This is a genomic window from Altererythrobacter sp. Z27, assembly GCF_052683155.1.
The window spans coordinates 1,498,905-1,553,026 of the sequence record NZ_JBQYMC010000001.1; the positions used below are offsets into that span (position 1 = coordinate 1,498,905).

Genomic DNA, 54,122 nt, shown 5'->3' on the forward strand with positions numbered 1-54,122 from the left:
GACCGTGCGCCGCAAGCGCTCGACGGAGTCGAACCGCGCCTGCTCAGCCGGCTTTCGATGGGCCTGGTGGCCGACATCCAGCCCGCCGATATCGAGCTGCGCCGCTCGATCCTCGAATCGAAGCTGACCCGCTTCGCGCCGCTCGACGTGCCCGATGACGTGGTCGATTTCCTCGCCCGAACCATCACCCGCAACGTGCGCGAACTGGTGGGCGGCCTCAACAAGCTGATCGCCTATGCCCAGCTGACCGGACAGGAAGTGTCGCTCCAGCTGGCCGAGGAACAGCTCACCGATATTCTTTCGGCCAACCGCCGCCGCATCACGATCGACGAGATCCAGCGCACGGTGTGCCAGTTCTATCGCATCGACCGCGCAGAAATGTCGTCGAAGCGCCGCGCCCGCGCTGTGGTTCGCCCGCGCCAGGTTGCGATGTACCTTGCCAAGGTGCTGACGCCGCGCAGCTATCCGGAAATCGGCCGCAAGTTCGGCGGGCGCGACCATTCGACCGTGATCCACGCGGTGCGGCTGATCGAAGACCTGCGCAAGCGCGATGCCGACATGGATGGAGACGTGCGCAGCCTGCTGCGGCAATTGGAAAGCTGAGAGGCATAGCCTCCGGCCCTTTGGGGGACGCTACCCACATACTACCCACTGCTGATCGACAGGCCTGTCCACAGGCTTGTCGACAGCGTGTGCGCAGCGTGTAAACAGCCTTTCCATGAGCTCTGCGCCGCTTTCTCCACAACGCCTCGAGCGTTTCGCGCGCCATATCGTGCTGCCCGAAATCGGCGGCGCAGGGCAAGTCGCCCTCAGCCAAAGCCATGTCGCGGTGATCGGGCTCGGCGGGATCGGCTCGCCCGCACTGCAATATCTCGCCGCCGCCGGGATCGGCCAGTTCACGCTGGTCGACAATGACGCGGTCGATGCCAGCAATCTCCAGCGCCAGACGATCTTTTCCGCGCGCGACGTGGGGCATGGCAAGGCGGTGGGCGCGCGCCGCTGGTTGGCCAATTTCGACGACACGCTCAAGGTCGAGATCAGCGACACGCGCATCACGGCAGAGAATGCCGGGAGCATGATCGCCGGGGCGGGCCTCGTGCTCGACGGGACCGACAATTTCGCTACCCGCCTCGCCGTGTCCGACGCCTGCGTCGCGGCGGGCATTCCGCTGCTGTCAGCCGCCGTCGGGCGTTTCCAGGGCCAGGTCGGCGCCTTTGCGGGGCACCTGCCGGGGCAGTCCTGCTATCGCTGCTTCGTGGGCGATGCCTTCGATGCCGAGGATTGCGACACTTGCGCCGAAGACGGCATGCTGGGGGCGATGGCGGGCTGGACCGGCAGCTTCGCCGCGATGCAGGCGGTGCGCGTGCTGCTGGGCGGGGTCAGCGCATTCGGCGACCCGCAATTCGGCAAGCTGCACATACTCGACGGCATGGCGCCGGGCATGCGCACGCTGACGATCGCGAAAGACCCGGCGTGCAAGGGGTGCTGCGGCGGCGCAAGCTGACGCCCCCTACTTCATCGCAGAGAGCGCCGCTTCGGCAGGCTCGCCAACCCCTGACAGCCTGAGCGCTTCGCCGAGCGCCTGGTCCGCGGAGACCGGGATGTTGGGCTCGATCCCCACGCCTTCCCAGCCCTCGCCGGTATCGGGATCGAACGTGCGGCCAAAGGGAATGAAGGCGGCGAAGTTGAATCCCGCGTCGAGCGGTTCCATCGAACCGTAATTGCCCGCGCCGCGCGTCGTCTCCCCGATCAGCGTGGCACGCCCGGTCCGCTTCAGCGCCAGCGCGAGGTGCTCTGCTGCCGAAGCGCTGCGCTTCGCGGTGAGCAGGTAGATAGCGCTTTGCTGGAAGGCCCCGTTTTCGGCCGGAACGACACGATGCTCATGCCGGACAATGCCTGCGGGCGCGTCGACCCGGTGCAGCGATGCCTCAAGCGGCGCGTCGCCTGCGGCTTCGGCAACCGAGGCGCGCGTGTCCATCATGACCAGCCCGGTCGGCGCATCGAACAGCTGGGGAAACAGCAGGTCCATTTCGTCTAGGCCGCCGCCGCGGTGCGTTCGGATGTCGATGATCAGCGACTTCGCCCCGCGATGTTCGTCGATGAAGCTGCGGAGCGCCGCCATGGTGGCTTCGGTTCCGAAGAATGCTTCGAACCGGATGTAGGCCACTCCCTCGGCGATCCAGCCCGATTTCGAGATCGTATTGGTCGATTGTTGCGGCCCGACCGGCCCCGAAGTCGCCGCCTGGCTTTCGCCTTCCGGCCCCGCGCGCGCTTCCGGCGGAACCACATGCACCTTCAGATGCCCGTCCTTCTGGATCGCCTGGAGGTCGGCGGTCACCGCTTCGGCAAATGTCTTTGCGTCGGGAAAATCGGAATATTTGCCAGCGGCAAGATTGGTACGGAGCATCGCGGCATAGGCCTTCCCGGTTTCGGGAAACACGAAATTGTCCTCGAGCTTGGTCGCGAGCACGCTCACCGCTTCGTCGGCCACCGATTGATCGAACGGCTCCGGCATTACGTCGGACGACGCGGTCGAGGGACCGGTCGCCTGTGCCAGCAGCGCAGCCGGGGTCGCTGCCGCCAAAGCCATGAAAATCAAACCACGCATTCACAAACTCCACTGATTTAGTTGAGCAATACAGTACGGCCCCGGCGATGCGAATTGTGCGCAAATTTACTGCACTTCGCGCCAAATTTTGGCACAAGATGCGCCGTGATGGACCGATTCGACCTCGCCCTGCTGAATGCCGTGCAGCGCGACGATTCGCTCACGGCCGACCAGCTGGCCAACCAAATTCCCCTGTCGCCATCGGCGCTCGCCCGGCGATTGCGCAAGCTGCGCCGGGATGGATGGATCGCGCGGACAATCGCGCTTCTCTCGCCGCGGCTGACCGAGCGGCGCTTGCGGGCAATCGTGATGCTGCAGCTCAATGAACACGCCGACCAGCGCGGGAAGAGCGCACTGCTGAGGCGCATTGACGCGGTGCCGCAGATCCAGTTCTGCTACGAACTCACCGGAACATTTGACCTGCTGGCGATGATCGATTGCAGCAATATGGCCGAGTTCAACAAGGTGGTCGAAGATGTCCTAGAAATCGATCCGGTCGTGCGCCGCTACGAGACCAGCTTCGTAAAGCGCGAAACCAAGTTCGCGCCCTTCGTCGATCTCCTGGCGAGCGAGCCGACGCCCTGAGGCACCAGCCCGGCTGCGGGCCGCCATTTGACCTCGATCATTGCACATGGCCTTGGTCAGGACATAAGCATCGCATAACGCATGAGAAGGACTGGTTGCAGGTAGAGCCGTGAGCTTCGAGGCAGGACATTATTCAAGGCATCGCACCGGGCGTGGTTCGGCGGCAGCATGGCTGCTTGGACTTGTCACAATGATCCTGCTGGGAACGGGAAGCACTGGCCTCGCGCAGCAACCGCACAATCGGCCAAGCGAGCCCGCCGTTTCCGCGCCCCTCCCTTGCCTGCCCGATCCGAATGCAGGCGAAGACAGCGATCAGCAGGCATGTCTCAGCGAGCACATCGCGGGGTTTGGTGGCTACAATTACCTCGGGCCATGCGAGGTGGCAGCCTATCTGCTCGATCCGGAAACCAGCGCCGAAGCGCGCGATCTGCTCACGCGATATATCGAAGCGGCCTCGCAAGACTGTGGCGAGCGATTGTCGATCGACATCCGCCACGGCGCGTACAATTATGTCGACCTGCACCGCTGGGGCAGCCAGGCAGGCGAGCTGCTGACAGGCGATGCGGATAGCATGATCGAGAACGCCGATGCCTTCATGGGGCCATTCATTCTCGACAATCGCGTCACCTTCTTCGTCGATCCCGAATCATTCATGACTCCCGCCACCGGACCCGATGCGGCCATCGCCGCGGCAAAGCAGGCACTGCTGGCCCATGGCTTCGACCTAGAAGCCTTCCGCTTCACGAGCGATCCGTTCTCGATCAGGTCACTGGCATGGAATTTCTTCGGGGTGAGCGATCCATGCGTGTCTGTGAAACCGCCGCTTTCCGTGTGCACCAATATCCCCGATGTGCAGGTCAGCTTCGTCGACGCCTCTCCCACGGGCGTGTTGGGCACGGCGCGGCTGCGGTCCGGACCGGGCCTCAGCTATATCTTTATTATCTCCTGGGACGCGCCCGTCTCGCTGGAAGAATACGCTGCCGATTTCATCTCAGAGGAAGACGCGGGCTATGCCCTGGCCAATCCTCACCGTTTCGCACTCGGTGAATTTCCCGCGATCCGCTTCGACCTGACACCGGCGAGGGAGGCGGAATCGCCTGTCGAGCAAGGCGAGCCCGGCCCGGAACTCTTCACTCCGAAGATGATTCTCTTCATCGACACTGGCGCTGGGATAGCCACCTTCAGCGATGCGCCGAGGATGCCGGGTTCTCCCGAAGCGACGTTGGAGGAAATCTATTCCGGCGCCGAAAGCGTCGCCCGGATATTGCGCATCCAGCATTGAGCGGGGGCCTGCCCCGCCCTGCCAAAAGCGAAATCCCGCCAAACCGTTCTCCTGAACGCGCGTTGCACAAGTTGCAACGCGCGTTCCCTCATTTGCGATGGCTTTCGTCCGATCGATGCGCCAACCAATGGAGGTCAGAAGGGCTTCTCGCCCTTCAGGCATCCTCTCCCAAACTCTCAAGCTGGGGGCGCCACGGCGCCTCCAGTTTTTTTATGCGAGCTCCAGCTGCAGCAGGCTGTCATGCTTTGATTCGCGAATGATCCAGTCGCGGAACAGCTTGATCGCCTGCGCGCTGCCCGATGCGGGCTTGGTCGCGATGGCATAGCTGAACGGGGTCGGCACATATTCGCCGAACGGGCGGACCAGCCCTGACTGGCCGCCATAGAAATTGAGCATGTCTTCGAGCACCAGCGCCATGCCGAGCCCGCTCTGCGCCGCGGCGATCAGCAATGGTCCATCGTCGAATGTCTCGACCTTGAGCGGGAAACTCTTCGGAATCTTCATTTCCTGCAGCCAGGTCGCAAGGATTTGCGGCAAGTGCTGGTGGATGAGAACGGGGGTTTCGCGCAGCGTCGCCCGCAGCCCGGCGAGTGGATCGACGACCCCTTCCCGCGCCACGGCGAAGGCGCCCTGCGGCCGCAAGGGCTCGAAATTCACCCGCTCGGAACCGTCTTCCGCAAAGAAGATGATCATGTCGAGCGTGTCACCCAGCTTTTCGATCGGCGAGCCGGAGGTGTCCAGCTGCAGTTCCACCTCGCGGTGCTCGCTGCGGAAGCTTTCCAGCCGCGGAATCAGCCACGCCGTCGCGAAGGAGGTCGGCACGCCGACAGTCAGCTTCCTTTTCTTCGTAGGCCCGTGCTTTTCGAAGGCGGAACTGATGCGGTCGAAGGGTTCCTCGATCTCGGCAAACAGCCGCCGACCGTTGCTGTTGAGCCGGAACTCATTGCCGCTGCGGGTGAATAGGATCTGCCCGGTGTGCTGCTCGAGCTTCTGGACGCGGCGGCTGAGCGCCGACACGGAGAGGCTCAAATCGGCCGATGCCTTGCGCAGCGAGCCAGCTCGAGCTGCAGCCAGGAAGGCTTCGAGGGATCCGGTGGGGGGGAGGCGTCGCATTGTCTTGTACTCGAAAGTTGAGCCTTATGCCTGACTATGCTGCGTTGCACAAATGATTTGATTGTGACGCAACGGGACACACCGGCCCAATCAAAGTTTCTATAAATCAATGCTCTATAGGCGTTGCTCAAATTGCAATGCGCTCTTGAAGGCTTTGCGATGGCAAATTTGACACCGGCGGACATATTGCAATGCAGCATCAATTGGAGGTTGCAATGTCCCACTTCAAATTTCTCATCCCCGCACTTTCGCTGGCCGTGCTCGCAGCTCCGGCCATGGCCAAGGGCAGCGAACAGGTCGAATTCACCTACAAGACGGGTGAGCTCGCCACCCCCGAGGCGCGCGAAGCGCTGCTCGACCGGATCAAGCTGGTTTCCGCAAGGTCGTGCCAGTCCAGCTCGCCGCTGATCTCCACCGGCGCACAGCGTTATTGCGCCGAAGAACTCGAAAACGAGATCGTCCGCGCGATCGGCGATGTGGAACTGATGGCGCTTTCCGACGTCGCGGCGGACCGGAAGTATCGCGCAGCCAGCCGCTGACCGAAGCGACAATTCATTTAAGCAAAGCCCCGCCTCCGCGCGGGGCTTTCGCTTTCTGGCGCTACGCGAGTGTCAGAATTTCATCCACCCAGGCCGGGACCAGTTCCCCCGCCCTGCCCTGGCGCGATTCGTGGAACCAGTGCGAGCCCTCGCTCCGCTCCAGGTTGAGTTCGAGCGTCCGCGCGCCCAATTCACGGGCATCCCGAACGAAACCTGCTGCGGGATAGACCGCGCCCGAAGTGCCGATGCTGACGAACAGGTCGGCCCCGCGCAATGCGCGATAGATGCGGTCCATCTGGTAGGGCATCTCGCCGAACCACACGACGTCGGGACGCAAGCTCGGCGCCTGGCACACCGGGCACGGCGGACGTTTGCCCTCTTCATTGGCTGACATAGGCGCGTCCCACGAGCTGCGCATCTCGCATGAGGTGCACAGCGCGCTCTTGAGCTCACCATGCATGTGCAGCACGCGCCTGGCGCCGCCGCGTTCGTGCAGGTCGTCGACATTCTGCGTCACGATCAACAGTTCGCCGCCCCATTCCGCGTCGAGCCGCGCCAAAGCCCTGTGGGCGGCATTCGGTTCGCGCGAATGAAGCGCCTTGCGCCGCATGTCGTAAAAGCCCAACACAAGGTCCGGGTCGCGGGCAAAGCCTTCGGGCGTGGCGACGTCTTCCACCCGGTGACGTTCCCACAGCCCGCCAGCATCGCGAAAGGTATCGATCCCGCTTTCGGCGGAAATCCCCGCGCCGGTGAGGATGACAATTGAGCGCACATCTGCCATGCGCCCGATCAGACACGAAAACCGGGCCAGGACGCAAGGACAATGACAGGCATCATCATCTTCGGGTCCGCAGGTCGGATGGGGCGCGCCGTTTACGAAGCCCTTGTGTCGAGTGGAGCGCACCTTGCCGGGGTCGACCAACCGGACATCGACAATAATCCGCGTCGCGATCCCCCACCGCGTGTGCCGCTGGAACAGCTGGCGCGTGGCGGCGGCGATGTGATCATCGATTTCACCAGTCCCGATGTGCTCGAGGAGAACCTTTGGGCAGCACAGGTGGCGAAGAAACCGATCGTGATCGGCACCACCGGCCTGACGGATAGCCACCATGCGATGATCGACCGCGCCGCGCGCTCGATCCCCGTCCTCTGGTCGGCCAATATGAGCATGGGGGTCAATTTGCTGGCGGCCCTTGTGAAGGATGCCGCTTCGCGCCTGTCGGTGGAATGGGATATCGAGATCCTCGAGATGCATCACCGCCACAAGGTCGATGCGCCTTCAGGCACAGCGCTGATGCTCGGCGATGCCGCCGCCGCAGGGCGCGGCATCGACCTCGATAGCGCCAAAGTCACTGTCAGGGACGGGATCACCGGCGAAAGGCAGTACGGAGACATCGGGTTTGCTACATTGCGTGGCGGTTCGGTGGCCGGGGACCACCAGGTCATCTTTGCGGCAGAAGGCGAACGGCTCGAACTCGGCCACCGTGCGGAAGGTCGCGTGATCTTCGCCCGCGGCGCCGTAAGGGCCGCCCAATGGCTGGTGGGCAAGGAGCCGGGCCGCTACACAATGGCGCAGGTGCTGGGGCTGTAGCCGGGCGCGCATGACCAGGGACCAGATATTCGATTTCTTCCGACGGTTGGCGGAGGACAATCCCGAGCCCGAGACCGAGCTTGAATATGGCAATGCCTACCAGCTCGTCGTGGCGGTGGCGCTCAGCGCGCAGGCAACCGACGTAGGCGTGAACAAGGCCACAAGGGCGCTGTTCAGGAAGGTGAAAACGCCGCAGCAGATGCTCGATCTCGGCGAGGATGGCCTGAAGGAGCACATCAAGACGATCGGCCTGTTCAATTCGAAAGCCAAGAACGTGATCGCAATGAGCCGGATACTCGTCGATCAGTACGGCGGCGAAGTGCCGGACACCCGCGAGGAACTGGTCAAGCTGCCGGGAGTCGGGCGCAAGACCGCCAATGTCGTGCTCAATTGCTGGTTCAAGCAAGAGACCTTCGCGGTCGACACGCATATCTTCCGCGTCGGCAACCGCACCGGGCTCGCCAAGGGCAAGACGCCGGAACAGGTCGAAGCCAAGCTCGAGAAGCGCGTGCCCGAGCCATTCCGCCTGCATGCGCATCACTGGCTGATTCTGCACGGTCGCTATGTTTGCAAGGCGCGCACGCCCGAATGCTGGCGCTGCAAGGTCGAAGACCTATGCAGCTACCGCAAGAAAGTGCTACAAAAGCCGGGTGAGGCGGCAAAATCGAAAGCCCGCGCCTGATTTGGTCAGGCGCCTGGAGAAGGAGCGCCTGCCATGAACCGTTTCAGCCTTATCGCCTTCCTGCCGCTGCTCGCAGTGGCCTGTGCGCCGGTTGAATCCAATGAGGAATTCGTGACCAAGGGCCCGCCCGTGAAAGTCGTGGGCGAACCGGTCAGCTGCATTCCGATCACTCAGATCCGCCAGTCGCTGGTGCGCGACGATCGCACCATCGATTTCGAGATGGCGGGCCGCAAGGTCTATCGCAACACACTGCCGCAGAGTTGCCCGAGCCTCGGCTTCCGCGAGGCTTTCACCTACAGCACATCGATCAGCCAGCTGTGCAACACAGAAATCATCTATGTGCTTGAGAATGTCGGCGGGCAGATGCGCCGCGGCGCAGGCTGCGGCCTCGGCAAGTTCGTGCCGGTGGAATATGCCAAGGATGAAGCGGAAGACTGACCGCGCCTGACCGGAGCGCCCGCTTCTGATGTGAAGGGAAAGCAAGCGATGCGGATTTGCCCGTTGGTTATGCTTGGCCTGCTGGCCGCCGCCGGTTCGACCGCGACAAGCGCCACTGCCCAGGATGCGGCAGAGACAGCCACCATCATCGCCGGAACCTCTGCCCCGCAGGCGCGTGGCGCGCGCAATCTGGGATCGGCGATCTCCGGCAGCATGCAGCGCGCCGCGGGAACCGTCAGGGTGCGTACAAGCGGCAGGCCCGCACCCCGCGGCAGAGGGCAACCTCAAGCGGATACCTCACGGACACTTCCGGCCGGCGTCGATGCGCTCGAAGGCACCGATGCGGCCTCCTACACGCTGGGCAATGGCGCGCGGATCAGCGTGAGCGGACGGCTCAACCCTGCTGCGGGTGCGGTCTGTACCCGCAATTGCCTGCCCGAAAATGCGGCTCCAGAAAGCTCAAGCGAAGAGGCAGGGGAAAGCGCTACGCCGCCCAAAGGCGAAGGCTGAGCCCTCCCCCAATTCCTAGACGTCGTCCGCGCTGACCATCTCCGCCCGGTCGATCTCGCCGGTCAGGCTTGCGACCGTGGTAGCCACGGCTGCGTCGCCGGTGACATTGGTAGTGGTGCGCATCATGTCCATGATCCGGTCAACGCCGGCGACGAAAGCGATCGTTTCGAGCGGCACGCCGACCGCTCCGAACACCAGCGCCATCATGATCAGGCCAGCGCCGGGAATGCCCGCAGCGCCGACCGCGCCCAGTGTGCCGAGGATCGAGATCAGCAGGTAATCGCCGAAGTCGAGCTGAACGCCGAAGATCTGCGCCCCGAACAAGGTCGCAAGGCCGAGATACATCGCGGTGCCGTTCATGTTGATCGTCGCGCCCAGCGAGATCACGAAACTCGCGACCGAATTGCTGATGCCGAGGTTGCGTTCGGCGCAGCGCAGCGTCACCGGCAGCGTGGCGTTGGAGCTTGCGGTGGAATAGCTCACCGCAATCGCGTCAACGATGCCCCGGAAGAAGTCGATCACCGGCAGCCGCGCGATGAACTTGATCATCGAGGAATACATCACGAGGATGATCAGCAGGCAGCCGAGATAGTTGAGGAATACCAGCTTGCCGAGCGCCGCCAGCGCCGACATGCCCAGCGTGCCTGCCACCCATGCCATCAGCGCGAAGACGCCGAAGGGTGTCAGCTCCATCACGATCATCGTGACCTTCTGCATGATCACCGCGCCGGAATCGAAGATGCGCTGGACCGGGGCGCCCTCTTCCTTGGCCATAAGAATGCCGATGCCGAGCAGCAGCGAGAAGATGATCAGCGGCAGCACGTTCACGTCCGCCATGACTTGCACAGGGCTTTGCGGCACCATGCCCAGCAGCATCTCGCGCCAGGTGGTCTCATTGGGTTCGGGTATCGCGCCCATCTGGATCATCGAAGTGTCGACGCCCGTGCCCGGCTGCATGAAAGTGCCAAGGCCCAGGCCCAGCCACACCGCGATCTGGCCGCTCACCACGAACAGCAGCATCGCACGCCAGCCGACGCTGCCCAGCTTTCGCAAGTCGCCGATACTGGCGACGCCCGCCACCAGGCTGAAGAAGATCAGCGGCACGACCAGCATCTTGATGAAGGCGACGAAGATATCGCCGATGATCTTGATGCTTGCCGCGCCCGGTCCCCAGAACCAGCCAACCGCGATGCCAAGCACGAGCGCAGCAATCACTCGCTGCCACAGCGGAATTCGGAACCAGGCCCCCATTGCGATCCTTCCCTCTTATCTCTGCGCCAGCACAGCCGTGGCGATGCGCGCGTAAATGCGGCTTAGCGTATCGAGGTCCGCCAAGGCCACAGCCTCGTCACGCTTATGCATGGTTGCGTTGCACAGGCCAAATTCGATCACCGGACAGACAGCACGCAGGAAGCGCGCGTCCGATGTGCCTCCGCTGGTCGAAGCCTCGGGCACCAGCCCGGTCTCGGCCTCTACCGCCTTGGCGATGATCCGCGAGAATTCGCCGGGCGGCGTAAGGAACGGCTCTCCCGAAATCACCGGGCGGGCCTTGCCGCCATGGCGCTCGGCAATCTCGACCACCTGCCGCGCAAGCGACGCGCCCGAATGGAGATCATTGAAACGGATCGAAATGCGCGCCTTGGCCTTGGCCGGGATCACATTGGTGGCCGGATTGCCGACCTCGATATCGGTGATCTCGAGATTGCTCGGCTGGAACCACTCGGTGCCGTCATCGAGATGGAGCGCATTGAGCTCGGACAGCATGGCGACCATGCGCGGCAGAGGGTTGTCGGCATTGTGCGGATAGGCGACGTGCCCCTGCGCGCCATCGACTTCGAGCCAGACGTTGAGCGATCCGCGGCGCCCGATCTTCATCATGTCGCCCAGCCGGTGGACGCTGGTGGGCTCTCCCACCAGGCACAGATCGGGCTGATGACCGGCTTCGCGCATATAGTCGATCAGCGCCCGCGTGCCGTGCAGCGCGGGGCCTTCCTCGTCGCCGGTGATGATGAAACTTATCGTGCCTGCATCCTGAGGCACATGCGCGACGGCGGAGACCATGGCGGCGATCGCGCCCTTCATGTCGACCGCGCCGCGTCCATGGAGCAACTCGCCGCGTATTTCGGGAGCGAAAGGCGCGCTGGTCCAGCCTTCCCCCGGCGGCACGACGTCGAGGTGCCCTGCGAAAGCGAAGTGCCGCGATCCCGCGGGCCCATGGCGGATCGCAAAGAGATTTTCGACCGGAGCTTCCTCACTGCCCGGCTCGCCATCTCCCCGGGTAAAGCGATGCACATCGAAACCGAGCGGGGCAAGCATGGCTTCGAACTCGTCGAACACCAGCCCGGTTGCGGGCGTGACGCTGGGTGCGGCAATCAGGCGATTGGCGAGCTCGGCGGTTTGGTTCATGATCGACCGGTTAGCAGGAGAGTATGCCAATGCCCAAGCTCGATCTCGCGGCCATCCCCCAAACCAATGCCACCGGCTATCCTCCGCCCCATAGCGACGCCGTGCAGGGCCGCTGGTACCGCCGCCTTGCGCCAGCTGCGGGGCTTGAGGACTTCGGGGTCAGCCATGTCGTTCTGCAACCTGGCGCATGGTCTTCTCAGCGGCACTGGCACGAGGGCGAAGACGAGATCGTCATCATGCTTTCCGGCGAGGCGGTGTTGGTCGATGACAATGGCGAAACACCGATGCTGCCGGGCGATATCGCCGCCTTTCCCAAGAACGACGGCAATGGCCATGTGCTCCAGAACCGCTCAAACGAGCCGTGCGTTTTCGTGGCAGTGGGCAATCCGGCCGCTACCGATTGCCACTATCCCGACATCGACATGCACCTCTTCGCCGGAGCAGGGGAACAGCGACGCAAAGACGGTTCGCGGTTTGACAGCTAAGCCGCGATCAGCGCCCATCCTTGACCGCCAAAGACCCCGGGGCAAAGGCCTCATCCAGCAAGCGTGCAATCCGCAACCCCGCCTGCGTCACCCGGCGCTGGCTGACCGGAATCGCGGCGACAATGTCTTCCTGCGTCAGCACCGTCTCGCTGGGCAACTTGCCCGAGCAATCCGTGCAATCGAAGGCGTTGGGATAGACGAAGCTGCGCGCCAGTTCCCAGCTCTCGCGGCCCCATTCGGCCGGATCACCGCCTGCCAGTTCGGCCTTCTCTGCCGCGCTGTAGCGCCGCACCAGCGACGGCTGCGCGGAAGTGATCGCGCGTTCGGCAAGGGGGCCGTCCCAGATCCAGTGCAGGTTGAGGCCGGGGACGATGCCGTAATCGGTCACGCGGTCATTGCCGCCGCGATCGTCATGGTCGCCCGAATGCAGCGGCATGTGCACGTCACCCACGAAATGGACCATGAAGGCAAGCGCTTCGAGGCGGACGTTGTCGGGCAGGCTCTCGTCGGCGAGGATGCGCTGGTTGCGCTCTATCTGCGCAAGGATGCAATTCCCGCCGCTGCAATTGCTGCGCGGGTTGTAAGGCTCGTCGATGGGCGCGGTGCGATAGTGCCAGGCGAAGGTATAGCCCCAGCGCCAGCCCTCGCCGCGCAGGCAATCGGGCCAGGTCGAAGCATCCGTCAAATTGCGCAAGCGGCATTGGGACGTGCCGAGTTGCTGCTCGGCCCGGAACAACCGGTCGAGCTTCGCCCGCGTCCCGGGCTCAATGTTCGCCTCGGCAATCTGGGCCGTCGTGCCGTGTGCGTAAAAGCCCCAGGCGAGCGCCTTTCCGGGCACCAGAGCCATGGCGGCAAGCGCCAGCGTCGCGAGCCAGATTGCAGGTCGGAATGCCACGGTCATCATTCTCAATTCGGCATCACTTCGTATTGCTCGATGACCCACTCTTCATCCTCAGCCGCGGCGATCCATTCCTGCGTCCAGTCATGCTCCCACATCGCCTCGATATAGGCCTGCGCAAAGCCGGGCACGCCCACGCCATAGGTCACAAAGCGGGTCACCACCGGCGCATAGAAGATATCCGCCGCACCGAATGTGCCGAACAGGAACGGCCCGCTGCTGCCAAAGCGCGCGCGCGCTTCCGCCCACAGCGTGAGGATGCGGACCACGTCATGCTTGGTCGCATCGGTCAGGTCATCGAGCGCGATGCGGCGGCGAACGTTCATCGGCAGCTCGCGCCGCAGCGAGAGGAATGACGAATGCATCTCGGCAACCATCGCGCGCGCCATGCCCCGCGCGCTCTCTTCCTTGGGCCAGAAGCGCTCGCGCCCCACCTTGTCGGCCAGGTATTCGAGGATGGCGAGGCTGTCCCACACCACGGTATCGCCATCCCACAGCACCGGCACCTTGCCGTGCGAAGGCTGGACCTCGCCCATGGCGTGCTTGCGATCGCCCCACTCATCGCCGTCGATATTGACCGTCAGCTCTTCGAAATGGAGGCCGGACTGCTTGGCGGCGAGCCAACCGCGCATCGACCAGCTCGAATAGTTCTTGTTGCCGATGATCAGCTTCATACCGCGCCTCGCTCTTTGCGAGTCGGCAGTTAGTCGTTCATCCCTGCGCTGTCGAGGCTGAACGATGCGACACATGCGACATAGTCCAATGAAAGATTTCTCCATTTGCGCGCGCACTTCTCGGGCGGTCATCGGCCTGGCCATTTGGGGAGCGTGGCACGTGCAACCGGCTGTAGGAAAATGAAACCGTCCGCGCTAAGAATGCGGGCATGAGCCTGCGCCCCTTCCATCTCGCCTTTCCCGTTGACGATCTTGCCGCCGCCCGCGCCTTTTACGGCGGAGCGATGGGCTGCCGCGAAGGGCGCTCGTCGGACGAGTGGATCGATTTCGATTTCTACGGCCACCAAATCGTGGCGCATCTCGCACCCGGCAATGCGGGCGACCGCGCCAGCAACCATGTCGACGGCCACGGCGTTCCGGTGCCGCATTTCGGCATCGTGCTGAAAATGGAAGACTGGCAGGACCTGGCCGAGCGCCTGGCCGCCGCCGGCACCCGCTTCGTGATCGAGCCGACGATCCGGTTCAAGGGGCAGCCGGGCGAACAGGCGACGATGTTCTTCCGCGATCCGGCCGGCAATGCGATCGAGATGAAGGCCTTCGAGAACCTCGACAGCCTGTTCGCGACCTGAATTGCTGCATCCGGAGCGGGAACCGGATCGTCAGCTAGCGAGCCGATCCTTAAATGGACGCGAATGATGCTCGGGAAATCGCTCAGTATCGGAATTTGCGCTTGTATTTGCGCGTCCTGCGCGACGCCGGTTGATCGTGTCGTCAACGAAGCGGACGGCTGGTTGCTGCAACGCGCGAGTGAATCCGATTGCGATCTTGGCGCAGACGATGAGCACTGGCTCATTCGCAGTGTCGAGGCCTGGCGGCAGTCGGTTCACAAGATCCAAGGCGTGAAACTCCCCCACGGCTTGGCCGCCAGCTTCTATGACGGGGAATGCAGCGCCACCTTGCCCCAGGCGATGACAATGCCGGTCGGTTCTTCTATTGCGGCTCGCTTTCTCGGCTACTCAGGTGCCTTGCAACTGCCTGATGGCAAGACTCCTTTCGATGCTCCGAATGGCCCGATGTCTGCGGCATTTCCCATGGACGACGGCACACCTGTATTCGTGATGTCGCTGCCATCCCTCTGGAGAGCAGGCGGAGTCGACAGCAAAGAGCTTGGGCTTGAGGCTCTGATGACCGCCGTCCTGCTGCACGAGGCCGCGCATGTGATGCAGTTTCAAAGCTACGGCGAGCAGATTTCATCCGCAGTGGCCGGCATGGAAAACTCCGAGGAAATCGATGACGATTTCCTTCAGGAGCTTTTTGGCGATGATCCCGAATTTGCGGCATCCATTGCGAGCGAGCGGCAATTGTTTCTGGCCGCCGCCAGCGCCGAGGATGATTCCGTTGCCAGGGCCAAGGTCCGGCAGGCTCTCCACATGATGGAGGAACGGGACAACCGTTACCTTTCCGGCGAACGGATCGAGCTTCGGCGGGTCTCGGACCTGTTCTGGACGCTGGAAGGCTCCGGCCAATGGATTGGCTACCAGTGGCTGATTGCTCCGGACGGGGGCAATTTCGACAGGGAAATCGCACAATCCGGTTTCGGCACGAGGGGCAAGTGGTGGAGCCAATCGCATGGATTTGCGATGGCTCGCGCCCTTGACCGCTTGGATCCCGATTGGCCGGAAACCGCGTTTGGGGCCGGGAACGCGACATTGCGGGAAATGCTGGCGGCTGCGGCCGCTGATTGAACCGATTGATCGTCGCAGACGGTCCGGCCGGCAATGCGAGTGAAGGCGACGCGCCTCATGCCTCACACATTTGCCAATGTTGTGGAGGGCATTGAACAGTGACAATCTGCGAGCTTCGTGGACGAGGGGAAGTTCGAGGCTGAACAAGGCTTCCGCAGCGCTCGTCGCAGAGGGCGGACTCCTGCTTTGAGGAAAGGTCACGCATGAACTTCGAATATACAGGCAAAGTAGCCGAGCTTCTGGCGAAGGTCGAAGCGTTCATGGACGAACACGTCTATCCAAACGAGCAGGCCTATCTCGATTTCGTCCATGACCCCGCCAACCTCTGGCAGGAATGGCCCGGCATGGAGGCGCTCAAGGATAAGGCGCGGGCGCAGGGCCTCTGGAACCTCTTCCTGCCGCACGAATATGGCGAATTCTCGCCCGGCCTGACCAATCTCGAATATGCGCCTCTGGCCGAAGTGATGGGGCGCGTGCCTTTCGCCAGCCAGGTCTTCAACTGCTCCGCGCCCGACACCGGCAACATGGAAGTGCTCGCCAAATACGGTTCCCCCGAACAGCAGGAGAAATGGCTCAAGCCGCTGCTAGCAGGCGAGATTCGATCGGCCTATGTGATGACCGAGCCGCAAGTGGCTTCATCCGACGCGACCAACCTTGAGATGTCCATCACCGCCGATGGCGATGACTATGTCCTCAATGGCCGCAAATGGTGGATCTCCAACGCCATGCACCCGCGCTGCAAGATCTGGATCGTGATGGGCAAGACCGATTTCGATGCCCCGCGGCATGCCCAGCATTCGCAAGTGCTTGTCGAGCCGGACACGCCAGGCATCACGATCGTGCGCCATCTCACCGTATTCGGATCGCACAATTCACCCGGCGGCGAATGCGAATTGCGGTTCGACAATGTGCGCGTTCCGAAAGAGAACATGATCCTCGGGCCCGGGCGCGGGTTCGAAATTGCTCAAGGCCGCCTCGGGCCAGGCCGCATCCATCACTGCATGCGATCGATCGGGCAGGCCCAGCGGGCGCTCGAGATCATGGCGCGCCGTGCCGACAGCCGCGTCGCATTCGGCAAGAAGCTCGCCGACCAGTCCTCGATCCGGCAGGACGTGGCGAAAAGCTTCTGCGAAGTCGAGATGGCCCGCTTGCTCACCCTGAAGGCGGCGGATGCAATGGACCGCCATGGCAACAAGGTGGCGAAGGACCTGATTGCCGCGATCAAGGTCGTGGCACCTCAGATGGCCCAGACCGTCTGCGACCGGGCAATCCAGGTTCACGGCGGCATGGGCGTTTCGGACGATACGCCGATCGCAAGCTTCTTTACGCTCAACCGTTTCGTGCGGATCGCGGACGGCCCGGACGAGGTTCACATGAGCCAGCTCGGCAAGCAGAAGATTGCCGAATATGTCGCAGCCAACCAACGCTGAACCAAAGGGGGCCAAATCGTGCTCAAGCGCCTGCTCATCCTTGCAACTCCGCTCCTCGCGGCAGCTTGCGCGACCGATCGCGATGCCAACGCTCTCTCTGCAAGTGCAGCCGAAGGCAGGGCATTTGCGCAGGCGAACTGCGCCAGCTGCCATGCACTGGATGACGGTGCCTCACCCAATCCGCATGCCCCCAGCCTTCGCCGTGCGGCCCATAGCTTGCCCGAATGGATGGTCGCGGGTTCGTTCGAGCGCGGAGTTCAGGTCGGCCATACCGCTGAAATGCCGGTCTTCGTATTCGAGGACAAAGACATCGCCAACCTGCTCGCCTATTTCGAGGCGCTCAAGGAAAAGGATTGAATATCCGCTTTCCGGCCACGGGCAGATTTTCGCTCAACCGGCCCGGCGCGCCTTGAGCAGCCGGAACCAGCTCAGAGTGCCGCGTCTTGCAGGACCGCCGCACGCAGTTCCGCAATCCCCATGCCCTTTTCGCTGCTGGTGATATGCAGCACCGGAAAGGCGGCAGGGTGCTTGCGCGCTTCCTCGGCCACCTTGGCGGCAGTCGCTTCAAGCTCGCTCGCCTTCACCTTGTCGGCCTTGGTCAGCACGATGCGATAGCTCGCGGCGGATTCGTCGAGCATGCGCATCATCTCGCGGTCGACTTCCTTCAGGCCATGCCGCGCATCGACGAGCACCAAGGTGCGATTGAGCACCTGCCGCCCACGCAGATAGTCGCGCACCAGCTGCTTCCATTTGTCGACCACTTTCACCGGCGCCTTGGCAAAGCCATAGCCGGGCATGTCGACCAGGCGGAACTGCGTCGGCTCGCCCACTTCGAAGAAGTTGAGTTCCTGCGTGCGGCCCGGCGTGACCGAAGCGCGGGCGATCGCCTTGCGGCCGGTGAGCGCGTTGAGCAGCGAGCTCTTGCCGACGTTCGAGCGCCCGCAGAAGGCAATCTCAGGCACGGTCGGCTCAGGCAGGAACTTGAGCTGCGGAGCGGACAGCAGGAACTGGACGCGGCCCGAAAAGAGTTTCGATGCCGCTTCCTCGCGTTCCGCCTGTTCCTGCAATTCGTCCGGCGTCACGCCTCAGCCCTTGCGCTTGTCGGCCAATGCCTGGTCCGCCTTGTCCTTCTCCGCCTGCGCCCGCAGCTGCGGATGCTTGGAATAGAGATAGCTTTGCTGGGCCAGCGTCAGGAGGTTCGAGGTGACCCAGTAGAGCAGCAGGCCTGCTGCAAACGGCGCCATCACGAACATCAGGATCCACGGCATGAACGAGAAGATCTGCTGCTGGACCGGGTCCATCGCCGTCGGGTTGAGGCGGAAGGTCAGCCACATGGTGATGCCGAGCAGCACTGCCAGCACGCCGATGCCGAGGAAGCCCGGCGGGTCGAACGGCAGCAGGCCGAACAGGTTCAGGATCTTGGCCGGATCGGGCGCGGAAAGGTCCTGGATCCACAGCACGAAGGGCTTGTGGCGCATTTCGATCGCAAGGATCAGCGACTTGTAGAGCGCGAAGAAGATCGGGATCTGGATCAGGATCGGCAGGCAGCCGGCGAGCGGATTGATGCCCTCGTCCTTGTAGAGCTTCATCACCTCTTGCTGCTGCTTCTGCTTGTCGTCCTTGTAGCGTTCCTGGAGCGCCTTCATCTTGGGCTGGACCGCGCGCATCGCCGCCATGCTGGCGAACTGCTTCTGCGCGATCGGGAACATCACGCCGCGGATGATCACCGTCAGCAGGATGATCGCCACGCCGAAATTGCCGACCAGCTCGTAAAGGTGGCGCAACAGCCACACCATCGGCTTCACGAACCATTCGAACCAGCCCCAGTCGATCGCCTTGCCGAAATTCTCGATGCCGGACTTTTCATAGTCGCCCAGCACCACGCTTTCCTTCGCCCCGGCGAAGAGGCGCGTGTCGCGGCTGATCTTGGCACCCGGAGCAAGCGTCTGCGGCGCATAGATCAGGTCGGCGCGATAGATATCGTTGCCCAGCGAGCGGAAACCGGCGGTGGCGTCCTTCTGGTCCGTGGGGACCAGCGCGGACAGCCAGTAGATGTCGCTGAAACCGAACCAGTCGGGCGCGCCGCCTGCGGGGGTGTGCGAGCCTTCTTCGGCAAGGTCGTCATAGTCGGGGCCGTATTCGACCGTGTCGCCAAACGCACCCATCGGCCCCGAATGGGCATTGAAGGTGCTGGGGCTGGCATTGGCCGAAGTGCGGTTGATCAGCGCGAAGGGCTGGACCACTGCACCAGCCGTTCCGGTGTTTTCGACCGACTGGACTGCGTCGATCATGTAATTGTCGTCGATCGAGAAAGTGATCGAATAGGTCAGCCCGTCTTCGCTCGTGTGCGTCAGTGTTACCGGGGTCGACGTGGTCAGCGTGGTCCCGCTGGCTTGCCACTGCAGGTCGTCGGGCAGGCGCTGGCCATTGGCGAGGAAGCCGAACTCGGCGAAATACTGGCCCGAAGTGCCCTGCGGTGCGAACAGCTGCACCGGGCGGCTGTCTTCGCCCAAGGCATCGCGATGGTCCTTCAGCTCGATATCGTCGAGTCGCGCGCCAACCAAATTGATCGAGCCTTCAAGGCGCGGTGCGTCGATGCGCACGCGCTCGGGTGAAGCAAGCGCTGCGTCGAGATCGACCGGGGCGCCGCCGCCCGCCGCACCACCGATTGCCGCAGGCGATGCCGCGGCAGGCGCCGCTTCGCTGCTGGTCGCCACTGCGTCGGGCTGGCCGCTGAGCGAGGCTTGCGGATAGAAGACCCGCATCGCCATGTCCCAGCCAAGGATAAGAAGGCCCGAAAGCGCGACGGCAAGCAATAGGTTACGCTGGTTGTCCAAGGTGAAATCCCGTGCGTCTGAAACTCAAGAGTGTGTTATATAGGTACTACGGTACGGGATCAAAGCCATGCCCGCCCCAAGGGTGGCAGCGCATTAGCCGCTTAATCGCCAGCCATCCACCCTTGATCGCACCATATTTGCCCAGCGCCTCGATCGCATACTCGCTGCACGAAGGCGCATAGCGGCAGGTCGGCGGCAGGATACGGCTCGGCCCCCATTGCCACATGCGTGCGATCAGGATCAGCACATGCTTCATTTGCCCGGCCCCTTGCGGTTGCCCTTGCGCGGGCGCCGCCGTGGGGGATCGCCCTGCCCTGCGGCTGCACGGGCCAGCGCCTCGGCCAACTCGCCCTGCATCATGGCAAAGTCACGCTCGATCGCGCCATCGCGGGCGATCAGCACATGGTCGTGATCGGGCAGGCCCTGTTCGGGCAGCGCGGCGCGCAGCAATTCGCGGAAACGCCGCTTGATGCGGTTGCGCACCACGGCATTGCCGACCTTCTTGGTCACGGTGATGCCGTAACGCTTGCCCTTGCCGGGATTGGGATGCGCCAAAAGCACGAAACCGGGGCGCGCCACGCGCAGGCCCCGGTTCGCGGCAATAAAGTCAGCGCGGCGACGCATCACCGCGATGTCGTGAGTCTCAGCCGTTGTGCTCAGGCACAAAGCGTCTTGCGGCCACGCTTGCGGCGGGCACGCAGGACCTTGCGGCCGCCCGGGGTCGCCTTGCGAGCGAAGAAACCGTGGCGACGGGCACGCACGAGATTGCTGGGCTGGAAAGTCCGCTTCATATCGTCCTCGAAATCAAAAACTGGTGCCCTTGGAGCACCAACAAAAAGGGCCGCCTGCGACAGGCGACCGCCATTGCCGCGGCCCGTTAAGCCAAGCCGCATCCCGAGTCAAGATGGCGGCGGATTCAAATGGCAGTTGGCAACGCTGCATCGCGCCCTCGACAAGTTACGGAAAACGCGCCACAACTTGCCCGATAAACAGGGCAAAAGGGTCGCCCGTGGTCGCATTGGTCAATACAGTTGCCTATCTCGGGCTGGAAGCGCGCGCCGTCGAGGTGCAGTGCCAGGTCGCGCCCGGCCTGCCGCGATTCAATATCGTGGGCCTGGCGGACAAGGCGGTGAGCGAAAGCCGCGAACGCGTGCAGTCCGCGCTCGCCGCAATGGGGCTGGCGCTGCCGCCCAAGCGGATCACCATCAACCTCTCACCCGCCGACCTGCCCAAGGACGGTTCGCATTACGATTTGCCGATCGCGCTGGCGCTGCTCGCGGCGATGGGGGTGACCGATGCCGAACAGCTGGGTGACTGGATCGCGGTGGGCGAACTCGCGCTCGACGGCAGGATCGTCGCTTCGCCGGGCGTATTGCTCGCTGCGCTGCACGCCAGCGAGGCCGAAGCCGGGCTGATCTGCCCCGCAATCCAGGGTTCGGAAGCCAAATGGGCCAGCGGAGTTCCGGTGCTGGCCGCGCCAAACCTCGTCAGCCTGCTCAACCATCTCAAGGGCACGCAACACCTGCCCGACCCCGAGCGCGGCGAAGTCGAGCTGGCGGCTCCCGCGGCGGATCTCAGGCAGGTCAAGGGGCAGGAGACTGCCAAGCGCGCGCTCGAAATCGCCGCGGCCGGCGGGCACAACCTGTTGATGGTCGGGCCGCCGGGCGCAGGCAAGAGCCTGCTGGCAAGTTGCCTTCCCGGGATCTTGCCCGAACTCACGCCGCCCGAAGCGCTCGAAGTCTCGATGGTTGCCTCAGTCGCAGGCACGCTCGAAGGCGGGCGGATCAGCCGCACCCGCCCGTTCCGCGCGCCGCACCATTCGGCCAGCATGGCGGCGCTCACCGGCGGCGGACTGAAAGTACGACCGGGCGAAGTGAGCCTGGCGCATCTGGGCGTGCTGTTCCTCGACGAATTGCCCGAATTCCAGCGCGCGGTGCTCGATTCGCTGCGCCAGCCGCTCGAGACCGGCAGTGTCGACGTGGCGCGCGCCAACGCCCATGTCACTTTCCCCGCGCGCGTCCAGCTGGTGGCGGCGATGAACCCGTGCCGCTGCGGGCATCTGGGCGATGCCGCACTCGCCTGCAGCCGCGCGCCGCGCTGCGCGGCGGATTACCAGAGCAAGGTCTCCGGCCCGATGCTCGACCGGATCGACCTACATGTCGAAGTCGATCCTGTGAGCGCTGCCGACATGGCGCTGCCACCCCCTGCCGAAGGCTCGGCTGAGGTCGCCGCCCGGGTCGCCGCGGCGCGCAGGGTCCAGACCGCTCGCGCCACCGACACCGGTGCGCGCAGCAATGCCGAGCTCAATGGCGAAGCTTTGGAGCGATGGGCCAAGCCCGACGAAGCCGGGCAGAAGCTGCTGCTGCAGGCAGCCGAAGCGATGCGGCTGTCGGCGCGCGGTTATACGCGGATGCTCAGGGTCGCACGGACGATCGCCGATCTGGCGGGCGCAAATGGCGTGGGCCGCATCCATATCGCCGAAGCGCTGAGCTATCGGCGGCAAGCGCCGCGAGCCTGATACTCAGCCATTCGCAGCGCGATAGCGCCGGTTCTCCTCGGCGAAGATCTGCCTGATCGTATCGCCGTCGGACGGTTCCTCTGCCAGGGTCTCCGGGTCCCACTGGTGCCGTTCGGTCGCGAAAAAGTCGCCGTCATAGATGTGTATGCCACCGGTGAAGCGCGGCAGGGGATTGGTGACCGAGTGGATGGCATCCGCCCCCAGCCCGACCACATCGCCCGCGAACAGGCAGCGCGCCTTGACCGCTTCAATGCGTCCTTCGGTGCGGCGCCACAGTATATTGTCCTCGCGCCCGGTATAGATGCCGATCAGCGCTTCCATCTGGTGATCGTGCGGGAGGAGGTTCATCCGCGGCGTCCAATGCGCCGCAAAGATCGTCAGCTCGCTCGAATTGTGGAACACATCGAGCTTCGCTTCGGTCGGATCGCCCAGTTCGGCGAGGATCGGAGCGGGATCGCGCACGGCCTCTTTCAGCAATTCGCGCACCGCAGGCATGCCGTCACGACGGCGCGCGGCGAGGCAATCTTCGAGAAAACTTTCGCGGGAAAATTTCATAGCCATTACCGCTCCTGCCAAGCTGCGACCGGATCTGGCCCTATGCCCTTGCAGGCAAGGCGGCTTAGCCGGCGGCCGCTCGCCGCTTTGCCGATTCGAGGTCAACCACGTCGCCGCGGCCGATCGCGTCTCCGGCGATTGCACGGGTGCCGTCGGTGCGCAGGCCGATATTCTCGCGCTTGACCAGTGCGAGGTCCTTGGGGCCCATGATGCGCCCGTCATGCGAAAGGATCGAGACCGGGCCGATCGGCAGGCGGTCGATCTCGTCGACCAGCACCGGGTCTTCGACCACTTCGGCCCCATATTTCTGGCCCCACTGGCGCAATGCAATCATGGCCGGGAGAAGGTCGAGGCCCTTTTCGGTGAGGCGATATTCGATCTTGCGGCGATCGTCGGCGCAGGGCTCGCGCTTGAGGATGCCGTGCTCGACCAGCTTGGCGAGCCGATTCGAGAGGATGTTGCGCGCGATGCCGAGTTCGCTGAGGAATTCCTCGAAGTGATACACCCCGTTGAAGCTGGCGCGCAGGATCATGAAAGACCAGCGTTCGCCCATCACTTCAAGCGCTTGCGGCAAGCCGCATTCGATCAGGTCGCGCAGCGATTCCCGGATATCACCCATAGATCAGTCCTCTTCCTGCAACCTTTCTAACCTTTGTTTCGCGTGCTCGCAAAAAATTTTCAGTTTCTAGTTGCAACCTGAAACCTAATCGATTAGGTAGTGATTCGCAACTGGTTTCGAATCGAAACTTGAAAGCACAGAACAAGACCCCTCAATGAAGGACAAGACAATGACCCTCTCCCTCTCCAGCACCAATCGCATGGGCGCGCTCGTTCTCGCCCTCGCCTACACCACTTTGACTTTCGGCACGCTCACCGCCCCCGCTCCGGCGATGGCGGCTGCCAGCGGCCCCTATTATGTGGCCGAACTCGCCGCCCCGGCATCCGATGCCCGCACCGTCGCTTCGGGCGTGGCATGGTTCTGCGAAGGCACGACCTGCAAGGCTGCCAAGGGCAATTCGCGCCCGCTGCGCATCTGCCGTGGCCTCGCCCGTGAATTCGGCGAAGTGACCAGCTTCAAGGCGCAGGGCGAAGCCATGGCCGAAGACCAGCTGGCTGCCTGCAACGGCAAGTAAGCTTACCTGATCCCTCGCCGGGCAACCCTCTCCACGCCCGGCTTGTCCCCAAGGCCCCCGGTGTCCCCACGCCGGGGGCTTTTTTTGCCCGGTATCGGCGCAATCGCGCTAGATCAGGCCGCGCCCCTGGAGATCGCGCGCAAGCGCTTCGGCATCGCTGAAATGATGGGTCTGCCAGCCCAATGCCGCCGCTGCCGCTATATTGGCCGGATTGTCGTCGACGAACAGCATTGCGGAAGCGGCATGGCCGAAACGCCGCTCGGCCAGCCGGAAGATCGCGGGATCGGGCTTGGCCAGCTTTTCCCTTCCGGACACGACGATATCGCGAAAATGGCCCAGCACGGGCTCGCTCGGGAAGAACTCTTCCCAGAACTCGTCTCCGAAATTGGTGATCGCGTAAAGCGGCATCCCGCGTGCGGCCAGCGCCTCTATCAGCTGCGCCGTGCCGGGCACCGGACCCGGGATCGTATCGAGGAAGCGATAGCGATAAGCGTCGATCAGATGGGCGTGCTCGGGGAACATCGCCTTGCGTTCGGGCACCATCTCGTCAAGCGGGCGCCCGGCGTCATGTTCGAAATGCCATTCCTCCGTCACCACATTGGCGCAGAACCAGTCGAGCTCTTCCCGGTCGTCGATCAACTGCGCGAAGAGGTGGCGCAGGTCCCACTGGATAATCACCCGCCCTACGTCGAAAACCACGGCCTGCACTGGTTCGCTCACGTCAGCAGCTCCTCAAACAGCAACGGCCCGCGCTCCATTAGGAGGCGGGCCGGTATCGCTGCGCAATCGCCCGGGGGCGATTCGCCAAACGGCGCAATCAGCCCTGGCGGGCCTTGAAGCGACGGTTGGTCTTGTTGATCACATAGGTCCGGCCACGACGGCGGATAACGCGGCAATCGCGGTGGCGGCCCTTCAGCGACTTGAGGCTGTTACGGATCTTCATGGTCTCAATTCCAAAAGTAAACGCGCCGGAGCTGCCCCCGACGCGGCAAATTCGAAGCGCGCCGTTAGCGCGTGAACAGATTCGGGTCAAGCCGCTCCGCGGATTTCGAGCAACCTGCGCTCCCAGGCGAGCGCATGCGCCACGATCGTGTCGAGATCGTCATAACGCGGTTGCCACGGCAGAGTCGCACGGATCAACGAGGGATCGGACACGAGCGACGCCGGATCGCCTTCGCGGCGCGACTGGAGCCGCCGCTCGATCTTCAGGTTCGTCACCCGGTCGACCGCATCGAGCACCTCATTGACCGAAAAGCCGCGGCCATATCCGCAATTCATCAGCATCGAACGCCCGGGCTGGGCCGCCAGCGCCTCGATCGCCAGCACATGGGCATCGGCGAGGTCGCTTACATGGATGTAGTCACGCACGCCCGTGCCGTCGGACGTCGGGTAATCGTCACCGAAGATCGCCACATGATCGCGCAGGCCCAGCGCGGCCTCGACCGCCACTTTGATCAGATGCGTTGCCCCAACGGTCGACTGGCCGCTGCGCCCCTGCGGATCGGCGCCCGAGACGTTGAAATAACGCAGTACGCAATAATCGATGTCATGTGCTGCTGCCGTGTCGGCCAGCATCTGCTCGGTCATCATCTTCGACCAGCCGTAGGGGTTGATCGGTTGCCGCGGCAGTTGCTCGTGCAGCGGCGAGACATCGGACATGCCGTAAATCGTCGCGGTCGAGCTGAACAGGAAACGCGGCACTCCGGCGCGCACCGCCGCCTCTATCAGCGTACGGCTCTTCACCGTGTTGTTCAGATAATATTTCAGCGGGTCGCTGACCGATTCCGGCACCAGGATCGACCCGGCGAAATGCATGATCGCGCCCTGTCCGTTGCCAATGCCCTGCTCGGCAAAGATACGCGCCAGCAGCGCCTCATCCGCGATGTCGCCTTCATAGAAGGCCACGCCTTCGGGCACGGCAAAGCGGAAGCCGGTCGAAAGATTGTCGATCACGGCGACCGGCCAGCCGACATCGACCAGCGCCAGCACTGCATGGCTTCCGATATAGCCGGCACCGCCGGTCACCAGCACGGGAAAGCTCTTTCCTTCAGTCATGGCTCGGCGTTAGCAAGTTAGTGCAAGGATTGTGTGAAAAAACATGGATGCATCCGCTTTTGCCGACGAGTGCTCCGATCGAGGTAAGCGGCACTGGCAAATGCTCCTGCACAAGGCTAGGGGCAGCAACGAGGAAACAGACTATGACCAAGCTCCACAGGATTGCCCTGGCCCTGGCGGCATCTGTCGCAGTGGCAGGATGTGCTTCAACCCCGGCGCCCGGCCCGGTTGAAGTGACGCGCTTCCACGATGCGGCCGCGCTTGCGGCGGCGCATCACGGCACGGTCTTTGTCTCGAGCGCGCCCGGCACCGGGCAGGATTCGCTCGCATTGGCACCCTATAAGGCGGCAGTCGCCAGCGAACTCGCGCAACTCGGCTTCTCCGAAGCGGGGAGCGATGCGGCCGGCCTCATCGCGCAGGTGCGGGTCGAACATTTCCGGATCGGCGGCGAAGAGAAGCGCAGCGGCCCGGTGAGCGTGGGTGTCGGCGGCTCGACCGGTTCCTACGGTTCGGGCGTTGGCCTCGGCATCGGGATCAACCTTGGCGGAAGCAGGCCGAGCGAGCGGCTGGGCACCGAGCTTGGCGTGATGCTGCGCGACAAGGCGAGCGGGCAGACGGTTTGGGAAGGCCGTGCACGCTTCACCGTTTCGCCCAAGTCGGAACTGGCCGATCCCGCACAGGGCGCGGCGGCCATCGCCGGGGCGCTGTTCCGCGACTTCCCGGGCAACAATGGCGAGACAATCGAAATAGAGGTAGCCGAGTGACTGACATTGCAATCGACGCCAATTTCGACAGCGGCAATATCGAAGTGCTGTCGATTGCAGGCAACAAGGCCACGCTGGCGATACGCAAGGACCACATGAGCGAATTCGCGCAGTGGTTCCATTTCCGCGTCACTTGCGCTGCAGGCGAGGAATTGCAGCTCAAGTTCACCGGCCTCAACAAATCGGCCTATCCGGGCGGCTGGCCGGGCTATGACGCCTGCGTTTCCGAAGACCGCGAATATTGGGTGCGCGCCGCCAGCAGCTTCGACGAAACCGAGGCCGACGGCACGCTGACCATCACTTACACTCCGGCGAGCAATGTCGCGTGGTTCGCCTATTTCGCGCCCTATTCGATGGAAAGGCACCACGATCTGGTTGCCGAGGCTGCCTCCAGCGAAGGCGTTTCGCTGGTGCGGCTGGGCACCACGCTCGACGGGCAACCGATCGATTGCCTCGAAATGGGCGAAGGCGACAAGCAGGTGTGGCTTTATGCCCGCCAGCATCCCGGCGAGACGCAAGCCGAATGGTGGATGGAAGGCGTGCTTGAATGCCTGACCGATCCGGCCGACCCGGTCGCGCGCGGGCTGCGCAAGCGCTGCCGCTTCCACATCGTGCCCAATTGCAACCCGGACGGGTCGCGCCGCGGCCATCTCCGCACCAATGCCGTAGGCACCAACCTCAACCGCGAGTGGGACAATCCCACGCCCGAGAAGTCGCCCGAAGTGCTGGCGATCCGCAACCACATGGATGCGACCGGGGTGGATTTCGCGCTCGACGCGCATGGCGACGAAGCGATTCCCGCCGTGTTCCTGGCGGGTTTCGAAGGCATCCCTTCATGGACCTCTGAACTGGGCGAGAGCTATTACCGCTATCAGCAGATTCTCGACCGGCGCACGCCCGATTTCCAGGTCAAGCTGGGCTATCCCAAATCCGCCAAGGGCAAGGCCAATCTGTCGATGAGCACCAACCAGGTCGCCGAACGCTTCGGCGCGACATCGATGACGCTGGAAATGCCCTACAAGGATCTGGCCGACTTCCCCGAGCCCGAGCAGGGCTGGAGCCCCGAGCGGTGCAAGCTGCTGGGCCGCGACTGCCTTGCCGCGCTGCTCGAATGGCTTGACGGTTAGCCGAGGCTCGCCGGGCCGAAAGCGCGCGGCAGCAGTTCGGACAGGCTGGTCTTCACCACATCCGCATTGCCGGCGCACCACACCACCGGGTCTGTGCCGCCCAGCTCGGCGAGTTCGTTGAGCACCTGGCGGCAACGGCCGCAGGGAGTGACGGGCGCAGAAGTGTCGCCGATCACCGCGATCTCTTCCAGCCCACCGCGATGGCCGTCATCCATCGCCTTCGCCACTGCGACGGTTTCGGCGCATAAAGTCAGGCCATAGCTGGCATTCTCTATATTGGTGCCGGTCACTACAGTGCCATCGGCAAAGCGGAGCGCCGCGCCCACGCGGAACTTCGAATAGGGCGAATAGGAATTTTCGAGCGCCGTGCGGGCAGCTGCGATCAGGCTGTCGCGGTTGTTGTCTTCACTCATCTTGCGCGCTCCATCACGATTGCACCACCACCCATTCGAGCGGTTCTTCGGCGGCCTCGGTCACCCGCGCCCCGTTTGCGCTCCATAGCAGCCAGGGCCGCTGCGCATAGCGCGGAAGGAACCGGTCACGCACCAGCCAAAGGTCGCGCTCGATCCGAGTTGCTATGCCATAACGATCTTCGAAATCTTCCGACAGCTTGAGGATCACCGGCTTGCCCGCGTGCATCTCGACCTGGTTGATGAAGGTGAGCAATTCGCTTTCGACCGCCGCATCGCTGACCTTTTCGGCGCATCGGTCGGCTGTTTCCTCGAGCGAGATCGCCGGAGGCAGCAGGCTTGCGTCGCGCGGCACCATGGTCACGAAATTGGCCGATTGCGCATCGGCCCCGGCGCATGGATCGAAATGGTGGAGCGCCCCGACCTTCAGCCCCGCCTGCCGGGCGGCTGCAAGGTTGCGGCCAAAGCGCGCATCCTGCCCCGCTGCGCCGCTGCTCGCTTCGATATAGGCGAAACTGCCGCCCAGTGCGCGCACGCTCTGGAAGCCGACCAGCCCTTCGCGCTCGCTCACCGCCACGCCCTGCTCGGGGAATGTTGCCTCGTCGGGCGCAAAATATTGCAGGTCCCACCAATACCACGCGGCGCCTGACAGGCCCGCAAGCACCATCGCTGCAAGGAGATATCGCCGCCACGCGCGGCGCGCAGGTTTTCGCTTGCGTCCCATCCGACCCCGCCTTCTTTCAGCCCTTGATATGCAGCACGCAGATCAGCGTGAAAAGCCGCCGCGCGGTGGCGAAATCGGTTTCGACCTTGCCCTCGAGCCGTTCGAGCAGCAATTCGGCGGCATGGTCGTGGATGCCGCGTCGCGCCATGTCGATCGTTTCGATTTCGGTCGGGGTCGCCTTGCGGATCGCCTGGTAATAGCTGTCGCAGATCGCGAAATATTCGCGGATCGGGCGGCGGAACCGCGCCAGGCCGATCAGCAGCGTTTCGAGCAGCTCGTCATCCTCGCTGCGAATATCCATCACCAGCCGCCCTTCGTGCACCGAAAGGCTGAGGCGATAGGGGCCGCTTGCCCCTCGCGCTGCGCTGCGCACTGGCTTGAAGCAGTTCTCCTCGATCAGGTCGAAAATCGCGACTCGCCGTTCCTGCTCGACATCGGCATTGCGCCAGATGATCGTCTCCTCGTCGAGGGAGATGTGGGAAATGCGCTGATCGTCGGCCATGGTCATCCGGCCTTTCGCAGATGCAGCACGGGTTGAGCAAGCATTTCGAGATTCAATCCACGCTATCCACAGACCGGACTGGCAAGAAATTCGATTCGGGCGGCACGCGCCTATTGCGTCGGGCGCCTGCCAGCGCGCAAAAGGGGGCATGTCCGAACTTGATGTGATTGTCCGGCCCGGTGCCGAAACCTCCAAGGCGACCGCGCTGCCTTCGAATATCGAAGCCGAGGCGGCGTTCCTGGGAGCGGTGCTGATCGACAATCGCGTGATCGAGGAATTGCGCACGCCGCTGCGACCCGATCATTTCTTCGAATCGTTGCACCAACGCATCTACGAGCGCGTGCTCAAGCTGCTCGAACGCAACGCCACCGCCAGCCCGGTGACGCTCAAGCCCTATTTCGAAGCCGATGACGCGCTGCGGGAACTGGGCGGCACCACCTATCTCGCGCAGCTGACGCAGGACGGGCTCGGCCTGCTCGCCGCGGGCGAACTGGCGCAGCAGATTTACGACCTGGCGCTGCTGCGCGAACTGGTGAGCGTAGGGCGCAGGCTGGTCGAAGGCGCGCTCGACACCAGCGACGAAGTCTCGCCGATGGACCGCATTTCGGAAGCCGAGGCGCAGCTCTACAAGGTGGCTGACGGTGCCGCGACCGGCAGCGAAGCTGAAAGCTTCCGCAGCGCGGCGATGACCGCGATCCGCATGGCCGAAGCGGCGATGAATTCGGGCGGCGGCCTGTCGGGCAAGACCACCGGGCTCGACGTGATCGACCGGAAGACGTCCGGCCTGCACAATTCGGACCTTATCATCCTCGCCGGGCGCCCGGGCATGGGCAAGACCTCGCTTGCCACCAATATCGCCTTCAACTGCGCCGAAGAGCATTTGCGCTGGCAACGCGATGGCGGCGAATTCAACTATGGTGCGCCGGTCGCATTCTTCAGTCTGGAAATGAGCGCCGACCAGCTGGCGACGCGTATCCTGGCCGAACAGGCGGAGATCAGTTCTGAATCGCTGCGCAGCGGCAAGCTGACGCGCGAGGAATTCCAGAAGCTGTCTTTCGCCAGCCAGCAGCTGGCCGAACTCCCGCTCTATATCGACGATACGCCAGCGCTCACCATCGCGGCGCTGCGCACCCGCGCCCGCCGGCTGAAGCGGCGGCACGATATCGGGCTGATCGTGGTCGACTATCTCCAGCTGCTGCAAGGATCGGGCCGCGCCAACGACAATCGCGTGAACGAGATTTCGGAGATCAGCCGCGGGCTCAAGACGTTGGCCAAAGAGCTCGCGGTTCCGGTGATCGCGCTGTCGCAGCTCAGCCGTGCGGTGGAACAGCGCGAAGACAAGCGGCCGCAGCTGTCGGACCTGCGCGAATCGGGCTCGATCGAGCAAGACGCCGACATGGTGTGGTTCATCTATCGCGCGGACTACTATCACGAGGCCTCGCGCCCCGACATGCCGACCGAGACCACTTCGGCCGAAGCGACCGAGAAATACCGCATCTGGGAAGAGCGCTATCTCGAGCTGAAGAACAAGGCCACGCTGATCGTGGCCAAGCAGCGCCACGGCTCGACCGGCAATGTACCGCTGCATTTCCAGAGCGAGATCACCAAGTTCACCTCGCCCAATATCCGCGATTATTCCGACTACGGATACGAATAGGCGACGTCACAGGCCGAGATTGAGCCGTCGGGCAACCGTGTAGTCGATCACCGAGACCAGGAACCACGAAAGCCGCCAGCGAATGCGGTTGAACAGCGTCGCTTCGCGGCGGTACCATTCGAGCGTGACCGGCCTGCTGGCACTTTCGAGATGATCGATCATGCCGCGCGCCTTCTGCGCCAGCGCGGCATCTTCCACCCGCACCATCAGCTCGAGATTGAGGCGGATCGAGCGCATGTCGAAATTGGCGCTGCCGAAATAGGTCACGTCGTCGATCACCATCAGCTTCAAATGCAGCTTGGTCGGTTCGAATTCGGCAATGCTGACGCCCGCGCGCAGCAGATTGCCGTACAAGGCGCGCGATGCGCCGATGGTCGTGGTGTTGTCCGACTTGCCCGCCATCACCAGCCGGGCCCCGCCGCGCTGCGCCAGCTTGCGGATCAGGCGCCTGATGCTGCGCGGCGGCGAGAAATAGGCCATCACCAAGTCGAGCCTTTTGCTGCGCGCAATGTCTTGCTTCACCGTGCGCGCCCATGCGCTGGTGATGCGCGTCGGGCCGCCCAGCAGCAACTGCACGCTGCTGTCGCCTTCTTTCCAGTCGCGCACCAGCCGGCGGATAGCAAGGAAGCGCGAGCCGCCATTGACGACCCATTCCTCAAGCTCGCCGAACCATTCGACGAAGCGCGCGGTCACCGGCCCTTCGATCGTAACCGCCAGATCGCTCCACCCGTTCTCCTGCGGTGCGGCAAAGTAGTGGTCGGACACGTTGAAGCCGCCGGTGATGACTCTCGCCCCGTCGGCGATGGCGAATTTCTGGTGGTTGCGGATGAGGTAGCGCACGTTCCAGCGCGGCGAGAACAGGCTGAACCGGCCCCCGGCCCGCACGATCGGCTCGAAAAAGGCTTCGGGCGCGTCGCTGCCGAAGGCATCGATGATGAGGTGGACCTTTACGCCCCGCTGGGCGGCCTGCACCAGCGCGCCGCGCACCAATGTGCCGACATGATCGGGCTGGAACATGTAGAAGCACAGTTGCAGCGTTTCGCTGGCGCTCTCGATCAGTTCGATCAGGCTCGCCAGCCGGTCAGCCCCTTCGGGATGGAAACTGAACACATGGTCGCCGCCTGCAATGGTGAATGCCGCCGGATCGCGATAATCCAAGCTCGCTTCGGGCAGGGTCGGGGCGCCATCGGCTTCGGCCATGCCGTGCTTTAGGCCAAGGCAGGGCCGCTGCGCAATTTCTTGACTCGCGAGCGCCCCGCACCTATCTGGCGCGCTACCCCGGCAAACCTATTTGCATGAGAGGCCTTCATGGCACGCGTTACCGTTGAAGATTGCGTCGACAAGGTTCCCAACCGTTTCGACCTCGTCCTGCTGGCTGCCCAGCGCGCTCGCGAGATTTCGGGCGGCGCCGAGCTGACCATCGATCGCGATCGCGACAAGAATCCCGTGGTTGCGCTGCGCGAGATCGCTGAAGAAACGATCCGTCCGGGCGAGCTGAAGGAAGCCCTGGTCACCGGCCTGCAGAAGATCCTGCCCGACGATGAAGACGAAGCCGATGAAATCGGTTCGCTCAGCCAGTCGGCCGAAGCGCTGCGGATCACCGCATCGGCTCCGGTTCGTTCGCAGTCGATCGGCGGCGATTTCGACGGCTGATCGCGCGTCAGAGCGAGCGAGAAAGAGGCCGCCCCTGATCGGGCGGCCTTTTTGTTTTCACCCGCTTGCCCTATCCTTCTGTTTCCGGCGGGCGGAAGTCATGGCGCCGTGACGGGGGGCTTATGAGCGAAATCACCGAAGGACTGGGCGGCGCCATCGAAGGTGCTCTGACTGCGCGCGCGGTCGAAAAGCAGGCCGGTGAAGGCTTTGCATCCCCGGGCGGCACCTGCCTCAATTGCGGCACCGAGCTGCTCGGCCCGCATTGCCACGCCTGCGGCCAGAAGGCGCAGGTCCATCGGACCATCTCCGCGATCCTGCACGACATCGTGCACGGCGTGCTGCATCTCGATGGCAAGCTGTGGCGGACGCTGCCCTTGCTGGCCTTCAAGCCGGGCGAGCTTACCCGCCGCTATATCGACGGCGAGCGCGCCCGCTTCGTCAGCCCAATGGCGATGTTCCTGTTCTCCGTCTTCCTGATGTTCGCCGTGTTCCAGGCGGTGGGGCTGACCACGCCGAGCGACGTCAAGCCGGACATCTCGACCGGCGATGCGGTCAGCCAGGTCCAGGGCTCGGCGCTTGCCCAGCTGAAGGACGCGCGGCAGCGCGCGGAAACCTATCCCGAAGGTTCGCCCGAGCGGCTGCAAGCCGAAGCCGACATCGCCAATGCAGAGAAATTCTTCAACCAGCTCGACGAGAACCAGAAGTTCATGCTCGGCACCGACGCGCTGGCAGAAGGCGATGGCACAGGGATCGGCCCGGTGGACGCCATTCTCGAGAAGTGGCGCGATAACCCCGGGCTGATGCTCTACAAGCTGCAGACCAATGCCTACAAATTCAGCTGGCTGCTGATCCCGCTATCGGTACCCTTCCTGTGGCTGATGTTCGCCTGGAAGCGCCACATCAGGGCCTATGACCATGCGATCTTCGTAACCTATTCGATCGCGTTCATGTCGCTGCTGTTCATTGCGCTGTCGCTGCTCTCGCTGAGCGGAGTTGCCGAGGGCTGGGTGTTCGGAGCACTGGCGATCATCCCGCCGCTCCACATCTACAAGGATCTGCGCAAGGCCTATGGCCTGTCGCGCTTTTCCGCCTTCTGGCGTCTGTGCCTGCTGCTGGTCTTCATCACGGTGGTGATCATGCTGTTCCTGCAGATCTTGCTGCTGCTGGGCGCGACCTGAGCTCCGGCAGGAAGTGTGCGGGCCGCCTATTGCGCCTTGGCGCGCAGCCAGCCAGTGATCGAATAGCGGCGAAAGGCCGCCGCGCGGCTAACCTCGGTCACGCTGTGGACCTGCGGCACGCGGAACATGTTGAGCCGGTTGAAGTCCGGCGTGAGGCCGCTGACCTGCGCATTTGCCTCATCGTGAAAGATCAGCAGCCCGCCCCATTCCACGCGCCAGCGCGGAGTGAGGTTGAGCACATAGGCCGCCAGCCTGCCCTTGCCGTCGACATCGTCGGAATGGCCGGTGAGGAAGTCCCCTGGGGAATAGGCCGTGCCCTGCGCATCGGCGAATTCGATCTCCGCAAATCCGGTGATCTTGCGCAGCAGGTCGCGCGGTTCGCCGTTCGACCACCAATCGGCAAATGCGGCCAGCGGATCCTTGCTCTTGCGCCTTTCGCGCTGGCCATCGGGCACGCGAACCGTTTCGTAGCGATATTGGAATTCATAGCGCGCCTGTGCGTAGACGGCATCGTCAAGCTGCTTGAGCTTGGCCGAATCCATCCCCGCACGCGTCTTGCGATCGAGCTCTACCAGCCTGTCGCCGCTATTTATGACCTGCGACCAATCGTCCCGGCCACGCAGGAGGTTGTGGAGCGCGACCGCGCAATCCTCTTCGAGGATATTCGGGATCGAAATCACGCCGGTCCGCGCGAACTCCTCCGCCAACGCGTCGAGATCGGGCCGCGGGCCCAGCGCGAAGACGATAGGCTGGTGTTTCACGTTGGCGGGATCACGCGCCTTGCGGTGCGGTGCCGCCTTCGCCGCCAAACTTCTTGCCTGCCTTGGGCACCGCTGCGCCCGCCACAGGCTGGACGACTGCGGGGCCGGAAGGCCGGTCGGGCCGGTCGATCTTGCCGTCCTTAGTCAGTTGGTCGATCTCGTCGCCGGTCAGCGTCTCATATTCGAGCAATGCCTGGGCGATCAGGTGCAGCTTGTCTTCCTGGCTGGTCAGCACATCGCGCGCGCGCTTGAGCCCGCTTTCGACGAGGTCCTTGATTTCCGCATCGATCAGCTTGTTCGTGTCCGCACCGGCCATTGTCCGCGCGGTCTGGCCCATGCCGAGATAGCCTTCCTGGCTCTGCTCATATTGCAGCGGGCCAAGCTTGTCCGACATGCCCCATTTGGTGACCATGTTGCGGGCAAGGTCGGTGGCGTACTGGATATCGCCCGAAGCGCCGCTCGAAACCTTGTCATGGCCGAAGATGATCTCTTCCGCCACGCGGCCACCCATCGCCACCGCAAGGTTCGCATGCATCTTGTCGCGGTGGTACGAGTAATTGTCGCGTTCGGGCAGGCGCATCACCATGCCCAGCGCCCGGCCGCGCGGAATGATCGTGGCCTTGTGGATCGGGTCGGACGCCGGCTCGTTGATCGAGACGAGCGCATGGCCCGCCTCGTGATAGGCGGTCATCTTCTTCTCGTCGTCGGTCATCACCATAGAGCGCCGTTCGGTGCCCATCATGACCTTGTCCTTGGCGTCCTCGAATTCCTGCATGGCGACGAGGCGCTTGTTGCGCCGTGCAGCGAGCAGCGCCGCTTCGTTGACGAGATTGGCGAGGTCCGCACCCGAGAAACCCGGCGTGCCCCGCGCAATGGTGCGCGGGTTCACATCGGGCGCCAGCGGCACCTTCTTCATGTGAACGCCAAGGATCTTTTCGCGCCCGTCGATATCGGGGATCGGCACCACAACCTGGCGGTCGAAACGGCCGGGGCGCAGCAGCGCCGGATCGAGCACGTCGGGCCGGTTGGTCGCGGCGATGATGATGATGCCTTCATTGGCTTCGAAGCCGTCCATCTCGACCAACAGCTGGTTGAGCGTCTGCTCGCGCTCGTCGTTCGAGTTGCCGAGGCCATGGCCGCGATGGCGGCCGACCGCGTCGATTTCGTCGATGAAGACGATACAAGGCGCGTTTTTCTTGGCCTGTTCGAACATGTCGCGGACACGCGATGCGCCGACGCCGACGAACATTTCGACGAAGTCCGAACCCGAAATGGTGAAGAAGGGCACGCCCGCTTCGCCCGCGATCGCGCGAGCGAGCAAGGTCTTGCCGGTACCGGGCGACCCGACCAGCAGCGCACCCTTGGGGATCTGTCCGCCAAGCTTCGAGAAGCGTTGCGGATCGCGCAGGAACTCAACGATTTCCTCAAGCTCCTCGCGCGCTTCATCGATGCCGGCGACATCTTCGAAGGTCACGCGGCCCTGGCGCTCGGTCAGCAGCTTGGCCTTGGACTTGCCGAAGCCCATCGCGCCGCCTCCGCCGCCCTTCTGCACCTGGCGCAGCGCGAAGAAAGCGATGCCAAGGATCAGGATGAAAGGCAGCGACTGGATCAGGATGTAGAGCAGCAGGTTCGGCTCTTCGGCCGCCTGCCCGGAATATTGCACGCCATTGTCATCGAGCAGGCGCGTGAGTTCGGAATCGCCCGGCACAGGCACGGTCGAGAACGGCGTATCGTTCTTCATTACGCCGGTGATCTTCTCGGGCGCGATCTGCACTTCCTTGACCGAACCTTCGGCCACCGCCTCGCGGAAATCGGAATAGCGGATCTGCGTGCCCTGCGGCTGAGCGGAATTGCCGAACATGGACACAGCCAGCAGCAGCGCGAGGAACACCCCGCCCCAGATCATCAGGGTCTTGATCATCGGGTTGGGCCCTTCGGGGCCCTGGCCGCCGTTGGGATCGCGCGGATCGTGCTGGTCGCTCATTTCTCAGACATTCCTTTCATCCGCTCCAATGTAGGCGGCGCGGTGTGAATGGCAAGATAACGACCGAAGGTCGATTTGGTGTCATTCTCGATCAGAGAAATCTGCCGGGTCGCTCGTTTCAGGGGCGTAAGCGTTCAGGAACATCTCGACCGCACCGGCAATGCGCCGCGAATTGTCGGCACTGTCGGGAACCGCTCCGAAGCGGCGCTCGAGATCGCCCATTCCCTTGCACATCGAGGCAAACTGCTCCGCCGCAAGCTCGGGATCGGCAATTTTCAACTCGCCGCGCTCATTGGCGAAGGCGAGAAATGCGCTGAAGGCCGCCTTCATCCGCCATGGCCCTGCCTTGAGGAAGGCATGGCCGATCTCGGGCTCATGCTCGGTTTCGGCAGCGACCCGGCGCTCAAACTGGACCATCTTGGGTTGCGACAGGAACGCGACCATCGCTTCGCCGATTGCAGTCAGCCGCTCGCCTATGCTGCTGCCCGAAAGCTGCGTGTCGATCGAGAAATAGCCGCGCATCTTCTCGCATTCGCACTCGACGGCCGCCGCGAACAGCGCGCGCTTGTCACCGAAGTGGTTGTAGACCGTAACCTTGGAGACTCCCGCACTGGCCGCGATCTGCTCGATCGAACTGGCAGCAAAACCCTGCACGAAAAAGGATTCGGCCGCGGCAGCGACAATCGCTTCGCGCTTCGAGCTGTCAGGCGGCCGACCTCGCCCTGTCGGCGATTTCTTTGCTGCAGGCCGGGAACCTCGCCTGATTTGCCCGGTTGACACGCTGAACGCTCCCGTTCAATTAAACGATACCGTTCACTAATGCGGTAATTGAGTCGTCAACACAACCCCGCCGAGCAGCAAAGGTCCCTCTCCCCCATGCTCTGGATCGCCATCCGCATGCTCACTGGCGACAAGCAGAAGTTCTATGGGCTACTGTTCGGCATTGCCTTTTCGACGCTGCTGATCACCCAACAGCTCACGATTTTCGTGAACCTGGTCGAGCGCGGGGCAAGCGGGGTTTACAATGTGCCGACAGCGGACGTCTGGGTGATGGACCCGGTCAGCCGCACCACCGAGGTCAACTATGCGATGCCCTCGACCGCGCTCGACCGGGTGCGAGCGGTGCCCGGAGTGAAATGGGCTGTCCCGCACTTGCGCGCAGTGGCTGCGGTGCGCACCCGCAGCGGCGATTTGGAGGGCGTCGGGATCATCGGAGTGGACGATGCGACGCTGATCGGCCTGCCCAAGCACATGATCGAAGGCGACAAGGACGTCCTTTCGCAGCCCGACACCGTCGTGATCGACGATGTCGGCGTAACCAACATGTTCGAGAACGGCGACAATCCGATCGGGCAACGGCTCGAACTCAACGACCAGCGCGCGGTGATCCGCGGAGTGGCGGATTCGATTCCCAGCTTCACCAGCCAGGTGGTGCTCTTCACCAAATACAGCCAGGCGCTCAATTATGTACCGGGCACGCGCAACCGGATGAGCTTCGTGCTGGTTGGCCGCGACGACGATGTCAGCGCAGAGGAACTGGTAAAGCGGATCGAGCAACGCACCGGCCTGCGCGCGCGCACCCGCGACCAGTTCGCGCGCGACGGGGTGGACTTCATCATCCAGAACACCGGCATCCCCACCAATTTCGGGATCACCGTGGTGCTGGGCTTCATTGTCGGGGTGGCGATCGTCGGGCTGACGTTTAGCCTCTTCATCCGCGACAACATCAGGCAATTCGGCGCGCTCAAGGCGATCGGCGTCACCAACACCAAGATCCGCCGCATGGTGGTGGTGCAGGCCGGGCTGGTGGGCTTCATCGGCTATTGCCTGGGGATCGTGGGAACCGCACTGTTCATGTGGAGCTTTTCGGGCAATCCCTTCTTCAAGGCTTTCTACATCCCCTGGCAGATCCCGCTGATCAGCCTTGGGGCAGTGATCGTGATCCTTGGCCTCACCGGATGGATCAGCCTGCGCAGCGTCCTCAAGACCGAACCGGCGGCGGTGTTCAGATGATACTCGACACCAGCCAGATCGGCGGTTGCGCCCCCACTGCGGCAATCTGCACGCGCGCCATCGCGCGCGATTTCACCGCAGGCCAGCAAACGCTGCGCGTGCTGCACGACATCAATGTCGACATTCGCGCAGGCGAACTGACCTACCTCGTCGGCGAATCCGGCTCGGGCAAGACCACGCTGATCTCGATCATGTGCGGCATCCTCTACCCGACCGAGGGCGACGTGCGCGTGTTCGGCACCGACATCTACGCGCTCGACGACACCGCGCTGGTCAACTTCCGGCTCGAGAACATCGGCTTCATTTTCCAGCAGTACAATCTGATCCCCTCGATCGATGCCGCCTCCAATGCTGCAGTGCCGCTGATCGCGCGCGGGATGGACCGGCGCGAAGCGCGCGAACGTGCGGTCGATATGCTCGCCAAGCTAAATATTGCCGATCAGGCCGCCAAGCTGCCGAACCAGCTTTCGGGCGGACAGCAACAGCGCGTTGCCATCGCCCGTGCGCTGGTGCACGAACCGCGGCTGGTCGTGTGCGACGAGCCCACCGCCGCGCTCGACGCGAAATCCGGCCGCCGCGTGATGGACCTGCTGCGCGAAGTGGCGGTCGCGGCCGACCGCGCCTGCATCATCGTGACTCACGACAACCGCATTTTCGACCTCGCCGACCGTATACTCGTGCTCGAGGACGGAAGGCTCACGCATGACGGCACCGACCTGCCGAAGGACCACTGACATGGCAATCCTCCCCGACGACTTCAGCTTTTCGCGCAAGATCCTGCCGGTACTGGCGCTGGTCGGCCTGATCGGTGCGGCGATCTTCATCTGGAGCGGCCTGCCCGATCGCGAACTGGCTGAACCCGAGCAGACGCCGCTTACGGCAACCGGGGCGCTCGCCAATTCGCCGCGCGTCGCAGGCGCCGGTGTGGTCGAACCCTCGAGCGAAATCATCGATATCGGCACTTCGCTGGCGGGGCTGGTCACGCAGCTTGCAGTGAAACCGGGCGATTTCGTTGCCCAGGGCCAGGCGCTGTTCGTGGTCGACGAGAGGGCGGCGCGCGCGCGGCTGCGCGAAGCCAGTGCCGCGATCGGGGAAGCGCGCGCGGCCATCGCCGAAGCGCAGACGGCGCGCACCACGGCGCAGCGCCAGCTCGATCTCTATGCTGCAATCGAAGACCCGGCGGCGGTCAGCCGCAGCGAAGTGATCCGTGCGGAAGGCGATGCGGCGGCCGCAGCCTCGCGGCTCGAATTGGCCCGCACAAGGCTCGCCGCAGCCGAAGCTGCCGCCAACAGCGCGCGAACCGAGCTGGGCCGACTGACCGTGCGCGCGCCGATCGCGGGCGAGATCCTCGAAGTGAATATTCGCCCCGGCGAGCTGGTCACGACCATGGGCGGTGCGGGCGATCCCTATATCCGCATGGGCGAGACGCGCCCGCTACATATCCGCATCGACATCGACGAAGACGATGCCACGCGCGTGGCGCTGGGCAAGAATGCGGTGGTCTCTCCGCGTGGCGCCGCCGACCGGCGTTTCGAAGCCAGCTTCGTGCGCGCCGAACCGCTGGTCGTGCCCAAACGTTCGCTGACAAATTCGGCGGCTGAGCGGGTCGACGTGCGCGTACTGCAGCTGATCTATGCCCTGCCCGACAATGCGCGCGGCACCTTCCGCGTCGGCCAGCAGGTCGATGCCTTCATTCCCGCGATCGAGGCGCAAGGCGAATGAGGCTGCCAGCGGCTCTCACTGCAGCGGCACCTCTGGCGCTGGCGGCCTGCGTTGCGGGCCCACCGCCGGACATCGCGACGCCCGCGCCCGAGCTTCCCGAAACCTATCTCTACACGCCCGACGCCGCCGCGCAGGCGGGCCTTGCCGCGCTGCTGCCGGCCGAAGACCCGGCCTTCGCCGCCTTGTCCGCGCGCGCATTGGCGGAAGGCCCGACGCTGGCCGAAGCGCTCGCACGAGTGGATGCCGCGCGTGCTGCCGCGCGGGGCGCGGGCGCCGCGCGACTGCCTAGCATCGGCGCCAACGCTTCGATCACCGCCAGCCGCACAAATCCGGCCCAGTTCGGAACCGGCCTCCCGGCAGGGATCGCGATCGATTCCGAAAGGACCGCTTATTCCGCCAATCTGACCGGCAGCTGGGAGATCGACCTGTTCGGCCGCCTCAAGGCAAGCGAACGCGCAGCTCTGGCCAGGGTCGATTCTGCGGGAGCGAGTGCCGAAGCCGTCCGGATCGCATTGCTGGCGGAGATTGCCGGTGCGGTGATCGATTGGCGCAGCAACGCCGCGCGCGAAGCCGCACTTGCCCAGGATCTCGCCGCAGCCGAGCGGTTGGCCCAATTGGCTGCGAAGCGCGAGGAGGCAGGGCTCGCCCCGGGTTTCGACCGCGTGCGCGCCGAAGCCGCCGCCAGCCAGTCGCGCTCGCGCCTCGCAGCGCTGCAGGGCGAACGCGCGCAGATCGTCGGGCGGCTTGTGGCGCTGACGGGCCAGGATGCGAATGCGATCGTCGCCTTGTTGTCGGCCCAGGCTGCGCTCTCCGAACAGCCACTGGCCCCGGCGGCAATGCCGTCCGAACTTCTGGTGCAGCGCCCCGATGTGCGTGCCGCAGCGGCCGATCTGGCGGCTGCCGATGCCGACCTTGCCGCCGCGGCCCGCGCGCGCTTCCCGCGCCTCACGCTGTCGGCTGCGCTTGGCCTGCTCGCATTCGACCTGGGCAAATTGTTCGATTCAGGTTCCGACGTTTACTCGGTAAGCGGCGGAATCGCGGCTCCCTTGCTCGATTTCGGGCGGATCGAAGCCCAGATCGACGGCGCTGCAGCGGGCAAGCGCGCGGCCTTCGCCGCCTATCGGGGGGCGGTATTCAACGCGCTGGGTGAAACCGAGGCTGCATATGGAGTGGTCGCAGGCGCAGATGCACAATCTGAAGCCGCGGCTCGCGAGAGCGCCGATCTCGAACGTGCGGCCTCGCTCGCCGAAACCCGCTATCGCGCGGGGCTGGCCGATTTCCTCACCGTGCTCGAAGCCCGCCGAGCCGCCGACGCCAGCGGCGAACGCGCGGCAGCGGCGCTGGGCCAGGCGCGGCTGGCGCGGGTGCGTTTGTGGCTAGCGCTGGGCAGCGATGCTCAGGCGATGACGCGCTCGACCACCCAATAGGCGGCGATGATCCCGATGCCGTAAGTCGCTGCCTTGAGAGCAGGCGGCTCGCCCTTGGGCACCAGCCGCTGCACTGCTGCGCGCAGTGCCAGCACCGCCGCGATGACCAGCAATTGCCCCGCTTCGACGCCAAGGTTGAAGGTCAGCAGCGCCATCGGCACTTCGCCTTCGGGCAAGCCGATTTCGCGCAGTGCCCCCGCGAAGCCAAAGCCGTGCAGCAGGCCGAACCCGAAGGCGACGATCCACGGCCAGCGCCGGGTCCAGCTTTCCGGGTGGTTGCGCGCCAGTTCGACCGCCAGGAACATGATCGAGAGCGCAATCAGCGCCTCGACCGGTCGCTGCGGAAGCCCGGCATAGCCGAGCGTCACTGCCGCCAGCGTGAGCGAATGCGCGATCGTGAAAGCAGTCGCGGCCTTCACGACGGCCCAGCCGCCCTGCACCAGCAGCACGAGCGCGATCACGAACAGCAGATGGTCCCAGCCCATCAGGATGTGTTCGGTGCCGATCGCGAAATAGTCCTTCGCCACTGCCCAGCGATCGGGCCGTGCCGAGATGGTGGCGAGCGGCTTTTCCGCCGTCAGCCTGAGCGTCTGGACCGGGCGACCAAGCGGCGTGACCAGCGCCAGCGCGTCGCTATTGCCGAACAATTGCGGCAGGCCGATCGTGCCGCCCGAGACATCGTCCGAACACGCCACTTCGGCATGCCCGATCAGCGCCATCGGCGCGGATCTCACAACCGGATCGGCAAGATACTCGCAATTCGCGGGCAAAGCCGGAACCGCCATTTGGCTGGCATCGGGCGAAGTGAGCGGCTGCTTCCAGTCGATCGTCCATTTCCCTGCTTCGCGTTCGCTGAATTCGATCGAGAAGGGGCGCAGTTCGTCAGCCAGCGCCGGGACCGCGAGCAACAGCGCCGCAAGTAAGGCGGCCAGCCACAATCTCACCGTTCGACCTTCACCGAATAGGCATCGCGCAGCAACCGGTAGGCAGCATCCTCGCGCGCAGCCATGGTGGAGGAACGCCAGTCGTTCTCGACCTGCCCCCGCACTTCCTCGAACGGAGGCACGCTTCCGGCTTCGCGCTGCCTGAGCCGCACAAGATGCCATCCCAGCCCCGATGGCAGCGGCCCCTGCCACTCGTCGCCGGGCTTGAGCGGTGCGAGCTCTTCGACGAACTCGATGCCGAAGCGGCCGACCACTTCGGCGGCGGGCATCGCATCTACCGAGCGCGGCAGATTGACCGACTGGCCGAGGCCTTGTGGGGGCTCCCCACCAGCCACCTGCGCGCGCGCCGCCCTTGCGGCGGCTTCGCTGTCGAACCAGAGCTGATCGAAGCTGTAGCTGGCTTCGCTGGAGAATCGTTCGCCGTGCGCGCTATACCAGGCGCGCAGTTCGTCCTCACCCGGCTGCGTGGCTTCGGCACGCGCGCTCGCCAGCATATCCATCTTCTGCGCCATGCGCCGCCGCACCACGGCATCGCCCCGATCGAGCCCCATGCGCAGCGCTTCACGGTAGAGCACCTCGTCGCGGACGAAGCGATCGACCTGGTTGTCGAGCTCCGCATCGGTCGGTGCCCGGCCCATCGTCCGTTCGAACATCAGCGCAAGTTGCGCCTGCTGCTCGCGGCTTACGGTAATGCTGCGGCTGGCCGGATCGACTTCCTCCCCGCGCATCGCGAAGAGACCAAAGATCAATGCTCCGGCGACAAAGAAATGGACCAGCGGTTCGCGCGTCCAGCGTGGCAGGTTCACTTCTTCTCCATGATCGCTGGCGGTGCCGGCTTGAGCCAGATCGGCGAGGTATATGCGCGTTCCTGCGCCACAGCGTCAGCCATCGCTTCAGGCGGCAGTTTTATGCCGAAGCGCACCGCATCGAACAGCGTCCAGCGCGGAGTGGGGATTTCGAGCACGCGCACATAATAGAAGGCGCGCTGGCCCGGGCGATAGTCGGGATCGGTCCACACGCTGCGTAATTCGGCGGTGCCGATGCTGTTGGAGTAGGTCGCCTTGGCGCGGTCAACCGTGTCGCCCACCGCTGGCACCTTGCCGCCCTTTTTAGCGCGTTTGTCCATGTCGCTCCACACGACATCGTAGACCTGCTCATGCGTCTGGCCCGACGCATCGACCCAGCCCTTCACCACCTGCACGCGGTCGAGATTGGCTCCGTCGGGGTCCTTGAGCGCGGAGATCAGGAAGCTGGGCGCCTTGTTGCGGCCTACCAGTTCGCCGCCCATCGGCACGCCGCGGGCATAGCCGGCGCGCACCCAGTCGCCCGCCCAGTCGCCATCGCTGAAGTCGAAGCCGCCGAACACCCGCACCACCATGCGCGGGCCGGTGGTGGCGTAAACCTCGCGCCGCTTGAACGCGTCGAAGATTTCCGCGCGTGTATTGCCGCGCGACCAGGCGGCGGCATATCCGCCCGCAAGGTAGTTCCAGCCGAAGCGGCCTTTGCGTGTGCCGAGGTTCTGCGGCGTCAGCGCGCGATCGTGCAGAGAGGGTTCGTTGCCGCTGTGCTTGCCGAAGAAATTGTCCTCATCGCCGGTTGCAAGCGAGGTGTGGCTGTCGGTCGCGCCGATCAGGCCGAAGGCATAGGGGTTCACCCCCAGCTGCTGTTCGAGCGAAAGCCCGCGCTTCAACGCCTCGCGAACATAGCTGCCGGCAAACATTTCGGGCGTGGTAGAATGCGACAGGTCAAGGTTGCCGATGTCCCAACCTGCATCCCCGAAGCCTGCGAATTCGTCATTCGGCGAAAGGAAGGGATGGCTTTCGCTGTCGCCCTTGATCTGCGTAACTTCGACCACAGGCTCATGTTTGGCGCGCCTCTTGGCATAAGCTGCCGTCATTGGGCGACCGTCAGCGAGCGTCATTTCGAACATCAGCCCGTTCGACATGTTCGAATTGTGCGGCATGGCCAACACCTGCCCGCCCGTGTCGCGCTGGTAGGCATCCATATAATCCCACAGCTGTTCGACCTTGGTGTCGAGGCTGGGAAAAGGCAGCACCTTGCCGGTGCGATCGCTGCCGTCGCGGAACATCACCACGCGGTGGAGATTGTTGCCGCTTGGCAGCAGCGAATATTCGAACCCGGCCAGTGCCGTGAACTTGCCCGGCTTGTTGTAGCGATCGAGCAGCTTGATATGGGCGCTCCAGATTTCGCTATCCTTTTCCCGGTCGGGATCGTTGATATCCATCTGTTCGGGCAAGGTGCCCCCCGCCGCGGCCGTGATGATTTCCGACGTGGCCCGGATCGACGTCTTTGGCCCTCCATTGAGCATGTCGTGCCAGCGGCGCATGGTGGGATCGCGCAGCAACAGCCGCGGCGCTTCAGCCAGCCTGGCCAGCGAACCCATCCCGTCGCTGTGGTCGGCGATCACGAGGAAATCGAGCGGCCTGGCAAGCTTTGCAGGCACGCCCGTGGTCGATGTAACTTCATCGCCCATTGCGAATTTGAGGGCATCTTCCGCGCCCAGCCTGTTGCCGAAACCATAGGCGTCGAACGACACATCGGTGTGCAGGTGGGTGTCGCCCCAATAGGGCCGGTCGGGAAACTCGGCGAGGTCGATCGTACCCTCGCCCGTGCCCTTCTGGGCTTCATCGATCGCGGCTTCGCAGGAGACAAGCGCGAGCGTCGCCACGCCCAGCAGGCCAGCCGCAAGAAACTTGCGCATTCCACCTCTCCATTCTTCTTTTCGAACGCAAGTGTGCGCGCCGCGCGGGGTGCCGTCAAGCGAACGACTTACACCCTAGCCTGCCGTAGCGTCAGTCGCTGGGCGCAACCCTTCGCCAAGCGAAAATTCAGGCGACTCGCTTCCTGAGCAGGGCCGAGCGCTCGCAGCGGCAAACCACTTCGTCGCGCTGGTTGATCAGCTCGTGCACGAAGGTCACGATCCCGGCATCGGGGCGCGACTTGCTCTCGCGCAGCTCCTTGATCTCGGTGGTCGCGCGCATCGTATCGCCGATGAAAACCGGCTTGGGCATGACCAGCTTGTCATAGCCCAGATTGGCCACCAGCGTGCCAAGCGTGGTGTCGCCCACCGACAGGCCGACCATCAGGGCAAAGGTGAAGGTCCCGTTGACCAGGATCTGCCCGAACTCGCTGGCCCTGGCCGCTTCTAGATCGATGTGGAGCGGCTGCGGATTGTGCGTCATGGTCGAGAACAGGAGATTGTCCGTCTCGGTCACCGTGCGGCGGATTTCGTGATCGATCCGCTCACCCACCTGCCATTCGTCGAAGAATTTGCCGGCCATCGCGATCAGCTTCCCTGCTTCCAGCCAGCCACCACATCGGCACCGTCTTCCGCGCTGCTGCGGATCGTCCCGGGCGTGCGGCTGAAACGCGGCGCGGGCGCGGTGTGCCAGATGCCGTCATGCTCCTTATAGGAGCCGCGCGCCTTGAGGTGCGGATGCTCACGTGCTTCCTCGAGCGGCAGCACCGCCGCGACGCAGGCATCGCTTCCTTCCAGGATCGTGCACCATTCGGCTTGCGTCTTCGTCTTGAACAGCGCGGTCAGCCGCACAGCCATATCGTCCCAATTGGCGGGATTGTCGCGCCCTTCGGCAAGCTCGGGTGCGTCGATCTTCTCGAGCAGTTCGGCATAGAACTGCGGCTCAAGCGCCCCGACCGAAATCTCGCGCCCGTCCGCGCATTCGTAGCAGCGGTAATAATGCGCCGCGCCGCCCAGCAGGCCTTCGCCGCGTTCGGTCTTGATGTAGCCGAACTGCCGGATGCCGAAGAAGAAGCTCATCAGGCTGGTTGCGCCATCGACGATCGCCGCGTCGACGACTTGCCCCTTGCCCGAGCGCTCGCGTTCATAAAGCGCCGCCAGGATGCCGAAGGCGCAATACATCGAGCCCCCGCCGAAATCGCCGACCAGGTTCTGCGGCGGGGTGGCCGGCTCGCCCTTCTTGCCCACCGCCGCCAGCGCGCCGGTGATCGCGATATAGTTGATGTCATGCCCGGCGGCATGGGAAAGCGGGCCTTCTTGGCCCCAACCGGTCATGCGCGCATAGACCAGCCGCGGATTGACCCCGAGCAGTTCGTCGGGCCCGAGCCCGAGCCGCTCCATCACGCCGGGCCGGAAGCCTTCGATCAGCACATCGGCGCTGGCTGCCGCATCGCGGCAGAACTGGCGGCCTTCCTCGCTCTTGACGTCGACCGCCACGCGGTGCCGGGCGCGCTCGACCACGGGATTGAGCACCCGCGTGCCTTGCCGTTCGATCCGCACGACTTCCGCGCCCAGATCCGCGAGCAGCATGGCGACATGTGGGCCGGGGCCAATCCCGACGAATTCGACGACCTTGAGGCCCGTCAGCGGACCGTTCGATTGCGACATGCTGTTGCTCTCCCTTGAAGTGTTTGATGCATGGCGCGCGCGCTTGGCGCTGGCAAGACCGTTTGGCGCCACCGCCCCCTGTCAAAATCGCGGAAAACCGCGGCCCGCATGCTTGCGTAGGGGGATGGGCACGATTATCAAGTGATAGCGATAACTAATTACAAATAAATAAAATCGGGTTTGCAAGACAGTAATTCTCCAATCGATTTGGGAGAATGTTAAAGCCCGGACAAGTCCATTTCTATATCGGGAGTTACGGGTGAAAGTCGCCGTCTTCGGATTGGGCCATGTCGGAAGTGTTGCCGCAGGCTGTCTTGCCAGCCAGGGCCACCGCGTGGTCGGCTTCGATACGGACCCGGCCAAAGTCGAAGCGATCAATTCGGGGCGCTCCCCGATCGTCGAACCCGGCCTCGATGCGCTGATTGCAAGGGCGGTGACAGCCGGCCAATTGTACGCGCAGGCAGATGTCTCGACGCAGCTCGACGATTGCGACATCGCCATGGTCTGCGTCGGAACTCCGAGCGCCGAAGATGGCGCGCATGACCTCCACCAGATCGTCGAGGTCAGCCGCTCGATCGCGGGAGCGATCACGCCGAACAGGGGCCACAAACTCACCATCGCCTATCGCTCGACGGTACGCCCCGGCACATGCGAGGATGTGATCCTGCCGATCTATCGAGAGTGCCTGGGCGAAGCGGCGAACGATCTGGTCGAACTGGTTCACCACCCGGAATTCCTGCGCGAGGCGCAGGCCGTGGACGACTTTCTCGACCCGCCGCGGATCGTAATCGGCACGCTCGATGGGGCACCGTCTCAGACTTGCGCAGCTCTCTACGAGGGGTACTCGGCGCCCATCTTCCATGTCGGCATCCGCGAAGCGGAGATGACCAAGTTCATGGACAATGCCTGGCATGCGACCAAGGTGACGTTCGCGAACGAAATCGGCCGCCTTTGCGAAACGCTGGGCGTTTCGGCGCGACAGATGCACGCGATGTTCATTGCCGACACTCGGCTGAACACGGGCCCGTCCTATCTCAGGCCGGGAGCTCCTTTCGGCGGATCCTGCCTGCCCAAGGACGTGCGCGCGTTGAGGCAGGTGGGTCGTGAAACGGGTGCCGACGTCCGTCTCGTCGATGCGCTGCTCGACAGCAACGAGGCGCACAAACGGCACCAGCTTGAGCGGGCGACCGCCGGGCTGGAGCCTGGGGCGCATGTGTTGCTGGTTGGCCTCGCCTTCAAGCGGGGCACGGACGATTTGCGCGAAAGTCCTCAGGTCGATCTTGCGCGCAGCCTGGTGGAGCGTGGATTCCGCGTCGACATATTCGATCCTTATGTCGAACCGGGGCGGCTGCTCGGGCAGAATCTGCGCTATGTCGAAGCGCATCTACCCGGATTTGCCGGCATGATGGTCGACAAGCCCGTCGCCGAAGCCCGGCCCTATGCACGCGTGCTTGCGGGGAACAAGCTGGTCGAGCAGCTCGACATCGACCGGAGCAAGGTGGTGGCACTATGCACCATCCCCTGAGCCACCACACGCCGCCGATGCAGGAAGGCATACCGGAGGTGATCCCGGGCGAACCGCTGCGCGGCAAATCGGTATTGATCATTGTCGAAAACCTGCCCGTGCCGTTCGACCGCCGCGTGTGGCAGGAAGCGCGCACGCTCGAGGCCGCCGGGGCCCAAGTTGCCGTGATCTGCCCCAAGGGGCGCGGCTTCTACAAAGCGCATGAAGTGATCGACGGCATCGCGATCTATCGCCATCCGCTCCCGCTCGAAGCGAGCAAGGTCGGTGGATTCCTCGTCGAGTACGGCGCAGCGCTGTTCTGGCAGGTGCGGCTGGCATGGAAGATCTGGCGCGAGCAGCGCTTCGACGCGATCCATGGCTGTAACCCTCCCGACCTGATCTTCCTCGTGGCGCTGTTGTTCAAGCCGTTCGGCGTCAAATACATCTTCGACCATCACGACATCGTGCCCGAATTGTTCGAAGCCAAATTCGGCAAGCGCGGGGTCTTCTGGCGAATCGCCCGCGTGCTCGAATGGCTCACTTTCCGCACGGCCGACGTCTCGATCGCGACCAACGACAGCTACCGCAGGATCGCGATGGACCGGGGGAAAATGCCCCCGGGCAAGGTGCATGTCGTGCGCTCCGGCCCGGACTTGTCGCGCTTGCGCCCCGTCCCTCCGGTCGAGAGCTGGAAGAACGGGCGCGCCCATCTCGTCGGCTATGTCGGGGTGATGGGCGAGCAGGAAGGCATCGAATTGCTCATCGAAGCGATCGAGCATGTCGTGCGGGACAAGGGGCGCCGCGATATCCAGTTCTGCCTGGTCGGCGATGGCCCCTCGCTGACAGAGCATCGGGACGCGGTGGCGGCGAAGGGGCTCGACCAGTTCGTCACCTTCACCGGCAGCGCAACCGACCAGCAGCTGATCGAAGTGCTTTCGACCATGGACCTGGGCGTGAACCCCGATCGGGTGAATACGATGAACGACCTATCCACAATGAACAAAATATTGGAATATATGGCGTTATCGAAACCAGTCGTTCAATTCGATGTGACCGAGGGCCGTTTCTCGGCACAAGGTGCTTCGGCCTATGCCAAGCCCAACGATCCGATCGATTTCGCCGAGAAGCTGGTCGAATTGATCGACGATCCCGCGCGGCGCGCAGCCATGGGCGCGCTGGGTCGCGAACGGATCGAGCAGGAACTCAATTGGAACCGGCAGATCGCCCCGCTGATCGCGGCCTATCGCAATGCGCTCGGCTCGGACAATTCGGGCGCGCTTCCGGCAGAGGCCGAACCACAAGCCAGCCATAGCTGATCCGCGCATGCACGGTGGCGTTCGCAAGCCGCGTATCCTCGTGGCATTCGGCACTCGGCCCGAGGCGATCAAGCTGTTCCCCGTAATCGAGGAACTGAAGCGACACGGCGGCTTCGAGGTGAAAGTCGCGGTAACCGCGCAGCACCGCGAATTGCTCGACCAAGTTCTGTCGATGGCGGGCATCGTTCCGGACATCGATCTCGACCTGATGCAGGAAGCGCAAAGCCTTGACGAGCTCGCGGCGCGCATCATCTCGTGTTTCGGCGCGGCGCTCGACAGGCTGCAACCCGATCGTGTGCTGGTCCATGGCGATACGCTGACAACCATGGCCGCAACGCTTGCCTGCTATTTCCGGCAGATCCCGGTCGGCCATGTCGAAGCGGGCTTGCGCAGCGGGAACATCTATTCGCCCTGGCCCGAGGAAGCGAACCGCAAAATCACCGGCGTAATCGCGGACCTCCATTTCGCCCCCACGTCGCGCGCAGCGAGCGCGCTTCGCCGCGAAGGCATCGACGAGGCGAGCATTCATGTCACCGGAAATACGGCGATCGACGCGCTTTTCAGGGTGCGCGAGCTGGTTGCGCGCCGACCCGAGCTGGCGCAGGCGATCGAGGACATCCGCCATCGTTTCGCGGGCAAGCGGATCATCGCCGTCACCGCCCACCGGCGCGAGAATTTCGGCGAGGGCATGGCCCAGATCGCCGAGGCGCTGCGCCAGCTCGCCTGCCGCAGCGATGTCGCCATCATCTATCCGATGCACCCCAATCCCGAAGTGCAGCGCGCGATGCGACCGGTGCTGGAAGGGCTGGCCAATGTCGCGCTGATCGCGCCGCTCGATTACCCCGGCTTCGTGCGCATGATGGAGCTGAGCGAACTGATCCTGACCGACAGCGGGGGCATACAGGAAGAAGCGCCCAGCCTTGGCAAGCCGGTGCTGGTGATGCGGCAGGAAACCGAGCGGCCCGAAGCGATCGAGGCGGGCACTGCGCGCCTGGTGGGCACCTCAAGCGAGCACATCGTGGAGGAAACCGGTCGCCTGCTCGATTGCCCGGTGAGCTATGCCGGGATGGCGCGTGCCTGCAATCCGTTCGGCGACGGGCAGGCCGCTGCGCGCATCTTGCGCGTCCTCGAAGCAAGGCACCTTACCCCGGCTACATGCGGCGGCTCGACCTGAGCTTTCCCGCATAGGCGAGCGCTGCGATGAGCACTGTGGCGCTGAAGCCGATATCGAGCATCCAGTTGATCCGCAGCGGCCCGATCGCGGGCGAAAACAGGATCGCATCGACGCGGTGGAGCGAGATCAGGCGCAAGCCGATCAGCGCGACCATGCAAAGCGTTGCCATGCGCGCCCAATCGACGGTCGCGCTCCTGCTCCAAATGCCCGCGGCCCGTATCCGTCGCGTGAAACGAACAGCCGACACCGCGACGATCGCGAGCGCAAGCAAAGAAAGCGGCCATTGGAACGTCTGGCGATCTTCCCGCGCATCGAACCGTTCGAACAATCCGCGTAGAAGGTCACCCAATATGTCCTCCGTCTGGAGGAACCGCATCAGTGCGAAGAGCAGGAAGCACGCCCCGATCACCAGCCAGCCGCGCGGGCCTGAGCGGGCCTCGCCAGCGCCGCGTGCGGCAAGCGCCGTCATGATGCAGGCCAAGGCCACGAGGACATAGAGGCCAGCTCCTAGCAGGCTGAGCTCGGACGGTCCCTCAGCGGTGATCAAACGAAGCCCCTTCCCTTCTGCCGCCAAGCCGGGAGCAGTTCCGGCCTGCGCTGCCGACCGGCATATTTGCGGTCGCAAGACATGGGAAGAACGGCGCGGGTGCTACCAACAGGATTCTGGCCCGTTCGGTTGTCAGTTACCGGCCCGCTAACTAACAAAATCCAAGGGCATCTTCGGGGACAGCCGACTCGGTTCGACAATTGGTCATGCACTTTTTTAAGGTCATCTTGGTTGGAACGCTCGCATCGGGCCTGACCGCATGCGGCGCCACGCCAAGGCCTGCGATCGGGCCGGTTGCGACCGATACCAATGCGGCGCTCGGCCAGGCAGATTATGCGACAACTGCGCCCTCGACCTACCGCTTGCGCCCGTCTGACAAGATCGCGGTCAAGGTGTTCCGCGAGCCCGACATTTCGCTCGAGGAAGTGTCGATTTCGGCTGATGGCAAGATTTCGGTGCCGCTGGCCGGTTCGCTGGTTTCCGCCGAGCGGACCACTGACGAGCTGGCAAGCGAAATCCGCCAGGCGCTGCTTGAGGCGGGCCTCCGCCGCCCGATCGTGAATGTGAATGTCGTCGAATACAGCTCGCACATCGTCACGGTCGAAGGCGGGGTGCAGGAGCCGGGCGTATACAGCTTCCAGCCGGGGGCGCGGCTTTCATCGGCGCTTTCATTGGCCAAGGGGCCCAGCCGTGTCTCCAAGCTTCAGGAAGTCGTGATCTTCCGCGAAACCGAACAAGGCATGGCGGTCGCGCTGTTCGACTACCAGCAGGTGCGGCAGGGAACCATGGCCGATCCGCTGATCGAACCCGGCGACCGGGTGGTGGTCGGCATCTCGGGGCTGTCGCAATTCTGGCAGGACCTGATCCGGGCGCTGCCCGCATTCGGCCTGTTCACGAATATCTAGGGCGGAGCGCAGGATGAACCAGTCTCCAGCCCCAGGCGATTACCAGGCTTCCGACTGGATCGGCCATCCCGATCAGGCGGGATCGCAAGGCAGGGCACGGGGCAGCGCCATCGAAATGGCGCATGTGCGCGGCTTCCTGTACCGCCAGCGTTTCGTAATCGCGGCTACGCTCGCGCTGGCTCTGCTCGGCGGATTGATCGTGACCCTGATCGCTTCCCCGACTTACGAGGCCGAAGCCACCGTCAGGGTCGATCCGGAAGGGAACACGATCGTCGAAGGCCAGGATTTGTCGCCGACTGTCGCGACCAACCAGGTCTATCAGTACATGGAAACGCTCGGCCAGGTCATCGAAAGCCGGAAGATGGCGGTAAAGGTGGTCGAGAGCCTCAAGCTCGAGGACTTGCCCGCCTTCGCTCAATCGAACCTCGAAGCTGAGCGCCCATCCGGCCTTTCCGACGAGCAATGGGACAAGCAGCGGAAACAGGACGCGGCGTCGATCCTGCAAGAACACGTTTCGGCGGAGATTCCGTTCGACAACCGGATCGTGACCATTCGCTATGAAAGCGCCGACCCGCAGCTCGCGGCCCGGATCGCCAATGCCTATGCCCAGAATTTCGTGCTGGTCGACAGCGAGCGGAGGATGGAGGCCAATCGCTATGCGCTCGAATATCTCGGCGGCGAAATTTCCGGGTTGAGGGACCGGCTGCAGGAAGCTGAGCTTGCCGCGAATGCCTATGCCAAGCGGAATGCGATCGTCAGCCCATCCGGCGGCGCTTCCTCGGAAGTGCTTTTCGGCAATGACGATACGCTGACGATAACTGCGGCGAACCTTGCCCGCATCAATGCGACCTATACCGAAGCGCGCGCGAACCGGCTTGCACTCGAGCAGCGCTGGCTGGCGATCGAAAACGTCCCCGCTCGCCAGATCTCCGAAGTGCAGCAGAGCCAGGCACTGCAGCAGATCGTGGCTGAGCGCAGCAGCGTGGCCGCCGAGCTGGCGGACTTGCGCGAACGCTATAACGGAAGCTTCCCGCAAGTCGCGGAACTGGCAGCTCGAGTTTCCGAGCTCGACCGCCAGATCGACAATGCGGGGCGCGACATCAAGGCGGGGCTGCGCAACGAGTACCAGGTCGCGCTGCGGCAGGAGCGCGCGCTTGAGGCCGAGCTCGGCCGGGTTTCAGGCGCGACGCTGGACGAGCAGGACCGCCGCGTGCGTTACGAACTGCTCGATCGCGAAGCCGGGGCGTTGCGCCTGCAGCTGGCTGCGCTGATGGAGCGCTACAACAACATTGCCGCGGCGGAGAACGTGCAGGCGGGATCGGTCACTCTGCTCGATCTT

Annotated in this window: 60 protein-coding genes (2 of these 60 cut by a window edge); 30 read left to right on the plus strand and 30 right to left on the minus strand. The window is 63.8% G+C overall.

What is annotated here, in order from left to right; translation table 11 throughout:
* Both dnaA and ACUJ47_RS07325 read left to right on the plus strand, forming a co-directional pair.
* Positions 1–603 carry the 3' portion of a chromosomal replication initiator protein DnaA gene (gene dnaA, locus ACUJ47_RS07320; RefSeq protein WP_445537751.1) on the plus strand. 864 nt of this gene lie to the left of the window's left edge, so the window shows 603 of its 1,467 coding nt (coding positions 865–1,467); the start codon falls outside the window, past its left edge; it ends in the stop codon at positions 601–603.
* A 115-nt stretch (positions 604–718) separates the two neighbouring features.
* Positions 719–1,504, plus strand: coding sequence for a HesA/MoeB/ThiF family protein (locus ACUJ47_RS07325; protein ID WP_445537752.1), 786 nt, complete (start codon positions 719–721; stop codon positions 1,502–1,504).
* A 6-nt stretch (positions 1,505–1,510) separates the two neighbouring features.
* Here the strand turns inward: ACUJ47_RS07325 and ACUJ47_RS07330 are convergent, their stop codons facing one another.
* Positions 1,511–2,608 carry a S41 family peptidase gene (locus ACUJ47_RS07330; RefSeq protein WP_445537753.1) on the minus strand — a complete coding sequence of 366 codons (1,098 nt, stop codon included), beginning with the start codon at positions 2,606–2,608 and terminating at the stop codon, positions 1,511–1,513.
* Between the two features lie 108 nt (positions 2,609–2,716).
* On the opposite strand from ACUJ47_RS07330, the gene ACUJ47_RS07335 reads away from it, so the two are divergent.
* On the plus strand, positions 2,717–3,193 hold the full coding sequence (locus tag ACUJ47_RS07335) for an Lrp/AsnC family transcriptional regulator (RefSeq protein WP_445537754.1): 477 nt from the start codon (positions 2,717–2,719) through the stop codon (positions 3,191–3,193).
* Between the two features lie 190 nt (positions 3,194–3,383).
* A complete protein-coding gene (locus ACUJ47_RS07340; RefSeq protein ID WP_445537755.1) occupies positions 3,384–4,475 on the plus strand; it encodes a hypothetical protein in 1,092 nt (363 codons plus the stop codon).
* A 210-nt stretch (positions 4,476–4,685) separates the two neighbouring features.
* On the opposite strand, the gene ACUJ47_RS07345 is transcribed toward ACUJ47_RS07340, so the two are convergent.
* Positions 4,686–5,588: a LysR substrate-binding domain-containing protein gene (locus tag ACUJ47_RS07345; protein ID WP_445537756.1), complete on the minus strand. Its 903-nt coding sequence runs from the start codon at positions 5,586–5,588 to the stop codon at positions 4,686–4,688.
* A 215-nt stretch (positions 5,589–5,803) separates the two neighbouring features.
* Here ACUJ47_RS07345 and ACUJ47_RS07350 point away from each other — a divergent pair, with 215 nt between their 5' ends.
* The gene (locus tag ACUJ47_RS07350) at positions 5,804–6,127 is read left to right on the plus strand and encodes a UrcA family protein (protein ID WP_445537757.1); all 324 of its coding nucleotides are present in this window, start codon (positions 5,804–5,806) and stop codon (positions 6,125–6,127) included.
* 61 nt (positions 6,128–6,188) lie between these two features.
* Here ACUJ47_RS07350 and ACUJ47_RS07355 read toward each other — a convergent pair whose 3' ends face one another.
* Positions 6,189–6,908, minus strand: a complete 720-nt coding sequence (locus tag ACUJ47_RS07355; RefSeq protein WP_445537758.1) for an NAD-dependent deacylase — start codon at positions 6,906–6,908, stop codon at positions 6,189–6,191.
* Positions 6,909–6,950: 42 nt separating this feature from the next.
* Between ACUJ47_RS07355 and dapB the strand changes: the two genes are divergently transcribed.
* The 4 genes from dapB (at position 6,951) to ACUJ47_RS07375 (ending at position 9,348) form a co-directional block, all read left to right on the plus strand.
* Positions 6,951–7,718: a 4-hydroxy-tetrahydrodipicolinate reductase gene (dapB, locus tag ACUJ47_RS07360; protein WP_445537759.1), complete on the plus strand. Its 768-nt coding sequence runs from the start codon at positions 6,951–6,953 to the stop codon at positions 7,716–7,718.
* A 10-nt stretch (positions 7,719–7,728) separates the two neighbouring features.
* Positions 7,729–8,400 (plus strand): endonuclease III, encoded by a 672-nt coding sequence (gene nth, locus ACUJ47_RS07365; RefSeq protein WP_445537760.1) that lies wholly within the window; start codon positions 7,729–7,731, stop codon positions 8,398–8,400.
* Positions 8,401–8,433: 33 nt separating this feature from the next.
* A complete protein-coding gene (locus tag ACUJ47_RS07370; protein ID WP_445537761.1) occupies positions 8,434–8,838 on the plus strand; it encodes a hypothetical protein in 405 nt (134 codons plus the stop codon).
* A 69-nt stretch (positions 8,839–8,907) separates the two neighbouring features.
* Positions 8,908–9,348 carry a hypothetical protein gene (locus tag ACUJ47_RS07375; protein WP_445537762.1) on the plus strand — a complete coding sequence of 147 codons (441 nt, stop codon included), beginning with the start codon at positions 8,908–8,910 and terminating at the stop codon, positions 9,346–9,348.
* Between the two features lie 15 nt (positions 9,349–9,363).
* Here ACUJ47_RS07375 and ACUJ47_RS07380 read toward each other — a convergent pair whose 3' ends face one another.
* The gene (locus ACUJ47_RS07380) at positions 9,364–10,599 is read right to left on the minus strand and encodes a dicarboxylate/amino acid:cation symporter (protein ID WP_445537763.1); all 1,236 of its coding nucleotides are present in this window, start codon (positions 10,597–10,599) and stop codon (positions 9,364–9,366) included.
* 15 nt (positions 10,600–10,614) lie between these two features.
* Positions 10,615–11,754, minus strand: a complete 1,140-nt coding sequence (gene dapE / locus ACUJ47_RS07385) for a succinyl-diaminopimelate desuccinylase (protein ID WP_445537764.1) — start codon at positions 11,752–11,754, stop codon at positions 10,615–10,617.
* Positions 11,755–11,783: 29 nt separating this feature from the next.
* Here dapE and ACUJ47_RS07390 point away from each other — a divergent pair, with 29 nt between their 5' ends.
* Positions 11,784–12,239 (plus strand): cupin domain-containing protein, encoded by a 456-nt coding sequence (locus ACUJ47_RS07390; protein WP_445537765.1) that lies wholly within the window; start codon positions 11,784–11,786, stop codon positions 12,237–12,239.
* A gap of 7 nt (positions 12,240–12,246) precedes the next feature.
* Here the strand turns inward: ACUJ47_RS07390 and ACUJ47_RS07395 are convergent, their stop codons facing one another.
* Both ACUJ47_RS07395 and ACUJ47_RS07400 read right to left on the minus strand, forming a co-directional pair.
* A complete protein-coding gene (locus tag ACUJ47_RS07395) occupies positions 12,247–13,143 on the minus strand; it encodes a S1/P1 nuclease (protein ID WP_445537766.1) in 897 nt (298 codons plus the stop codon).
* Positions 13,144–13,145: 2 nt separating this feature from the next.
* Entirely contained in the window at positions 13,146–13,811 is a 666-nt protein-coding gene (locus ACUJ47_RS07400; protein WP_445537767.1) for a glutathione S-transferase family protein, read from the minus strand.
* Positions 13,812–14,020: 209 nt separating this feature from the next.
* Between ACUJ47_RS07400 and ACUJ47_RS07405 the strand changes: the two genes are divergently transcribed.
* The 4 genes from ACUJ47_RS07405 (at position 14,021) to ACUJ47_RS07420 (ending at position 17,343) form a co-directional block, all read left to right on the plus strand.
* Positions 14,021–14,440, plus strand: coding sequence for a VOC family protein (locus ACUJ47_RS07405; protein WP_445537768.1), 420 nt, complete (start codon positions 14,021–14,023; stop codon positions 14,438–14,440).
* A gap of 63 nt (positions 14,441–14,503) precedes the next feature.
* Positions 14,504–15,556, plus strand: a complete 1,053-nt coding sequence (locus ACUJ47_RS07410) for a hypothetical protein (protein WP_445537769.1) — start codon at positions 14,504–14,506, stop codon at positions 15,554–15,556.
* Positions 15,557–15,759: 203 nt separating this feature from the next.
* Positions 15,760–16,986, plus strand: a complete 1,227-nt coding sequence (locus ACUJ47_RS07415; protein ID WP_445537770.1) for an acyl-CoA dehydrogenase family protein — start codon at positions 15,760–15,762, stop codon at positions 16,984–16,986.
* A gap of 18 nt (positions 16,987–17,004) precedes the next feature.
* On the plus strand, positions 17,005–17,343 hold the full coding sequence (locus ACUJ47_RS07420) for a c-type cytochrome (RefSeq protein WP_445537771.1): 339 nt from the start codon (positions 17,005–17,007) through the stop codon (positions 17,341–17,343).
* 71 nt (positions 17,344–17,414) lie between these two features.
* Here ACUJ47_RS07420 and yihA read toward each other — a convergent pair whose 3' ends face one another.
* From yihA to rpmH, 5 genes are read right to left on the minus strand one after another with little or no spacing between them, the layout of a single operon-like run.
* Positions 17,415–18,068, minus strand: a complete 654-nt coding sequence (gene yihA, locus ACUJ47_RS07425; protein WP_445537772.1) for a ribosome biogenesis GTP-binding protein YihA/YsxC — start codon at positions 18,066–18,068, stop codon at positions 17,415–17,417.
* A 3-nt stretch (positions 18,069–18,071) separates the two neighbouring features.
* Positions 18,072–19,823 (minus strand): membrane protein insertase YidC, encoded by a 1,752-nt coding sequence (gene yidC / locus ACUJ47_RS07430; protein ID WP_445537773.1) that lies wholly within the window; start codon positions 19,821–19,823, stop codon positions 18,072–18,074.
* Positions 19,824–19,869: 46 nt separating this feature from the next.
* Positions 19,870–20,079 (minus strand): membrane protein insertion efficiency factor YidD, encoded by a 210-nt coding sequence (yidD, locus tag ACUJ47_RS07435; RefSeq protein WP_445537774.1) that lies wholly within the window; start codon positions 20,077–20,079, stop codon positions 19,870–19,872.
* Entirely contained in the window at positions 20,076–20,447 is a 372-nt protein-coding gene (gene rnpA / locus ACUJ47_RS07440; RefSeq protein WP_445537775.1) for a ribonuclease P protein component, read from the minus strand. The genes yidD and rnpA overlap by 4 nt, the downstream gene beginning before the upstream one ends.
* Before the next feature lie 32 nt (positions 20,448–20,479).
* Positions 20,480–20,614 (minus strand): 50S ribosomal protein L34, encoded by a 135-nt coding sequence (rpmH, locus tag ACUJ47_RS07445; RefSeq protein WP_119514694.1) that lies wholly within the window; start codon positions 20,612–20,614, stop codon positions 20,480–20,482.
* Between the two features lie 218 nt (positions 20,615–20,832).
* Between rpmH and ACUJ47_RS07450 the strand changes: the two genes are divergently transcribed.
* The gene (locus tag ACUJ47_RS07450; RefSeq protein WP_445537776.1) at positions 20,833–22,341 is read left to right on the plus strand and encodes a YifB family Mg chelatase-like AAA ATPase; all 1,509 of its coding nucleotides are present in this window, start codon (positions 20,833–20,835) and stop codon (positions 22,339–22,341) included.
* Positions 22,342–22,344: 3 nt separating this feature from the next.
* Here ACUJ47_RS07450 and ACUJ47_RS07455 read toward each other — a convergent pair whose 3' ends face one another.
* A complete protein-coding gene (locus ACUJ47_RS07455; protein ID WP_445537777.1) occupies positions 22,345–22,902 on the minus strand; it encodes a hypothetical protein in 558 nt (185 codons plus the stop codon).
* Positions 22,903–22,960: 58 nt separating this feature from the next.
* The gene (locus ACUJ47_RS07460; protein WP_445537778.1) at positions 22,961–23,515 is read right to left on the minus strand and encodes a winged helix-turn-helix transcriptional regulator; all 555 of its coding nucleotides are present in this window, start codon (positions 23,513–23,515) and stop codon (positions 22,961–22,963) included.
* A gap of 169 nt (positions 23,516–23,684) precedes the next feature.
* On the opposite strand from ACUJ47_RS07460, the gene ACUJ47_RS07465 reads away from it, so the two are divergent.
* Entirely contained in the window at positions 23,685–24,029 is a 345-nt protein-coding gene (locus tag ACUJ47_RS07465; protein ID WP_445537779.1) for a CC_3452 family protein, read from the plus strand.
* Positions 24,030–24,137: 108 nt separating this feature from the next.
* On the opposite strand, the gene ACUJ47_RS07470 is transcribed toward ACUJ47_RS07465, so the two are convergent.
* From ACUJ47_RS07470 to galE, 3 genes are all read right to left on the minus strand, one after another.
* Positions 24,138–24,749 (minus strand): HAD family hydrolase, encoded by a 612-nt coding sequence (locus ACUJ47_RS07470; protein WP_445537780.1) that lies wholly within the window; start codon positions 24,747–24,749, stop codon positions 24,138–24,140.
* Positions 24,750–24,846: 97 nt separating this feature from the next.
* Positions 24,847–24,972: a type B 50S ribosomal protein L36 gene (gene ykgO / locus ACUJ47_RS07475; protein WP_050599643.1), complete on the minus strand. Its 126-nt coding sequence runs from the start codon at positions 24,970–24,972 to the stop codon at positions 24,847–24,849.
* A gap of 86 nt (positions 24,973–25,058) precedes the next feature.
* The gene (gene galE, locus ACUJ47_RS07480; protein ID WP_445537781.1) at positions 25,059–26,084 is read right to left on the minus strand and encodes a UDP-glucose 4-epimerase GalE; all 1,026 of its coding nucleotides are present in this window, start codon (positions 26,082–26,084) and stop codon (positions 25,059–25,061) included.
* Between the two features lie 143 nt (positions 26,085–26,227).
* On the opposite strand from galE, the gene ACUJ47_RS07485 reads away from it, so the two are divergent.
* Positions 26,228–26,848: a DUF4136 domain-containing protein gene (locus tag ACUJ47_RS07485; protein ID WP_445537782.1), complete on the plus strand. Its 621-nt coding sequence runs from the start codon at positions 26,228–26,230 to the stop codon at positions 26,846–26,848.
* On the plus strand, positions 26,845–27,975 hold the full coding sequence (locus ACUJ47_RS07490) for a M14 family metallopeptidase (protein WP_445537783.1): 1,131 nt from the start codon (positions 26,845–26,847) through the stop codon (positions 27,973–27,975). Before ACUJ47_RS07485 ends, ACUJ47_RS07490 begins: the two co-directional genes overlap by 4 nt.
* On the opposite strand, the gene ACUJ47_RS07495 is transcribed toward ACUJ47_RS07490, so the two are convergent.
* From ACUJ47_RS07495 to ACUJ47_RS07505, 3 genes are read right to left on the minus strand one after another with little or no spacing between them, the layout of a single operon-like run.
* Positions 27,972–28,388 carry a cytidine deaminase gene (locus ACUJ47_RS07495; protein WP_445537784.1) on the minus strand — a complete coding sequence of 139 codons (417 nt, stop codon included), beginning with the start codon at positions 28,386–28,388 and terminating at the stop codon, positions 27,972–27,974. The genes ACUJ47_RS07490 and ACUJ47_RS07495 overlap by 4 nt on opposite strands.
* A 13-nt stretch (positions 28,389–28,401) precedes the next feature.
* Positions 28,402–29,109 carry a glycoside hydrolase family 25 protein gene (locus ACUJ47_RS07500; RefSeq protein ID WP_445537785.1) on the minus strand — a complete coding sequence of 236 codons (708 nt, stop codon included), beginning with the start codon at positions 29,107–29,109 and terminating at the stop codon, positions 28,402–28,404.
* Positions 29,110–29,125: 16 nt separating this feature from the next.
* Positions 29,126–29,611, minus strand: coding sequence for a UPF0262 family protein (locus ACUJ47_RS07505; RefSeq protein ID WP_445537786.1), 486 nt, complete (start codon positions 29,609–29,611; stop codon positions 29,126–29,128).
* Positions 29,612–29,759: 148 nt separating this feature from the next.
* On the opposite strand from ACUJ47_RS07505, the gene ACUJ47_RS07510 reads away from it, so the two are divergent.
* Positions 29,760–31,268, plus strand: a complete 1,509-nt coding sequence (locus ACUJ47_RS07510) for a replicative DNA helicase (protein WP_445537787.1) — start codon at positions 29,760–29,762, stop codon at positions 31,266–31,268.
* Between the two features lie 6 nt (positions 31,269–31,274).
* Here ACUJ47_RS07510 and ACUJ47_RS07515 read toward each other — a convergent pair whose 3' ends face one another.
* Positions 31,275–32,468, minus strand: a complete 1,194-nt coding sequence (locus ACUJ47_RS07515) for a phospholipase D-like domain-containing protein (RefSeq protein ID WP_445537788.1) — start codon at positions 32,466–32,468, stop codon at positions 31,275–31,277.
* Positions 32,469–32,576: 108 nt separating this feature from the next.
* Here ACUJ47_RS07515 and rpoZ point away from each other — a divergent pair, with 108 nt between their 5' ends.
* Both rpoZ and ACUJ47_RS07525 read left to right on the plus strand, forming a co-directional pair.
* Positions 32,577–32,921: a DNA-directed RNA polymerase subunit omega gene (gene rpoZ / locus ACUJ47_RS07520; RefSeq protein WP_445537789.1), complete on the plus strand. Its 345-nt coding sequence runs from the start codon at positions 32,577–32,579 to the stop codon at positions 32,919–32,921.
* Positions 32,922–33,043: 122 nt separating this feature from the next.
* Positions 33,044–34,099: a DUF3667 domain-containing protein gene (locus ACUJ47_RS07525; RefSeq protein ID WP_445537790.1), complete on the plus strand. Its 1,056-nt coding sequence runs from the start codon at positions 33,044–33,046 to the stop codon at positions 34,097–34,099.
* A gap of 26 nt (positions 34,100–34,125) precedes the next feature.
* On the opposite strand, the gene ACUJ47_RS07530 is transcribed toward ACUJ47_RS07525, so the two are convergent.
* The 3 genes from ACUJ47_RS07530 to ACUJ47_RS07540 form a co-directional block, all read right to left on the minus strand.
* Entirely contained in the window at positions 34,126–34,860 is a 735-nt protein-coding gene (locus ACUJ47_RS07530; RefSeq protein ID WP_445537791.1) for a 2OG-Fe(II) oxygenase, read from the minus strand.
* 10 nt (positions 34,861–34,870) lie between these two features.
* Complete coding sequence (ftsH, locus tag ACUJ47_RS07535) at positions 34,871–36,844, minus strand: ATP-dependent zinc metalloprotease FtsH (RefSeq protein WP_445537792.1); 1,974 nt, start codon at positions 36,842–36,844, stop codon at positions 34,871–34,873.
* 81 nt (positions 36,845–36,925) lie between these two features.
* Complete coding sequence (locus ACUJ47_RS07540) at positions 36,926–37,624, minus strand: TetR/AcrR family transcriptional regulator (protein ID WP_445537793.1); 699 nt, start codon at positions 37,622–37,624, stop codon at positions 36,926–36,928.
* Between the two features lie 96 nt (positions 37,625–37,720).
* On the opposite strand from ACUJ47_RS07540, the gene ACUJ47_RS07545 reads away from it, so the two are divergent.
* The 4 genes from ACUJ47_RS07545 to ACUJ47_RS07560 are packed head-to-tail and all read left to right on the plus strand — an operon-like array spanning position 37,721 to position 42,006.
* Positions 37,721–38,857 (plus strand): ABC transporter permease, encoded by a 1,137-nt coding sequence (locus ACUJ47_RS07545; RefSeq protein WP_445537794.1) that lies wholly within the window; start codon positions 37,721–37,723, stop codon positions 38,855–38,857.
* Complete coding sequence (locus ACUJ47_RS07550) at positions 38,854–39,591, plus strand: ABC transporter ATP-binding protein (protein WP_445537795.1); 738 nt, start codon at positions 38,854–38,856, stop codon at positions 39,589–39,591. The genes ACUJ47_RS07545 and ACUJ47_RS07550 overlap by 4 nt, the downstream gene beginning before the upstream one ends.
* A 1-nt stretch (position 39,592) precedes the next feature.
* Complete coding sequence (locus tag ACUJ47_RS07555; RefSeq protein ID WP_445537796.1) at positions 39,593–40,579, plus strand: efflux RND transporter periplasmic adaptor subunit; 987 nt, start codon at positions 39,593–39,595, stop codon at positions 40,577–40,579.
* Positions 40,576–42,006 (plus strand): efflux transporter outer membrane subunit, encoded by a 1,431-nt coding sequence (locus ACUJ47_RS07560; RefSeq protein WP_445537797.1) that lies wholly within the window; start codon positions 40,576–40,578, stop codon positions 42,004–42,006. Before ACUJ47_RS07555 ends, ACUJ47_RS07560 begins: the two co-directional genes overlap by 4 nt.
* Here ACUJ47_RS07560 and ACUJ47_RS07565 read toward each other — a convergent pair.
* From ACUJ47_RS07565 to ACUJ47_RS07585, 5 genes are all read right to left on the minus strand, one after another.
* Entirely contained in the window at positions 41,976–42,950 is a 975-nt protein-coding gene (locus ACUJ47_RS07565; RefSeq protein ID WP_445537798.1) for a HupE/UreJ family protein, read from the minus strand. The genes ACUJ47_RS07560 and ACUJ47_RS07565 overlap by 31 nt on opposite strands.
* Entirely contained in the window at positions 42,947–43,756 is an 810-nt protein-coding gene (locus ACUJ47_RS07570; RefSeq protein WP_445537799.1) for a peptidyl-prolyl cis-trans isomerase, read from the minus strand. The genes ACUJ47_RS07565 and ACUJ47_RS07570 overlap by 4 nt, the downstream gene beginning before the upstream one ends.
* Positions 43,753–45,672 (minus strand): DUF3604 domain-containing protein, encoded by a 1,920-nt coding sequence (locus ACUJ47_RS07575; protein ID WP_445537800.1) that lies wholly within the window; start codon positions 45,670–45,672, stop codon positions 43,753–43,755. Before ACUJ47_RS07575 ends, ACUJ47_RS07570 begins: the two co-directional genes overlap by 4 nt.
* Before the next feature lie 127 nt (positions 45,673–45,799).
* Positions 45,800–46,252 (minus strand): MaoC family dehydratase, encoded by a 453-nt coding sequence (locus tag ACUJ47_RS07580; protein WP_445537801.1) that lies wholly within the window; start codon positions 46,250–46,252, stop codon positions 45,800–45,802.
* Positions 46,253–46,257: 5 nt separating this feature from the next.
* Positions 46,258–47,337, minus strand: a complete 1,080-nt coding sequence (locus tag ACUJ47_RS07585) for a CaiB/BaiF CoA transferase family protein (RefSeq protein ID WP_445537802.1) — start codon at positions 47,335–47,337, stop codon at positions 46,258–46,260.
* A gap of 259 nt (positions 47,338–47,596) precedes the next feature.
* Here ACUJ47_RS07585 and ACUJ47_RS07590 point away from each other — a divergent pair, with 259 nt between their 5' ends.
* The 3 genes from ACUJ47_RS07590 to wecB are packed head-to-tail and all read left to right on the plus strand — an operon-like array spanning position 47,597 to position 51,331.
* Complete coding sequence (locus ACUJ47_RS07590) at positions 47,597–48,862, plus strand: nucleotide sugar dehydrogenase (RefSeq protein ID WP_445537803.1); 1,266 nt, start codon at positions 47,597–47,599, stop codon at positions 48,860–48,862.
* Entirely contained in the window at positions 48,847–50,157 is a 1,311-nt protein-coding gene (locus ACUJ47_RS07595) for a glycosyltransferase family 4 protein (RefSeq protein WP_445537804.1), read from the plus strand. The genes ACUJ47_RS07590 and ACUJ47_RS07595 overlap by 16 nt, the downstream gene beginning before the upstream one ends.
* A gap of 7 nt (positions 50,158–50,164) precedes the next feature.
* Positions 50,165–51,331, plus strand: coding sequence for a non-hydrolyzing UDP-N-acetylglucosamine 2-epimerase (wecB, locus tag ACUJ47_RS07600; protein ID WP_445537805.1), 1,167 nt, complete (start codon positions 50,165–50,167; stop codon positions 51,329–51,331).
* Here wecB and ACUJ47_RS07605 read toward each other — a convergent pair.
* Complete coding sequence (locus ACUJ47_RS07605; protein WP_445537806.1) at positions 51,309–51,878, minus strand: hypothetical protein; 570 nt, start codon at positions 51,876–51,878, stop codon at positions 51,309–51,311. The two genes, wecB and ACUJ47_RS07605, sit on opposite strands and share 23 nt — an antisense overlap.
* Before the next feature lie 227 nt (positions 51,879–52,105).
* Here ACUJ47_RS07605 and ACUJ47_RS07610 point away from each other — a divergent pair, with 227 nt between their 5' ends.
* Together ACUJ47_RS07610 and ACUJ47_RS07615 are read left to right on the plus strand one after the other, a co-directional pair.
* On the plus strand, positions 52,106–52,783 hold the full coding sequence (locus ACUJ47_RS07610; protein WP_445537807.1) for a polysaccharide biosynthesis/export family protein: 678 nt from the start codon (positions 52,106–52,108) through the stop codon (positions 52,781–52,783).
* Positions 52,784–52,796: 13 nt separating this feature from the next.
* Positions 52,797–54,122 carry the 5' portion of a GumC family protein gene (locus tag ACUJ47_RS07615; RefSeq protein ID WP_445537808.1) on the plus strand. It continues 876 nt past the right edge of the window, so the window shows 1,326 of its 2,202 coding nt (coding positions 1–1,326); its start codon is at positions 52,797–52,799; the stop codon falls past the right edge of the window.

Excerpts from the sequence above, each read along its gene's own strand:
- ACUJ47_RS07400 (WP_445537767.1), bottom strand. The coding sequence starts at position 13,811 with ATGAAGCTGATCATCGGCAACAAGAACTATTCGAGCTGGTCGATGCGC.
- ACUJ47_RS07580 (WP_445537801.1), bottom strand. The coding sequence starts at position 46,252 with ATGGCCGGCAAATTCTTCGACGAATGGCAGGTGGGTGAGCGGATCGAT.
- ACUJ47_RS07340 (WP_445537755.1), top strand. The coding sequence starts at position 3,384 with ATGATCCTGCTGGGAACGGGAAGCACTGGCCTCGCGCAGCAACCGCAC.
- ACUJ47_RS07350 (WP_445537757.1), top strand. The coding sequence starts at position 5,804 with ATGTCCCACTTCAAATTTCTCATCCCCGCACTTTCGCTGGCCGTGCTC.
- ACUJ47_RS07485 (WP_445537782.1), top strand. The coding sequence starts at position 26,228 with ATGACCAAGCTCCACAGGATTGCCCTGGCCCTGGCGGCATCTGTCGCA.
- ACUJ47_RS07335 (WP_445537754.1), top strand. The coding sequence starts at position 2,717 with ATGGACCGATTCGACCTCGCCCTGCTGAATGCCGTGCAGCGCGACGAT.
- nth (WP_445537760.1), top strand. The coding sequence starts at position 7,729 with ATGACCAGGGACCAGATATTCGATTTCTTCCGACGGTTGGCGGAGGAC.
- rnpA (WP_445537775.1), bottom strand. The coding sequence starts at position 20,447 with ATGCGTCGCCGCGCTGACTTTATTGCCGCGAACCGGGGCCTGCGCGTG.
- ACUJ47_RS07550 (WP_445537795.1), top strand. The coding sequence starts at position 38,854 with ATGATACTCGACACCAGCCAGATCGGCGGTTGCGCCCCCACTGCGGCA.
- dapE (WP_445537764.1), bottom strand. The coding sequence starts at position 11,754 with ATGAACCAAACCGCCGAGCTCGCCAATCGCCTGATTGCCGCACCCAGC.
- ACUJ47_RS07370 (WP_445537761.1), top strand. The coding sequence starts at position 8,434 with ATGAACCGTTTCAGCCTTATCGCCTTCCTGCCGCTGCTCGCAGTGGCC.
- ACUJ47_RS07545 (WP_445537794.1), top strand. The coding sequence starts at position 37,721 with ATGCTCTGGATCGCCATCCGCATGCTCACTGGCGACAAGCAGAAGTTC.
- ftsH (WP_445537792.1), bottom strand. The coding sequence starts at position 36,844 with ATGAGCGACCAGCACGATCCGCGCGATCCCAACGGCGGCCAGGGCCCC.
- wecB (WP_445537805.1), top strand. The coding sequence starts at position 50,165 with ATGCACGGTGGCGTTCGCAAGCCGCGTATCCTCGTGGCATTCGGCACT.
- yidD (WP_445537774.1), bottom strand. The coding sequence starts at position 20,079 with ATGAAGCATGTGCTGATCCTGATCGCACGCATGTGGCAATGGGGGCCG.
- ACUJ47_RS07560 (WP_445537797.1), top strand. The coding sequence starts at position 40,576 with ATGAGGCTGCCAGCGGCTCTCACTGCAGCGGCACCTCTGGCGCTGGCG.
- ACUJ47_RS07380 (WP_445537763.1), bottom strand. The coding sequence starts at position 10,599 with ATGGGGGCCTGGTTCCGAATTCCGCTGTGGCAGCGAGTGATTGCTGCG.
- ACUJ47_RS07460 (WP_445537778.1), bottom strand. The coding sequence starts at position 23,515 with ATGGGTGATATCCGGGAATCGCTGCGCGACCTGATCGAATGCGGCTTG.
- ACUJ47_RS07575 (WP_445537800.1), bottom strand. The coding sequence starts at position 45,672 with ATGCGCAAGTTTCTTGCGGCTGGCCTGCTGGGCGTGGCGACGCTCGCG.
- rpoZ (WP_445537789.1), top strand. The coding sequence starts at position 32,577 with ATGGCACGCGTTACCGTTGAAGATTGCGTCGACAAGGTTCCCAACCGT.
- ACUJ47_RS07355 (WP_445537758.1), bottom strand. The coding sequence starts at position 6,908 with ATGGCAGATGTGCGCTCAATTGTCATCCTCACCGGCGCGGGGATTTCC.
- ACUJ47_RS07330 (WP_445537753.1), bottom strand. The coding sequence starts at position 2,608 with ATGCGTGGTTTGATTTTCATGGCTTTGGCGGCAGCGACCCCGGCTGCG.
- ACUJ47_RS07410 (WP_445537769.1), top strand. The coding sequence starts at position 14,504 with ATGATGCTCGGGAAATCGCTCAGTATCGGAATTTGCGCTTGTATTTGC.
- ACUJ47_RS07495 (WP_445537784.1), bottom strand. The coding sequence starts at position 28,388 with ATGAGTGAAGACAACAACCGCGACAGCCTGATCGCAGCTGCCCGCACG.
- ACUJ47_RS07465 (WP_445537779.1), top strand. The coding sequence starts at position 23,685 with ATGACCCTCTCCCTCTCCAGCACCAATCGCATGGGCGCGCTCGTTCTC.
- ACUJ47_RS07595 (WP_445537804.1), top strand. The coding sequence starts at position 48,847 with ATGCACCATCCCCTGAGCCACCACACGCCGCCGATGCAGGAAGGCATA.
- ACUJ47_RS07395 (WP_445537766.1), bottom strand. The coding sequence starts at position 13,143 with ATGATGACCGTGGCATTCCGACCTGCAATCTGGCTCGCGACGCTGGCG.
- ACUJ47_RS07585 (WP_445537802.1), bottom strand. The coding sequence starts at position 47,337 with ATGTCGCAATCGAACGGTCCGCTGACGGGCCTCAAGGTCGTCGAATTC.
- ACUJ47_RS07455 (WP_445537777.1), bottom strand. The coding sequence starts at position 22,902 with ATGGCTATGAAATTTTCCCGCGAAAGTTTTCTCGAAGATTGCCTCGCC.
- ACUJ47_RS07525 (WP_445537790.1), top strand. The coding sequence starts at position 33,044 with ATGAGCGAAATCACCGAAGGACTGGGCGGCGCCATCGAAGGTGCTCTG.
- ACUJ47_RS07345 (WP_445537756.1), bottom strand. The coding sequence starts at position 5,588 with ATGCGACGCCTCCCCCCCACCGGATCCCTCGAAGCCTTCCTGGCTGCA.
- ACUJ47_RS07390 (WP_445537765.1), top strand. The coding sequence starts at position 11,784 with ATGCCCAAGCTCGATCTCGCGGCCATCCCCCAAACCAATGCCACCGGC.
- ACUJ47_RS07505 (WP_445537786.1), bottom strand. The coding sequence starts at position 29,611 with ATGGCCGACGATCAGCGCATTTCCCACATCTCCCTCGACGAGGAGACG.
- ACUJ47_RS07515 (WP_445537788.1), bottom strand. The coding sequence starts at position 32,468 with ATGGCCGAAGCCGATGGCGCCCCGACCCTGCCCGAAGCGAGCTTGGAT.
- ACUJ47_RS07555 (WP_445537796.1), top strand. The coding sequence starts at position 39,593 with ATGGCAATCCTCCCCGACGACTTCAGCTTTTCGCGCAAGATCCTGCCG.
- ACUJ47_RS07510 (WP_445537787.1), top strand. The coding sequence starts at position 29,760 with ATGTCCGAACTTGATGTGATTGTCCGGCCCGGTGCCGAAACCTCCAAG.
- ACUJ47_RS07375 (WP_445537762.1), top strand. The coding sequence starts at position 8,908 with ATGCTTGGCCTGCTGGCCGCCGCCGGTTCGACCGCGACAAGCGCCACT.
- rpmH (WP_119514694.1), bottom strand. The coding sequence starts at position 20,614 with ATGAAGCGGACTTTCCAGCCCAGCAATCTCGTGCGTGCCCGTCGCCAC.
- ACUJ47_RS07500 (WP_445537785.1), bottom strand. The coding sequence starts at position 29,109 with ATGGGACGCAAGCGAAAACCTGCGCGCCGCGCGTGGCGGCGATATCTC.
- dapB (WP_445537759.1), top strand. The coding sequence starts at position 6,951 with ATGACAGGCATCATCATCTTCGGGTCCGCAGGTCGGATGGGGCGCGCC.
- galE (WP_445537781.1), bottom strand. The coding sequence starts at position 26,084 with ATGACTGAAGGAAAGAGCTTTCCCGTGCTGGTGACCGGCGGTGCCGGC.
- ACUJ47_RS07325 (WP_445537752.1), top strand. The coding sequence starts at position 719 with ATGAGCTCTGCGCCGCTTTCTCCACAACGCCTCGAGCGTTTCGCGCGC.
- ACUJ47_RS07415 (WP_445537770.1), top strand. The coding sequence starts at position 15,760 with ATGAACTTCGAATATACAGGCAAAGTAGCCGAGCTTCTGGCGAAGGTC.
- ykgO (WP_050599643.1), bottom strand. The coding sequence starts at position 24,972 with ATGAAGATCCGTAACAGCCTCAAGTCGCTGAAGGGCCGCCACCGCGAT.
- ACUJ47_RS07405 (WP_445537768.1), top strand. The coding sequence starts at position 14,021 with ATGAGCCTGCGCCCCTTCCATCTCGCCTTTCCCGTTGACGATCTTGCC.